The organism is Pseudomonas sp. CIP-10, from assembly GCF_020911845.1.
In the GTDB taxonomy this organism is placed as follows: Bacteria; Pseudomonadota; Gammaproteobacteria; order Pseudomonadales; family Pseudomonadaceae; genus Aquipseudomonas; species Aquipseudomonas alloputida.
Map to the genome: position 1 here is coordinate 5,080,703 of NZ_CP087160.1, position 55,941 is coordinate 5,136,643.

A 55,941-nucleotide genomic window follows, 5' to 3' on the forward strand; every position below is an offset into this window, starting at 1 on the left:
CGTCAAGTACCTGCTCGCCAGCCAGTACAGCACCGGCAGCCAGGTGGTCATCAACGGTGGCCGCCACCTGAAGAACCGCATGACTTGAGAGAAGACCATGACCCCACAACAACAGCTCGAGCTCGAGGCCGCCGCGTTCCGGCGCCTGGTCGAACACCTGCAAAAGCGCACCGACGTACAGAACATCGACCTGATGAACCTGTCCGGTTTCTGCCGCAACTGCCTGTCCAAGTGGTACAAGGCCGCCGCTGACGAGCGTCAGCTGGACCTGAGCCTGGATGATGCCCGCGAAGCGGTGTACGGCATGCCCTACGCCGAGTGGAAAGCCCAATACCAGAAAGAAGCCAGCGCCGAACAACAAGCGGCGTTCGAAAAAGGAAAAACCTCGTGACTGACCTGAATACCCTGCGCGCAAGCCTGGCCAGCGGCCAACATGTATTTGCCGATACCTTGGCGTTCATTGCCGACAACTACAGCTACCAGCCGCAGGCCTTCAACAACGGCGGCGTGGAGAATGCGGCAGGGCAGAACGAAGGTTCGTGCAAAACCCTGGGCCTGGCCTTGCTTGAAGGGCTGAGCGACCAGGAAGCGCTGCTGGCCTTCGGCGAGCACTACCGTGATGTGGTGGCCACGCCTGAGGGTAGCGACCATGGCAACATCCGTGCGCTGATCAAACACGGTCTGGCGGGTGTGAAGTTTGCTGCGCAGCCGCTTGCGCGCAAGGCTTGATATTGCCGGGGCCGCTTTGCGGCCCCACGATCCAGCGCCCACCATCAATCGATAATGGTGCCAGGCCCCCCACCTTCAAGCCTCCCCTGCCGCAACCACTGCAAGGCCACCGGCCACAGGTTTTCGCGAAACCGGTCATGGAAGAACGCGAAATGGCCAATTTCCTCGACCGAGATATCCACAGGCGCAATGCGCAGGTGCTGGCGCTCGGCACTTTGCAGATAACCCAACAAACGCTCGGTTGCCGCTACGGTCCCGAAGGGGTCGTCCGTCAGACTGATGGCCAGCGTCTTCGCACGCACCTGGGCGAACGGTAGCGCCGCCAACGCCCGCCCGCTGGGGCGGTGCTCATAACGTGGGGTACGCGTGGTCCAGTCGTGCACCACGCCGGATGGCGTGTCTTCCAGCCAACCCAGGCGCTTGCCGGGAAAGTAGCCGAATACCCGGGTCAACAGCGGCATGACCACATGCCACTTGCCGAACAGCTGCCAGCGCTGGTTGGCCGCGTAGTCGCGCCAGTAGGCGAACTGCGCGCCAACCATCACGACCCGACGGATCTGGCCAGCCGACGGTGCCAGGCCTACTGCACAACCGCCGAAACTGTGCCCCACCACGTCCACCGGCTGACCTGGGAAATGCGCTGCCGCATGCGCCAGCATGGCTTCAAAATCCAGCCGGCCCCAGTCGCTCCAGGAGGCCTGGAAACCACGCAGCGACGCCGGCCGGGATTCGCCGATGCCACGGTAGTCGTAGGTCAGCACATCGCAGCCGTGGGCGAACAGGTAGTCGGCAAAGCGGGCGTAATAGCGGCAGCGTACCGACGTGGCAGCGTTGATGATCACCAGCGGGCGCTGGGGGTCAGGTTGGGCGTGGCGCCAGCAGAAGCCGCCGAGGCTGTATCCGTCGGCCGCGGGGTGGCGAAATGGGGTAGCGGGTTGGATGAGGCTACTCATGGCGCATTTCCTGTTGTTGTGCGCCAAAACTAGCAAAGATTTTGTAGCTTGTACTGGCCTCTTCGCGGGTGAACCCGCTCCTACAGGGGGAGAACCTGTGGGAGCGGGCTTGCCCGCGAAGAGGCCGGTACAGGCTTACCCGATTACAGCTCGACGCAGTCGAACTTCACATCGGTGGCCACGTCTTCGTCGTAGTTGACGTCAGCGCGCTCGAAGCCGAACAGGTTGAGGAACTGCTTCTTGTAACCGGCGTAGTCAGTCAGCTCGAACAGGTTCTCGGTGGTCACCTGTGGCCACAGGGCCTTGCAGGCGTTTTGCACGTCGTCACGCAGTTCCCAGTCGTCCAGGCGCAGGCGCCCCTTCTCGTCGACCTCTGCCGGCGCACCGTCGGTACGGTACATACGGTCGCGGTACATGCGGTCGAGCTGGTCCTGGGTGCCTTCGTGTACACCTTTCTCCTGCATGATCTTGAAGACCATCGACAGGTACAGTGGCATCACCGGGATGGCCGAGCTGGCCTGGGTAACCACCGACTTGAGCACCGCCACATTGGCGCCGCCTTTCACTTCACCGGCCAGCTTCTGGTTCAGACGCAGGGCAGTTTCGTCCAGGTCCTGCTTGGCCTGGCCCAGTGCACCGTGCCAGTAGATCGGCCAGGTGATATCGCTGCCGATATAGCTGAAGGCCACGGTGCGAGCGCCTTCGGCAAGTACATTGGCGCCAGCCAGCGCATCGATCCACAGCTGCCAGTCCTGGCCACCCATGACGGTGACGGTATCGGCAATTTCCTGCTCGGTGGCCGGCTCGATGCTGGCCTCGATGATGGTGTCCTTGTTGGTGTCGATGGCGGTCGACTTGTATGGCTGGCCGATCGGCTTGAGTGCCGAGCGAATGACTTCACCGGTCTGCGGCAGCTTGCGCACGGGCGAAGCCAGCGAGTAGATGACCAGGTCGACCTTGCCACCCATTTCGTTCTTGATCAGCTCGATGACCTTGGCGCGGGCTTCGTCAGAGAAGGCGTCACCGTTGATCGACTTGCTGTACAGGCCCTCGGCCTTGGCGAACTTGTCGAAGGCGGCAGCGTTGTACCAGCCAGCAGTGCCGGCCTTGGTCTCGGTGCCTGGTTTTTCGAAGAACACGCCCAGGGTGTCGGCCTTGAAGCCGAAGGCCGCCGTGATGCGGGCAGCCAGGCCGTAGCCGCTGGAAGCACCGATGACCAGGACCTTCTTCGGGCCATCCTCGCGTACGCCCAGCTTGCGGGTGGCTTCGATCTGGTCACGGACGTTGAGCTCGCAGCCCTTCGGATGAGTCGTGGTGCAGATGAAACCGCGAACCTTAGGATGAATGATGGCCAATGTCTGTACCTCGTCAGGTTTATGCCAGGAAAGCGCCGCTTGGGGCGATTCCGATTGATCAGAGGGTGAGACTACCCCCGCAGGTTATCCGACACATATTACGGGGTGATCAGAGGGATGCAAAACCAGAGTTCTTCTGTGCAGGAAGGACATGGCTGCTTGAAATCCAGATTGGCGGGTTAGAACGCCTGGCACCCATTGATTTGCTTTTCACATCAATCCGAAAGAAAAACAAACTTAACAAATAAGCCAAACCCGCCGATGCTGGCGGCACTACGCCCATTGCACGGAGAACAACAACATGAACGACGTGGTGATCGTCGCCGCAACCCGCACCGCCATCGGCAGCTTCCAGGGCGCCTTGGCCACTGTGCCTGCGGTCGACCTCGGCGCCGCCGTGATCAAGCAACTGCTGAAACAAACCGAGCTGGACCCGGCGCAGGTCGACGAAGTCATCCTCGGCCAAGTGCTCACTGCCGGTGCCGGTCAGAACCCGGCACGCCAGGCAGCGATCAAGGCTGGCCTGCCCTTCAGCGTACCGGCCCTGACCCTGAACAAGGTCTGCGGCTCGGGCCTCAAGGCCCTGCACCTGGCCGCCCAGGCGATCCGCTGTGGCGATGCCGAGGTGGTGATTGCCGGTGGCCAGGAAAATATGAGCCTTGCCCCCTACGTGATGCCCTCGGCCCGCACCGGCCAACGCATGGGCCATGGCCAACTGATCGACAGCATGATCACGGACGGCCTGTGGGATGCCTTCAATGACTACCACATGGGCATCACTGCCGAAAACCTGGTGGACAAGTATGGCCTCAGCCGTGAGCAGCAGGATGCCTTCGCTGCCGAATCGCAGCGCAAGGCAGTGGCAGCGATCGAGGCCGGCCGTTTCGACGCTGAAATCACCCCCATCGTGCTGCCGCAGAAAAAGGGCGAGCCCAAGGTTTTTGCCCGTGACGAGCAACCACGCCCGGACACCACCGCCGAGTCCCTGGCCAAACTGCGCCCGGCCTTCAAGAAGGACGGCAGCGTCACCGCAGGCAATGCCTCCAGCCTGAACGACGGCGCCGCCGCCGTGCTTTTGATGAGCGCAGCGAAGGCCAAGGCGTTGGGCCTGCCGGTGCTGGCGAAGATCGCCGCCTACGCCAGTGCCGGGGTAGACCCCGCGATCATGGGTATTGGTCCGGTTTCGGCGACCCAGCGTTGCCTGGACAAGGCCGGTTGGCAACTGGCCGAACTGGACCTGATCGAAGCCAACGAGGCCTTTGCCGCCCAGGCGCTGGCCGTGGGCAATGCGCTGGCATGGGATGCCGCGCGGGTTAACGTCAATGGAGGGGCGATTGCCCTGGGCCACCCGATTGGTGCTTCCGGGTGCAGGGTGCTGGTGACCCTGCTGCACGAGATGATCAAACGGGATGCCAAAAAAGGCCTGGCGACCTTGTGCATTGGTGGTGGGCAAGGGGTGGCGCTGGCCATCGAACGCTGATTGATTCAAGCAGGCCCGGCCTCTTCGCGGGTAAACCCGCGCCTACACTGATCGGTGACGGACACACATCGGTGATCGGGCGCAGGCCGTTGTAGGAGCGGGTTTACCCGCGAAAGGGCCGGACCTGCTGGCCAATTTCCACCCGCTGTTCAATGTCGCAGCCGCGATCGTATTCGCGGGAAAACCCGCGCCTACACTGATCGGTGGCGGACACACATCGGTGATCGGGCGCAGGCCATCGTAGGAGCGGGTTTACCCGCGAAAGGGCCGGGCCTGCTGGCCAATTTCCACCAACCGTTCACTGTTGCAGCCGCCATCGTATTCGCGGGTAAACCCGCTCCTACACTGATCGGTGGTGGACACTCATCGGTGATCGGGCGCAAGCCATTGTAGGAGCGGGTTTACCCGCGAAGAGGCCGGCACAGGCAGCAACTGTTCAAGCCGCGACTCGGTCCTGCTCCAGCGAAGCGGCGAGCACCGCCACTTCCTGGCACTTCTGCACGGCCAGGTCCACTGGGCTTTCCAGCAACGAACAGGCCGGCGCCAACCACAGCCGCTCACCCAGGCGTTCATGGGCTTCGTGCAGCAGCCCCAGGGTCTTGCCCAGATCGCAAGGCGAGGCGTTGCGACCGTCGACCAGGCCCAGCGACAGTACCTTGTAGGCCGGCAGGCGGTCGAGAATGCTCTGGTACTGCTCGGGGGCCTGAACCAGATCGACGTGAAGGCCATCAACCGGCAGGTTGGCGGCCAGGCCGAGGTTGCCTTCCAGGCCGCCGAAGTACGTGGCGATCAGCTTCTTCAACGGTGCGCGTTGAAGGATGTTGTAGACACGTTCATAGGCATTTTTCCAATCCTGGGGCAGGTCCTGGGCGAGGATGGGTTCATCGATCTGCACCCATTCAACGCCATGGTCGGCCAGGCGGTTGAGAAGCTGGTCATACACGGGCAGCAGGCGGTCAAGCAGCTCCAGCTTGTCGAAGTCACCGCCCAGGGTCTGGCCCTGCCACAGGTAGGTCAAGGGGCCGATCACCACCGGCTTGACTGCAAGGCCCAGGGCCTTGGCGTGCTCCACTTCTTCGAACAGTGGTTCCCAGTTCAGAACCAACGGCTGATCGCCTGCGCTAAGCACGTGGCTGTCCCAGGCGAAGTCGCCGACCGGCACCAGCTCGATGCCGGCGTCTTTCTGCACCTGCCAGTGGCGGGCACGCAGCTCGCGGTCACGGCCGATGTGTGGAAAGCCCAGGTTATGTGCCAGTGCCATGTCTTGTCCCTTCAGCATGCTTGAATGAATAAGGGGGATTCTCCGGCTGACGGGGTATTGAGACAAACTCATTAAATTTGAGATGAACCCAAGAAATCTTCATGATCATGCTGTCATGATCTTCGCGCCCCCATGTCTCATTCAGATCACTATCCTGCGCATCCGGACATGACCCGGCTCGCCTTCTGCCGCACAATGCCACCCTGACCACACCAGGTGCCCGGCCAACATGAGCCTGCTGAAAACCGCCCTGCGCGAACAGAACTTCGTCTGTGTCATGGAGTTCGTCCCCAAGCCTTCCGCAGAACGCTTTGCCGCCATGGAAGCGATCATGGCCCGTGCGCACCTGTGCGGCTGGCCGATGACCGTGGCCATCGGTGATCGTGTCGGCAGCCCGCTGGACATGTCACCGCTGGACGCCCTCGCCTCGTTCAGCAACCCGGTGCCTGCCCTGCCGCATTTTTCAGGCAAGGATCGCGAACGCCACCACCTGCTCGCCCAACTGCAGCGCATGGACGCCGCCGGCCTCGACCAGCTGTTACTGCTGACTGGCGACCGCCTGCCCGGCCATGAACCTGGCCAGCGCCCGGTGCGTTATCTGGAATCGGTCGCCGCCCTGCAGGTTGCTCGCCAGGCCTGCCCGCACTGGCTGCTGGGCGCGGCGCTGAACCCGTTCAAGTACCACGAGGAAGAAGGCGGCGCCCAGTATTTCAAGGCCGAGAAAAAGCTGGCAGCGGGGGCTGACTTTCTCACCTTGCAACTGGGCTTCGATGCCGCCAAGCATCAGGAAGCCATACACTGGATGCGCCGCCAGGCCTCACCCAAGCCCATGCTGGCCTGCCTCATGAGCCTCACCCACGGGCGCGCGGCGATGCTCGACCACGTGGCCGGCGTGACTGTCACGCCCTCCATGCGCGACATGCTCGAAGCGGAAACGGCGCAGTCCAAGGCCTTTGCCCAGGCGCGCAGTGTTGACCGCCTGGCCTTGCAGATCATCGGTACAAAGCTGATGGGGTACGCCGGTGTGCACCTGTCAGGGGTTCACACACTCGAACAGTTGCTGGCCCTTGAGACCCGTATCGAGCACTGGCAATCCCAGGTTCAGTCCCTGGAGCAATGGGCACCGGCCTGGCACGCCAGCTGGCAGATGCCTGGCCTGCCGGCGGTGACCTTCCATCCGCCACAGGCCGGCTGGCGCCTGGACGAGTCACGGGTCAATGCCTCATTCAAGGAAAAAGCCCGCTATCACCTGATGCATGGCATGCACGCACTGCTGTTCAGCCGGCGCAACAGCCTGAGCAAGGCCTTCGGCTGGGCGGTGCGCCAGCCTCTGTGGGGTACACGCGTCGGCGCACACATGCTGCACACGCTGGAGCGCAGTGTGAAGCGCCCGCTGGTGGGTTGCGACACCTGCGGCCGTTGCCGCCTGGAAGACACCTTGTATATCTGCCCGGAAACCTGCCCTAAAGGCCTGGCCAATGGCCCTTGCGGCGGAACCGCCCTGAACCGCTGCGAGTTCGGCGACCGCGAGTGCATCCACAGCGTCAAGTACCGCACCGCCAAAGCTGTGCGGCAAACTGCTGTGCTGACCGAACGCCTGATCCCGTGCATCGAGGTCGAAACCCGCCACCGCAGCTCATGGCCGCAGTGGTTCGCAGGGCAGGCGCCGCAGCGGCTCAGCCCGCAGCCATTGCCTCGAAGCCAGCCCGAATCGTAGCCTCGGGCAGTTCATCGGCAATGAACACCATCACGCTCTCGCGTGCTTCGCCTGCAGCCCACTCGGCGTCCCAGTCGAAGCCATAAAGCTTGAGCACGCCCTGAAACACCAGCTTGCGTTCCTCGCCGGCAATGTTCAGCACGCCCTTGTAGCGCAGCAGCTGTTTGCCGTGGGTTTCCAGCAGCTCGTTCATGAAGCTGCTGAGGCGGTCGATATCCAGCGGGGTTTCGGTACGCAGCACCATCGTGGAGATACGGTCCGGGGTGGCAGGCTTGAGCACGGGTTGCAACATCGGTTTCAGGTTCACCCCAAGGTCGGGGTTGAGGTTGAAACCGCGCACATCCAGTAATTCAGCCAGGTCGATGCAGCCGTGTTCGACTACACGGATCGCAGCCCTGCTATTGATGCGGGCCAGGCGTTCGCGCAGGGCTTCAACCGCAGCGGGCTCGACCAGGTCGGTCTTGCTCAGCAGCAGACGATCGGCAAAGCCGACCTGGGCCTGAGCGATGGTCTGGGTCAGGTGCAGTTCGGCATGCGCGGCATCGACAAGGGTGATGATGCCGTCGAGGATGTAGCGCTCACGCAGCTCCTCGTCGATGAAGAACGTTTGCGCTACCGGCGCCGGGTCGGCCAGGCCGGTGCATTCGATCACCAGGCGATCGAAGGCGATTTCCCCTGCATCCAGGCGTTCAAGCAGCAGGTAAAGCGCGCGAGTCAGGTCGCCATGGATGCTGCAGCATACACAACCGTTGGCCAAGGTCATGACCTGCACCGGCTGGTCACCCAGCAGTTGGCTGTCGATGCCGGCCTCGCTGAATTCATTTTCGATCACGGCGAGCTTCAGGCCATGCTCGGCCTTGAGCATGTGCCTGAGCAAGGTGGTCTTGCCGGCACCGAGGAAGCCCGTGAGGACGGTTACGGGAATGGGCGTCTGCACGCAAAATACTCCTGAATCTGAAAATGACTGTGGGAGCCGGTTACCCAGGCTCCCACAGGTTTACACGTACCGCAGGCTCAACAGCACTTGGGCCCGGACTTGCCACCGTAGCGTGCTTCCTGGCGTTCGCGGAAGAACGCCTCGTAGCTCATCACCGGCTTGTCCGGATGCGTTTTCTGCATGTGTTCGACATAGTTGTCGTAGTCGGGCATGCCGACCATCAGGCGGGCTGCCTGCCCCAGGTATTTGCCCAGTCGACCCAAGTCGTTGAACATGATTGCAGTCCTCTCGATTACGCGTCAGGCAACGCCTGGAACGGGGTTTCCTTGTCGCTGCGTTCTTTGCGGCCCAAGGCGGCGTAGCCGACCTTGATGGCGAAGAACAGAATGCTGAAGACCACCAGCAGGAACAAGATCGTCAGGCCCGCGTTGGTGTAGGCGTTGAAGATCACGTGCTGCATCTGCCCAATGTCCTTGGCCGGGGCCAGTACCTGGCCGGCGTCCAGCGCAGTGCTGTACTTCTTGGCCAGGGCCAGGAAGCCGACAGCCGGGTTGGGGTCGAACAGCTTGATCAGGCCTGCAGCCGTGGTGCAGATCAGCAGCCATACGGCCGGCAGCAGGGTGACCCAGATGTAGCGCTGACGCTTCATCTTGATCAGCACCACAGTACCGAGCATCAAGGCGATACCGGCCAGCATCTGGTTGGAGATACCAAACAGCGGCCACAGGGTGTTGATGCCACCCAGCGGGTCGATGACGCCCTGGTACAGCAGATAGCCCCAGAGTGCCACGCAGCCAGCAGTGGCAAGCAGGTTGGCCCCCCACGATTCAGTGCGTTTGAGTGCAGGCACGAAGCTGCCCAGCAGGTCCTGCAACATGAAGCGCCCGGCACGGGTACCAGCGTCTACCGCCGTGAGGATGAACAGCGCCTCGAACAGGATCGCGAAGTGGTACCAGAAGGCCATGGTGTTTTCACCTGGCAACACCTGGTGCAGGATCTGCGCGATACCGACCGCCAGGGTGGGCGCACCGCCGGCACGGGCCAGAATGGTGTGCTCGCCGATGTCACGGGCAACGGCTTCGAGCTGCTCGGGTGTAATCAGGAAGCCCCAACTGCTGACGGTCTGCGCCACCGACGCGACATCGGTACCGACTACTGCCGCCGGGCTGTTCATGGCGAAGTACACGCCCGGTTCGATCACCGAGGCCGCAACCATGGCCATGATGGCGACGAACGATTCCATCAGCATGCCGCCGTAGCCGATATAGCGGGCGTTGGTTTCGTTATCCAGCAGCTTGGGGGTGGTCCCCGAGGAAATCAGCGCGTGGAAGCCGGACACCGCACCACAGGCAATGGTGATGAACAGGAACGGGAACAGGGTACCCTTCCACACCGGGCCTGTACCGTCGGTGAACTGGGTCAGCGCCGGCATTTTCAGCTCAGGTGCGATGATCAGGATACCGATGGCCAGGCCAAGGATCGTGCCGATCTTGAGGAAGGTCGACAGGTAGTCACGCGGCGCCAGCACCAGCCACACTGGCAGCACGGCGGCGACAAAACCGTAGCCCACCAGCATCCAGGTGATCTGCACGCCGGTGAACGTGAACGCCGGGCCCCACACCGGGTCCGCAGCGATCACGCCCCCCAGCCAGATCGAGGCCAGCAGCAGTACCACGCCAACCACCGAGATTTCGCCAATACGGCCCGGACGGATGTAGCGCATGTAGATGCCCATGAACATCGCGATCGGGATGGTCGCCATCACCGTGAACATGCCCCATGGGCTTTCGGCCAGGGCCTTGACCACGATCAGTGCCAGCACCGCGAGGATGATGATCATGATCAGGAAGCAGCCAAACAGGGCGATGGTGCCCGGGATTCTGCCCATTTCCTCGCGCACCATGTCGCCCAGCGAGCGCCCATTGCGGCGGGTAGACAGGAACAGGACCATGAAGTCCTGCACCGCACCGGCCAGCACCACGCCGGCGATCAGCCACAGCGTGCCGGGCAGGTAGCCCATTTGCGCGGCGAGTACCGGCCCGACCAAGGGGCCCGCGCCGGCGATGGCAGCGAAGTGGTGACCGAAAAGAATGTGTTTGTTGGTCGGAACGTAGTCCAGGCCGTCGTTGTTGAGCACCGCCGGGGTGGCACGGCGCGGGTCGAGTTGCATCACCTTGGTGGCGATGAACAGGCTGTAGTAACGATAGGCGACCAGGTAGATGGCCACTGCCGCGACCACGATCCACAAGGCGTTGATCGCCTCGCCGCGACGCAGGGCAACCACACCCAGTGCGCAGGCACCTATGACTGCCAGCGCCAGCCACGGAATATGGCGTAGCAGGCTATTATTGTTGTTCATGGTTAGCTTCCAGCTGGTGGATTGGAAAGACCGCCCACCGAGTCTAGGGCCAGTCAAGCGGCATTGCCACACTTGCTTCGTTCTAGAGCCTCTGCGGCCTGATTGCAGTACCTGATGCACATGCAACTCTAACTATAGTCAGGATGACACCTGATGACCTATTCGAGGATCCAAGCCATGAGCGATCATGACGAACGCCGCCGCTTTCAACGCATCGACTTCGATGCCCCCATCGAGCTGCGCCAGGGGCTGAAACGCTGGCCTGCAAAACTGCTGGACCTTTCACTCAAAGGCTTGCTGATCGAACGCCCCGCAGGCTGGGATGCCGACCTGACTCAGGACTTCGACGCCATCATCGAGCTGAACGAGGATGCCCGTGTGCAGATGCAGGTCGAACTGCGCCACGAAGAACCGGACCGCCTGGGCTTCATCTGCCTGTACATCGACCTCGACTCGATGAGCCATTTGCACCGTCTTGTGGAATTGAACGTGGCTGACAGCACCGAAATGATGCGTGAGCTGCGTGAACTCATCGAATAATAAAATCTCTTAGCTAGCTAATAGCCTTCCCGCCTGGTGTTTCTTGTCTACCCAGACAGCTTTAAGCCTGGGTAGCGTTGCTTTGTACACACCCTTCTAATACAGCTTCTGCCAAGTTGGTACGCCTTCTGCATTGGGTTTTAACACACCCTGCGGCCGGATCTGTTCGCGCTCCGATCAAAATATTGTATACAATTCTTGTGGCAATCATTTGTAGGAAGTGTCTACAGTAGCGGCACAACAATAAACAGAGAGCCTGCTCCATGACTACGTCCCCTAGCACGTCTCCCGCCAAGCGACCCGAGGATGAAAACCTCGGTCTTGGTGCCAACCTGGCCTATGGTCTGCAGCATGTGCTGACCATGTATGGTGGGATCGTCGCAGTACCCCTGATCCTGGGGCAGGCCGCGGGCCTGAATGGTGCCGAAATCGGCATGCTGATCGCCGCCTCGCTGTTCGCCGGTGGCCTTGCCACCCTGCTGCAGACCCTTGGCCTGCCGTTCTTCGGTTGCCAGTTGCCACTTGTGCAAGGCGTGTCGTTCGCCGGTGTGGCGACCATGGGTGCGATCCTGAGCAGCGAGGGGGGCGGTGGCCTGCCAGGGGTGCTCGGCGCGGTCATGGCTGCGTCGCTGATCGGCTTTCTGATCACACCGGTGTTTTCGCGCATCACCAAGTTCTTCCCGCCGCTGGTGACCGGTATCGTGATCACCACCATCGGCCTGACCCTGATGCCGGTTGCTGCACGCTGGGTAATGGGTGGCAACAGCGCCTCGCCGGAGTTCGGCAGCGTGGCCAACATCGGCCTGGCCGGGCTGACCTTCGCCATCGTGCTGCTGCTGAGCAAGCTTGGCAGCGCAACCATCTCACGCCTGTCGATACTGCTGGCCATGGTGGTCGGCACGCTGATCGCCTGGGCATTGGGCATGACCGATTTCAGCAAGGTCGGCGAAGGCCCGATGTTCGCCTTCCCCACGCCTTTCCACTTTGGCATGCCGGAGTTCCACATCGCCGCGATCCTGTCGATGTGTATCGTGATCATGGTCACCCTGGTGGAAACGTCGGCCGATATCCTCGCCGTGGGTGAGATCATCGACACCAAGGTGGACTCCAAGCGCCTGGGCAACGGCCTGCGCGCCGACATGGCATCAAGCATCCTGGCGCCGATTTTCGGTTCATTCACCCAGAGCGCGTTCGCCCAGAACGTCGGCCTGGTGGCCGTGACCGGCGTCAAGAGCCGCTACGTGGTGGCTACCGGCGGCGTGATTCTGGTGGTACTCGGCCTGCTGCCAGTCATGGGCCGGGTGATTGCCGCCGTGCCTACCCCGGTACTGGGCGGCGCCGGTATCGTGCTGTTCGGCACCGTGGCGGCCAGCGGTATCCGCACCCTGTCCAAGGTCAGCTACAAGAACAACGTCAACCTGATCATCGTCGCGGCCTCGCTGGGCTTCGGCATGATCCCGATTGCCGCGCCGACCTTCTACCACCACTTCCCGAACTGGTTCGAGACCATCTTCCACTCCGGCATCAGCTCGGCGGCGATCATGGCCATCCTGCTGAACCTGATCTTCAACCATTTCACCACCGGCAACTCGGAAAACCAGTCAGTGTTCGCTGCAGCCTATGAGCGCACCATCCAGTATTCGGACATTTCCGCGCTGCGTGATGGGGACTACTTCAAAGATGGCAAGCTGTTCGATGCCGAAGGTAACGAAGTGCCGATGCTGGAACTGGACGAGCATGGCAATGAAACGGTCAGGCGCACGGCCGTTGCCGAGCACTGACTGATTGCAGGAGCGAGCTTGCTCGCTCCTGCACACTATTCGAACAATGCATCCAGCGCCTGTTCCAGGCGGGTAACGGCAATCACCTGCAACCCCGCAGGCGCTTCTTTCGGCGCATTGCCCTTGGGTACGATGGCACGCTTGAAGCCGTGCTTGGCCGCTTCCTTCAGGCGCTCCTGGCCACTGGGCACCGGCCGTACCTCGCCCGACAAGCCGATCTCGCCAAACACCAGCAAACCATGGGCCAGTGGCCGGTTACGCAAGCTGGACATCACCGCCGCCAGCAGCGCCAGGTCCGAAGCCGTTTCCAGCACCTTCACCCCGCCGACCACGTTGAGAAACACATCCTGGTCATGGGTCGGGATACCGCCATGGCGGTGGAGCACCGCCAACAACATGGCCAGGCGGTTCTGGTCCAGGCCCAAGGTTACCCGCCGCGGGTTGGCCAGATGGCTATCGTCGACCAGCGCCTGCACCTCGACCAGCATTGGCCGGGTACCCTCCCAGGTTGCCATCACCACGCTACCCGGCACCTCTTCCTGAGTACGGTTGAGGAAGATCGCCGACGGGTTGGATACCTCCTTGAGGCCACGATCGGTCATGCCGAACACGCCCAGCTCGTTGACCGCGCCAAAGCGGTTCTTGACCGCCCGCAGCAAGCGCAGCCGGCCATCGGACTCACCTTCGAAATACAGCACCGTGTCGACCATGTGCTCCAGCACCCTTGGGCCAGCCAGCGAGCCTTCCTTGGTCACGTGGCCGACCAGAAAAATTGCCGTACCGCTTTGCTTGGCATAGCGCACCAGCAACGCTGTGCTTTCGCGCACCTGGGCCACGCCGCCCGGGGCCGATTGCAACTGCTCAGTGAAAATGGTCTGGATCGAGTCGATCACCATTACCCGCGGCTTCTCGACCCGCGCTGTGGCAATGATCGTCTCGATGCAGGTTTCGGTCATCACCTTGAGCTGGTCCTGGGGTAGGCCCAGCCGCCGCGAGCGCATGGCCACCTGCTGCTGCGACTCCTCCCCCGTGACATACAGTGCCGGCATGCCCACGGCGATGTTGCACAAGGTCTGTAGCAAAATGGTCGACTTGCCGATGCCGGGGTCACCGCCAATCAGCACCACCGAGCCATCCACCAAGCCGCCACCCAGCACGCGGTCCAGTTCGGTGCTGCTGGTCGTGAAACGCGGGATTTCCTCGACACTGACTTCGGCCAGGGTCTTGATTTGCGCCTGCTGTCCTGTCCAGCCTGCGCGGCCGCTACTGGGTGCAGCAGCGCCGCCGCTTTCGATCATGGTTTCGACCAGGGTGTTCCAGGCCCCGCATTCGCCGCACTGGCCGGCCCATTTGGGGAAGGTCGCGCCGCATTCGGTGCAGCCATACAAGCGCTTGGCCTTGGCCATGGGTGGGGTCTCCTGGAAAAATTCGCCATGATAACTGAGCAGGACGTGTCTCGAACGCTTCGAGATGCGACAAAACTATTCGTTCTAACTGCAGTCTGTAGCCCTGAACACAACGCATGAAGCGTTTAAGTGGCTTACACTGCGTTAACCTCACCTTTTGTTACAAGGAACCAAACATGGGCGTGCTCAACGAGTTCAAGGCTTTCGCAGTCAAAGGCAATGTCGTCGACATGGCGGTCGGTATCATCATCGGCGCGGCCTTCGGCAAGATCGTCTCGTCCTTCGTCGGCGACGTGATCATGCCGCCACTGGGCCTGCTGATCGGTGGCGTCGACTTCAGCGACCTGGCCATTACCCTGAAGGCTGCCGAAGGTGACGTACCAGCGGTGGTGCTGGCGTATGGCAAGTTCATCCAGACCGTGATCGACTTCGTGATCGTGGCCTTTGCCATTTTCATGGGCGTGAAGGCGATCAACAAGCTCAAACGTGAAGAAGCCGTGGCGCCGACTACGCCGCCTGTGCCTTCGGCTGAAGAGACGCTGCTGACCGAAATCCGCGATTTGCTCAAGACGCAGAACCAGAACCGCTTGCCCTGAAATTGCCGGGGGCGCTGTAGGAGCGGGCATGCTGGCGAAGAATCCAGTGCGGTGGATGGCACCGGCTTCGCCGGTGTTCGCGGGTAAACCCGCTCCTACACGGCGGCCTGTGTTAAACCTCCGATGTGTGTCCACCACCAATCCGGTGTAGGAGCGGGTTTACCCGCGAATACGGTAGCGGCGGCAACGGTGAACGGCGGGTGGAAATTGGCCACCAGGCCCGGCCCTTTCGCGGGTAAACCCGCGCCTACAGGCCCGCAACGGCCGCAATGGACTTACCAGTAGTTCTCGACTGCCACCTGCCCCGGCCGCTTGCTCAGGCTCAATTGCAGGTCGCGCGCCTTGAGGACCTTGCGGGTTTCGTCGATCATTTCCGGGTTGCCGCACAGCATCACACGAGAATGCTCCGGCGACAGTTCAAGCCCTGCCGCCCTCTCCAGCTCGCCATTCTCGATCAACGTCGTAATCCGCTGATTCAACGCCCCAGGGTGTTGTTCACGGGTCACCACGGGAATGAACTGCAACTTGCCCGCGTACTCGGCCAGATAATCGCGCTGTTCCAGCCCGGCAATTTCATCCACATAGGCCAGCTCCTTCGCTTCGCGCACTGAATACACCAGCTTGATGCTGTCGAAGCGCTCCCAGGCCTCGAAGTCCTGGAGGATCGACATGAATGGCGCAATGCCGGTACCGGTAGCCAGCAGCCACAGGTCACGACCACCGACGAAGCGGTCGAGGGTGAGGAAACCGAACGCCTGTCGGTCGATCAGCAACGTATCGCCTGCACCCAAACGGCTCAGCTCACTGGTGAACTCACCACCTGGCACCACGATGGAAAAGAAATCCAGGTGCTCGTCATGGGGGGCGCTGACCATGGAATAGGCGCGCCACACCACACTACCATCGGCCTTGGTCACACCTAGCCGGGCGAATTGGCCGGAACGGAAGCGGAACCCCGCATCGCGCGTAACCCGCAGGCTGAAGAGGTTCGGCGTCAGTGGCTGAACATCAAGCAGTGTCTGGCGAGTGAACTTTTCGGCGCTAGCGGTCATATCGGGCTCCAAGGTTGGCGTGTGCACAGTGTCGCCTAAAGTGGCCAGGATAAAAACCACCGCTTTGTAGGGCCTCATCAAGGGTGATCGTGCCGAACTCGCAGAAAATCCTGTTCGCTATAACAAAAAAATCCCAACAAGATGGTAGGTCTTTTCCTACAATCATCCGGGTACTCAAACGGATTGGATCCTGCGCGCCCCAAGGAGTGTTTCAAATGCTTCACTGGAAACCCGAGTATCTTCATGCGTTCGTCAGCGAACGCAGCCCGCAGAAGCTATTCGACATCGCAGTCCATCTGGCTCAGGACCTGGACATGGATTACCTTGGGCTGAACATCCGCATTCAGATCGCTACGCAAACGCCAAGGCTGTACCTCTACAGCAACTACCCAATTGAGTGGATCGAGCGTTACCAGCGCGACGACTTCTACAAGCTGGACCCGGCAGCGAACCTGAGCCACAGCTCGACGACGCCGGTGCTGTGGACCGATGACCTGTACAAGGAAGCACCGCAATTTCGCGAAACGGCCTGCCAGCATGGCTTGCGCCACGGCTGGACACAGTCGCTTCACGATCAGCAGCACAACGAGAGCCAGATCAGTGTCGCTCGGCCAAACGGCCACATCGATATGCTCGAACTGTACGACAAAGCCGGCAGTGTGCAGTGGCTGTGCCACACCCTTCACGCGGTACTGGGCGAGCACCACCTGAACGCGCTATGCCCACCCCAGCCGAAAATGAGCGAGCGTGAACTGGAAGTGCTGAAATGGTCTGCCGCCGGCAAGACCGCTGCCGATGTTGCCTCCATCCTCTCGCTGTCGCAAAGCACGGTCAATTTCCATATCCGCAGCGTGATCACCAAGACCAACGCAGCCAACAAGGCCGGAGCCATTGCCATTGCCGCCTTGCGTGGCTGGATCTGATCTTCGAACCTGCGACCTCGGGCAAAGCCCTGTAGAATCGCCCGGCAAAGCCCGGAGCGAACCGCAACGGGCAGTTTCGTACCCGAGCCAGACGCCATGCCCCTGTTGACCACCCCCTACGCCGAACTCGACCTGATCCGCCAGCCGGAGCAGGCCAACGACCCGTTGCAGGCCTTCGATGCCGCCGACGAGTACCTGCTTGCGCAGCTACACGATCAGGCACCCGACGCCAATTGCCGGGTACTGGTGCTCAATGACAGCTTCGGTGCCCTGGCTGCAAGCCTTGCGGGCCAGCTGCAGGTGGTCAGCAGCGGTGACTCGCACCTGGGGCACCTGGCCCTGGAAAAGAACCTGGTGCGCAATGGCCTGCCGTTCGACAGTGTGCCGTTCGTACCGGCCAGCGAACACTGGCAAGGCCCGTTCGACCGGGTGCTGGTGCGTGTACCCAAGACCTTGGCCCTGCTCGAAGAACAACTGATCCGCCTGCAAGGCCAGCTGGCACCCGGTGCGCAGGTGATTGCTGGGGCAATGATCAAGCACCTGCCACGGGCGGCCGGCGACCTGATGGAGAAGTACATCGGCCCCGTACAGGCTTCGCTGGCACTGAAAAAGGCCCGTTTGCTGACAGCAACGGTTGCCGAGCGGCCGCTCGCCAAGTCCCCCTATCCCAGCTGCTACCGCCTCGACGCGCCGGCACTTGACTTGGTCAACCACGCCAACGTGTTCTGCCGTGAAGGCCTGGATATCGGGACGCGGGCGTTCCTCCCGCATCTACCACGCGACCTTGGCCGTGCGCGGGTGGCAGACCTGGGCTGCGGCAACGGCGTACTCGCGATCGCCAGCGCCCTGGCCAACCCGGATGCCGAGTACACCCTGGTCGACGAGTCGTACATGGCAGTGCAATCGGCGCAGGAGAACTGGCTGGCAGCGTTGGGCGAGCGCCCGGCGACCTTCTTCGCGGCCGATGGCCTGGCCGGGCTGGAGAAGCAGTCGCTGGACGTGGTGCTGTGCAACCCGCCGTTCCATCAACAGCAGGTAGTGGGCGATTTCCTCGCCTGGCGCATGTTCCAGCAGGCGCGTGAAGCGCTGGTGGTAGGTGGGGCGCTGTACATCGTGGGTAACCGGCACCTGGGCTATCACAGCAAGCTGGCGCGGTTGTTCCGGGGGGTGGAGCAGGTGGCGGCAACGCCCAAGTTCGTCATTCTGAAAGCCCGCAAGTAGGCGCGCCACCGCCCCCGTAGGAGCGGGCTTGCCCGCGAACACCGGCAACGCCGGTGCCATCTAGCGCGTTGCCTGCTTCGCGGGCAAGCCCGCTGCCGCTCTTTATCAATGTGTGGTCAGGCCCGCCGCCCCCATGAACAGCCGCATCACCCAGGCCGCCACACCCAGCGCTGCGACGCTCATTGCCCAGATCAGCAACAGCCAGCCCAGTCGCTGCCACAGCGGTTTCTTGTCTTCCAAACCATGTTTGCCAGCCATCATGCGGCCCTCCTAGTGGTAGCCGTCTTCGTGGGTGACCTTGCCGCGGAACACATAGTAGCTCCAGAAGGTATACATCAGGATAAACGGCAGGATGAACAGGGTACCCACCAGCATGAAGCCCTGGCTTTGCGGTGGCGCTGCGGCATCCCAGATCGAAATCGACGGCGGGATGATGTTAGGCCACAGGCTGATTCCCAAGCCGCTGTAGCCAAGGAAGATCAGTACCAGCGTGAGCAGGAACGGCGTGTAGTGCGCGTTGCGTGCCACCGCTTTGAGCAACCCGTAGAAGGTCACCAGCACCAGTAGCGGTACCGGCATGAACCAGATCAGGTTGGGCATGCTGAACCAGCGGTCGGCAATCTGCGGGTAGGCGATGGGCGTCCACAGGCTGACGATACCGATCACCACCAGCAGCACCAGCGCCAGCGGCCGGGCCATATCGTGCATCTTCTGCTGCAGCGGCCCTTCGGTCTTCATGATCAGCCAGGTGCAACCCAGCAAGGTGTAGGCCACGATCAACCCCAGCCCGCAGAACAGGCTGAATGGGGTCAGCCAGTCCAGGGTGCCACCGGCAAAATGCCGGTCGACCACCTTGAACCCCTCCAGGAACGCGCCCAGCGCCACACCCTGGAAGAAGGTGGCGATCAGCGAACCCCAGATAAAAGCCTTGTCCCAGATGTGCCGCTTGTCGGCCTTGGCCTTGAAGCGGAACTCGAAGGCCACGCCTCGGAAAATCAGGCCGATCAGCATCAGGATCAGGGGCAGGTACAGGGCCTCGAGGACCACGGCATACGCCATCGGGAAGGCACCGAACAGTCCGGCACCGCCCAGGATCAACCAGGTTTCGTTGCCGTCCCATACCGGCGCGACAGTGTTCATCATGACATCACGGTCCTGCTCGCCCTTGACGAAGGGGAAGAGCATGCCGATCCCCAGGTCGAATCCGTCCATCACCACGTACATCATGACGCCGAAGATGATGATCACGGCCCAGATCAGTGGAAGGTCGATACCCATGGTTCAGTTCCCCTCGTTCAGGCTGGCAGAGGTGGCCTCGCGGCCATCATCGGCGGCGGACAAAGGCCGTGCCGGCGTGCGTTTCTGGCCTGGGCCTCCCGGTGTGTGCTCGTCACCCTCGCCGGTCTGCGGCCCTTTGCGTACCAGGCGCATCATGTAGCCAAGGCCGGTGCCAAACAGGGCGAAGTACACCACCACGAACGCCACAAGGGTGAAGCCGAGCTGGGCGTAGCTGTGGTTGGAAACACCGTCCGCCGTGCGCATCAGGCCGTACACCACCCAGGGCTGGCGGCCAATTTCGGTGGTGAACCAGCCGGCCAGCAGCGCGACCAGCCCGGATGGACCCATCCACAGGGCCACATGCAGGAACGGGCGTGAACTGTACAGCGTGCCGCGTTTGCGCAACCACAGGCTCCACAGGCCAACGAAGATCATCAGGAAACCAAGCCCGACCATGATCCGGAACGACCAGAACACAATGGTCGAATTAGGCCGGTCCTCAGGCGGGAACTCCTTCATCGCCGGCACCTGCTGGTCCAGGCTGTGAGTCAGGATCAGGCTGCCGAGCGCCGGGATCTCGATCTTGAACCGGGTAGTCTCGGCCTCCATGTCGGGAATGCCGAACAGGATCAGCGGCGTCGGCTCACCGGGCACGTTCTCCCAATGGCCTTCGATCGCGGCAATTTTCACCGGCTGGTGCTTGAGGGTATTGAGGCCGTGGAAATCGCCGATCACTGCCTGAATCGGGGCGACGATCAGTGCCATCCACATGGCCATCGACAGCATCTTGCGCACGGCCGGGTTGTCACGCCCGCGCAGCAGGTGCCAGGCCGCCGAGGCACCGACGAAGAACGCGGTGGACACGAACGCGGCAGTGGCCATGTGCATCAGGCGGTAGGGGAAGGAGGGGTTGAACACCACCGCAAACCAGTCCACCGGCACCACCCGACCATCGATGATCTCGTGACCTTGCGGGGTTTGCATCCAGCTGTTCGAGGCGAGAATCCAGAAGGTCGAGACCAGCGTACCGAGCGCTACCATCACCGTGGAGAAGAAGTGCAGACCACGGCCGACGCGGTTCCAGCCAAACAGCATGACGCCCAGGAAGCCGGCTTCGAGGAAGAACGCAGTCAGTACTTCGTAGGTGAGCAGCGGGCCGGTGACGGCGCCGGCAAAGTCGGAGAAGCGGCTCCAGTTGGTGCCGAACTGGTAGGCCATGACCAGGCCGGAGACGACGCCCATGCCGAAGTTGACGGCGAAGATCTTCGACCAGAAGTGATAGAGGTCACGGTAGACCTGGTTGTGGGTCCGCAGCCATAGGCCTTCGAGGACTGCCAGGTAGCTGGCCAGGCCAATGGTGATGGCCGGGAACAGGATGTGGAACGACACGGTAAAGGCAAACTGCATTCGGGCGAGCTCTAAGGCTTCTATTCCGAACATGGTGCTTCCTCTTCAGATAATCCGGCGGCCGGGCTTGTGGCCCCGTCGCCCACTGCCCCCACTGGGTCGAGTACGGCGTGTTTGAATTGTTCTGTTCGATCGCAGGGATTCCGGCCAGGCGGCCATTTCATTGATCTGGAACGATTGACCCAGATCAATTAATGCTAGGAAGCATAGTCCCGAATGGCCCGGTGGGCCGTGTGGTGGATTGCCGCGTGACCTGTTGCCTCACCCTCTTTAATTAACAGTGGAAAAGTGCCGACCCGAGCAAACAGTAACCGTTTGTTACAAACAGGTGATACGCTGCGCACCCCCTCTACTGCGCCGAGGCCCCTGGTTTCCGATGTCCGATTCCGCACCGCAGTTGTTGCGTCACCATCGTCCTTTTTTGGCCTTCTGGCTGGCCCGCGTGTTCACCGCCAGCGGCTTCCAGATGCTCACCGTGGCCATCGGCTGGCACCTCTACCAATTGACCGGCAACGTCCTGGACCTGGGCCTGGTCGGCCTGGTCGAGTTCGCCCCACGGGTGCTGTTCATGCTGCACACCGGCCATGTCGCCGACCGCTATGACAGGCGCAAGGTCGCCGCCCTGTGCCAAAGCCTTCAGGGGCTGATTGCCCTGGCGCTGGCGGTGGGCAGTGCCACCGACAACGTCACCCGCGAACTGATCTTTGCCCTGGCCTTCCTGCTCGGCGCCAGCCGCTCATTCGAAATGCCGGCAACCCAGGCGTTGTTGCCCAATGTGGTACCGGCCGGGCTGTTCCCGCGGGCAGTGGCGGCGTCGGCCTCGGCCACCCAGTCGGCAACCATCGTGGCGCCGGCGGTGGGCGGTTTCCTGTATGCCTTTGGCAGCATGTGGGTGTACGGCCCGACGGTGGCCTTGTACGCCATTGCCTGCGTGCTGACCCTGAGCCTGCAGGCGCGCGGCCAGGTCGCACAGCGCGGGCGCGCCAGCATCGAATCGCTGCTGGCTGGCATCCGCTTCATTCGCAGCCGGCCCGACATCCTCGGCGCCATCTCGCTGGACCTGTTCGCCGTATTGTTGGGCGGGGCCACCGCGTTGCTGCCGGTATTTGCCAAAGACATCCTGCTGACCGGTCCGATGGGGCTTGGCCTGTTGCGCTCGGCGCCAGCGGTGGGGGCGTTGCTGATGTCGCTCTGGCTGGCGCGCTTCCCGTTCCAGCGCAACGTCGGGCGGACGATGTTCACTGCGGTCGGCGTGTTCGGCGTGGCAACCATCGCCTTCGGCCTGTCGACCTCGTTCTGGTTCTCGCTGGCGGTACTGGTGGTACTGGGTGCGGCAGACATGATCAGCATGGTCATTCGCAGTTCGTTCGTGCAGCTGGAGACACCGGATGAAATGCGTGGGCGGGTGAGCGCAGTGAACGGCTTGTTCATCGGTGCCTCGAACCAGCTCGGTGAGTTCGAATCGGGGGTGACCGCGCACTGGTTTGGTACAGTGCCGGCGGTAGTGCTGGGCGGGGTGGGCACCTTGGTGGTGACCGGGGTGTGGATAAAACTGTTCCCTACCCTGGCCAAGCGGGATCGGTTGCATAACGGGTGATGCGTCACCCGTGCCGGCCTGTTCGCGGGCAAGCCCGCGCCTGCAGGGGACGTTACCCGCGCAGGGCCAGAAAAACCCATTCCCCAACGGCCATAGGCCCCCGCCATGCATGCTGGTATCATGCGCGGCTTTTTTCCTCCCCACACAAAACCACAGCATCCGGTACGGTCTGTGCTTTGCTGATGGGGTCGATACATTCATGGCGCCGGGGGCGCCTTGGGGAGCGGGCATGCTGGAAAGGCTGTTTCAACTAAGAGCACACAACACCAACGTGCGCACCGAGATTCTCGCGGGCGTCACCACCTTCCTGGCCATGGCCTACATCCTGTTCGTCAACCCGAGCATCCTCGGCGAGACCGGCATGGACAAAGGCGCGATCTTCGTTGCCACCTGCCTGGCAGCGGCCATCGGCTCCGCCACCATGGGCCTGATTGCCAACTACCCGATCGCCCTGGCACCGGGCATGGGCCTGAACGCGTTCTTCACCTACACCGTGGTGCTGCACATGGGCCACACCTGGCAGGTGGCACTGGGTGCCGTGTTCCTGTCGGCGGTGATGTTCTTCCTGCTGTCGATCTTCCGCATCCGCGAGTGGATCGTGAACAGCATCCCGCTGCCGCTGCGTTCGGCGATTGCCGCCGGTATCGGCCTGTTCCTGGCACTGATCGCCCTGCATAACGCCGGTATCGTCGTCGATAACCCAGCCACTTTGGTGGGCATGGGCGACCTCAAGCAGCCGTCGGTGATTCTCGCCACACTGGGCTTCTTCCTGATCGTCGGCCTTGAGTCGCTGAAAGTGCGCGGCGCGGTGCTGATCGGCATCCTGGCCGTCACCGTCGCGTCGATCGCCATGGGCGTCACGCCGTTCGGCGGGATCGTGTCGATGCCACCTTCGCTGGCACCCACCTTCCTGCAGCTGGACATCGCCGGTGCCCTCGATGTGGGCCTGATCAGCGTGATCTTCGCGTTCCTGTTCGTCGACCTGTTCGACAACTCCGGCACCCTGATCGCCGTGGCCAAGCGCGCCGGCCTGATGGGCAAGGACGGCCACATGCCGAAGATGGGCCGCGCCCTGATCGCCGACAGCACCGCCGCCATGGCCGGCTCCCTGCTGGGCACCTCGACCACCACCAGCTATATCGAGTCCGCTGCGGGTGTGAGCGCCGGTGGCCGCACCGGCCTGACGGCCATCGTGGTTGCCGTGCTGTTCCTGCTGGCGCTGTTCTTCGCCCCGCTGGCCGGCAGCGTGCCGGCGTTCGCCACCGCTCCGGCGCTGCTGTTCGTCGCGGTGCTGATGGCCTCGGGCCTGGCGGAAATAAACTGGGACGACGTCACCGAAGCCGCACCGGTGGTGGTAACTGCCTTGGCCATGCCGCTGACGTACTCGATCGCCAATGGTATCGCCTTCGGCTTCATCGCCTGGACCGCCGTCAAACTGATTTCCGGCCGCCGTCGCGACCTGAACCCGGCCCTGGTGATCCTTTCCATCCTGTTCGTCATCAAGCTAGGCTGGTTCAACGCATGAGTGCTGCTTTCGACCCCTCCTCCTACGCCACCCAACTGGACGCCAAGGTGGCCCGGCTGCGCGAGCTGCTGGCGCCATTCGGCGCGCCGGAACCGGCTGTTTTCGACTCACCGCGCGAGCATTACCGCCTGCGCGCCGAGTTCCGTCTGTGGCGCGAGGATGGCCAGCGCCACTACGCCATGTTCGCCCCAGGCGAGAAGCACAAAGCAATCCTGATCGACGATTTCCCCATTGCCAGCGAACGCATCAACGCGTTGATGCCACGCCTGAAGGCAGCCTGGCAGGCCAGCGAAGAACTGGGCAACCGCCTGTTCCAGGTGGAGTTCCTCACCACCCTGGCTGGCGATGCGATGATCACGATGTGCTATCACCGCCCGCTGGACGAGGCCTGGGAAGTGGAAGCACGGCAACTGGCTGAAGCGCTGGGGGTGAGCGTCATCGGCCGTTCCAAGGGCAAGCGCCTGGTTATCGGCCGCGACTACGCGGTGGAAAAACTCGATGTGGCTGGCCGCGTGTTCAGTTACCGCCAGCCGGAGGGTGCGTTCACTCAGCCCAACGGCGCAGTGAACCAGAAGATGCTCAGCTGGGCCTTCGAGGCCATGGGCGATCGTGAGGATGACTTGCTGGAACTGTATTGCGGCAACGGCAACTTCACCCTGCCGCTGGCCACGCGTGTACGCCAGGTGCTGGCCACCGAAATCAGCAAGACGTCGGTCAATGCCGCACTGAGCAACCTTGACGAAAACGCTGTGGATAACGTGCGGCTGGTACGCTTGTCGGCAGAGGAGCTGACCCAGGCACTGAATGAGGTGCGGCCGTTCCGTCGCCTGGAAGGCATCGACCTGAAGCGCTATGAGTTCGGCACAGTGTTCGTCGACCCACCGCGGGCAGGGATGGACCCGGATACCTGCGAGCTGACCCGGCGTTTCGAACGCATCCTGTACATCTCGTGCAACCCGGAAACGCTGGCAGCGAACATCGCCCAGTTGCAGGACACCCACCGCATCGAGCGCTGTGCATTGTTTGACCAGTTCCCGTACACCCACCATATGGAGAGTGGGGTTCTGCTGGTTCGGCGCTGATCGTTGTATTGCCGGGGCTGCTTTGCAGCCCATTCGCGGGCAAGCCCGCTCCTACATTGATCGGCGTACAGCCCATTGCTCAGCGTACAGCCGATTGCTCGGTGCACAGCCATTGCTCGGCGTACGCAGATCGTTGTAGGAGCGGGCTTGCCCGCGAATGGGCCGCAGAGCGGCCCCAAGCGTCACCTCAGAAGTCGAAGAAAACGGTCTCCCCTTCCCCCTGAATACGGATATCAAAGCGGTACGCCGTCTTCCCATCCACTTCGCAACGCTTGGCAATCAAGGTTTCACGCCGCTGCGGCTGCTCGATCAGGTTGAGCACCGGGCACTTGGCATTGGCCTGGGCCTCATCATCGAAATACAGGCGCGTGTGCAGGTGGATGTTGATGCCACGGGCAAACAGGCTGATGTTGATGTGCGGCGCCATCGGCACGCCCGCAGCGTTGTTCACCACACCCGGCTTGACCGTGTGCAGCGTCCACTCACCGGCATCGAAGGTCGTGGCGGTGCGGCCGAAGCTGTTGAAGGCGTTTTCCAGGTTGTAGGCATCCTGGTACTCGCCGTTAGCGTCGGCCTGCCACACTTCCAGGAACGAGTCGCGCACCAGGTGGCCATTACCGTCATACACCTGGCCGAGCAGCAGAATGTGCTCGCCTGGCGCGTCTGGCTTGGCCAGGCGGTTCCAGATTTCCTGATCGCGGGTCGGGTTGCCGGCCGCTTCCAGGGCCAGGCCGATGTGCACGTAGGGGCCGGCAGTCTGCGAAGGGGTTTCCGGCAGCAGTTCGATTGGCATGGCGGGGTCCTCAGCAGTTTTCGAAGTGGGTCTTGCGCTGGCCGCGCAGCACGATGTCGAAGCGGTAGGCCAGGCAGTCCATCGGGTTGGCGTTGCTCATGTCGAGCTTGGCGATCAACTGCTGCACGGCTTGCGGGTTGGCGATCGACTTGACGATCGGGCACATCGGGATCAGCGGGTCACCTTCGAAGTACAGCTGGGTGATCAGCTTGGTGGCGATCGATGGGCCGCTGATGGCGAAGTGGATATGCGCCGGGCGCCAGTCGTTCGGGCCGTTGCGCCATGGGTACGGGCCCGGCTTGATGGTGCGGAAGCTGTAGTAGCCGTCACGGTCGGTCAGGCACCGGCCAACACCACCGAAGTTCGGGTCCAGCGGCGCCAGGTAGCGATCGTTCTTGTGGCGATAGCGGCCGCCGGCGTTGGCTTGCCACATCTCCACCAGAGTGTTCGGCACAGGCTTGCCGTACTGGTCGACGACACGGCCGGCGACGATGATGCGCTCGCCAATGGGCAGCCCACCATTATTGAAGTTCAGCAGCAGGTCATGGTCGTGGGCGCCGAAGCCCAGGTGGGAAAAGTCCGGACCAGTGGTTTCGCTGATCGACTGCGGAATGCTGACCAGTGCCTGGCGCGGCGAGCGGGCAACGGAGGTCTTGTAGTCAGGCGTAAGGGCTTTAGGGTGCCAGTTGCGATCACGGATCACGAAGCGGCTGTTGTCCTGGGCGGGCATGCCGGTTTCCTCTCTTGGAATTATGAGAACGCCTGGGCGTGGCAGGCGGACTTGCAGTTTCCGGCAGGTCGCGCGCGATGAATATTGAAATCGACCACCTCATACATAACCAAATGGTTATGGCTTAACACCTTTGCCTGACACCTGCCGCTTTCCTGAACTAATCTTTGACTTCTTGTTTCACGCTCGGGAGAGCATTCATGGAATGGCGAAAAGGCCGACGCAGCGACAACGTGGTCGATGCCCGGGGCGAAGGTGGCGGTGGCGGCATGCGCTTCGGCGGCGGCAAGGGGCTGGGGCTCGGGGCGATTCTGCTGATCATCGGCATCGGCTGGCTCACCGGGCAGGACCCGCTGCAGATTCTTGGCCAGCTCACCGGCCAGATGGAGCAACAGCAAACGGCCCCCAGTGGTACAAGCGCCAAGGCCCCCCCGGCCAACGACCAGCAGGCCGAGTTCGTCGCCTCGATTCTGGGCGACACTGAGGACACCTGGAAAGCCCTGTTCGCCCAGGCCGGCAAACAATACCGTGACCCCAAACTGGTCCTGTTCAGCGGCCAGGTCAATTCGGCCTGTGGTTTTGCCTCGGCAGCGGTCGGGCCGTTCTATTGCCCGGCGGACCAGCGGGTGTACCTGGACATGTCGTTCTTCCGTGAAATGGAAACCCGCTTCGCTGCAGCTGGCGACTTCGCCCAGGCCTACGTGATCGCCCATGAAATCGGTCACCATGTGCAGACACTGCTGGGCGTTTCGGCCAAGGTCGACGCCGCACGACGCGCCGGCCAGCGCATGGAGGGCGACAACGGCCTGTTGGTGCGCCAGGAGTTGCAGGCCGACTGTCTGGCCGGGGTATGGGCATACCAGGCGCAGAAACGCCTGAACTGGCTGGAGCCAGGCGATGTCGAGGAAGCGCTGAATGCGGCCAATGCCATTGGCGACGACCGCCTGCAGCAGCAAAGCCGCGGGCGCGTAGTGCCAGACTCGTTCACCCACGGTACCTCGGCGCAGCGGGTGCGCTGGTTCAAGGCCGGGTTTGCCGAAGGTGAAGTGAACCGCTGCGACACCTTCAGTGCACGCACCCTCTGATACCCGGTGCAACAGGGACCGCGTGAGACCGCTTGCTGACATTTTGCTGAAAAAGCGTTTCAGCTTCCCCAATCATGGCCGATAACCCCTGCACGAATCAGCGGGCATCCAGAACAACAACGCCTGGCGATCGAAGATCAAGAGAGCGAAATCAACTTCTGGAGAGCGTGCATGAACAGCTGGTTCGCCAACATCAGCGTCAACCTTAAACTCGGCCTGGGCTTCGGCCTGGTGCTGGTCCTCACTGGCCTGCTGGCCCTCACCGGCTGGACCAGCCTGGGCAGCCTGATCGACCGTAGCAACTGGATGGGCGATATTGGCCAGTTGAACAAGGACCTCACCGATCTGCGCATTGCGCGCCTGCAGTACATGATCGCCAACGGCGACGATACCGCCGCCGCCAACACCCTGGCCAAGCTGGACGCATTCAGCAAGCAGCAGGCCTACCTGGCCACCACCTTCAAAAGCCCGGAGAACGTCAAGCTGCTGGGTGAGCTTGGCGATACCATCAGCGCCTACAAGCTGTCGCTGAACAAGATGCGCCAGGGCTACGACGCCACCCGCGCAGCGCGCGTTTCCATGAACAGCTCGGCCATCCGCGCCGACCAGGCCATGGATGCGCTCAGCCAGGAGGTGATGGCTCGCCCCGAGGCTGACAGTGCGCGCCTGGCTCAGTACCAGCTGATCAGCAAGGCCCGCCAGCAATTGCTGCAGGTACGCATCGATGTGCGTGGCTACATCGCCGAGAACAGCAGCGCCAACGAGCAGGCCGCCCTGCGCCAGCTGGATGCAGCACTGGCCGATATCGACAACCTCAAGCGCCAGCTGCCCAGCGAAGACGCGCGCCTGCAACAGTTCGAAAACGCAGTACTGGCCTATCGTGACGCCGTACGCCAGTTCCGCGACGCGGTTGCCAACATCACCACCTCGCGCGCCGAAATGACCGTGCAGGGTGCCGACATCGTCAAGCGCAGCGACGCGTTGTACCAGATCCAGCTAGAGCGCCGTGACATCGAGAGTACCCAGGCCCGCAGCCTGCAGGCCATCGCCACACTGCTGGCGCTGCTGGTCGGCGTGCTGGCGGCGGTGCTGATCACCCGCCAGATCACCCGCCCGTTGCAAGACACCCTGGTGGCCGTGGAAAAAATCGCCAGTGGCGACCTTACCCAGCACATGCGCGTCACCCGCCGTGACGAACTGGGCGTGCTGCAGCAAGGCATCGCGCGCATGGGCACCACCCTGCGCGAGCTGATCAGCGGCATCCGCGATGGCGTCACCCAGATTGCCAGCGCCGCCGAAGAGCTGTCGGCAGTCACCGAACAGACCAGCGCGGGCGCCAACAGCCAGAAAGTCGAGACCGACCAGGTGGCCACCGCCATGCACGAAATGGCCGCTACCGTTCAGGAAGTGGCGCGCAATGCCGAGCAGGCCTCACATGCAGCTACAGGTGCCGATGACGAAGCCCGTGCCGGCGACCGCGTGGTGGGCGAAGCGATTGGCCAGATCGAACGCCTGGCCGAAGACATGCACCGTTCCACCGAGGCCATGAACCTGCTGCAGCAGGAAAGCCAGAAAATTGGTAGCGTGATGGACGTGATCAAGTCGGTGGCCGAACAGACCAACCTGCTGGCGCTCAACGCAGCGATCGAGGCAGCGCGTGCCGGCGAGGCAGGCCGTGGCTTTGCCGTGGTTGCCGACGAAGTGCGCGGCCTGGCCCAGCGCACGCAGAAGTCTACCGAAGAGATCGAAGAACTGATTGCCAGCCTGCAGCACGGTACCCAGCAAGTGGCGAATGCCATGCAGGGCAGCCGTACCCTGACCGACAGCAGCGTCGAACTGGCGCGAAAGGCCGGGTCATCGCTGGAGAGCATTACCAGTACGGTATCGAGCATCCAGTCGATGAACCAGCAGATTGCTGCGGCGGCAGAGCAGCAGAGTGCGGTGGCTGAAGAGATCAGCCGAAGCATCCTGAATGTGCGTGATGTGTCAGAGCAAACCGCAGCAGCCAGTGACGAGACGGCAGCGTCGAGTGTGGAGCTGGCGCGGTTGGGTGGGCAGTTGCAGACACTGGTCAGCCAGTTCCGCGTCTGACCTTTGGAACCTGGGGCCGCTTTGCGGCCCTTTCGCGACACAAGGCCCCAACGCAGGTCCTCGTGGGAGCGGCCTTGTGTCGCGATAGGAGGGCAAAGCCCTCCCGGCGTTCTGACAGGTACTACTTGACGATCATCCCTACCCCACGCCCACGTGGGTCGGAAGCGGTCTCAAGCTTCGCCCCATCGACGCGGATCGCCTGGATGTCGCCCATCTCCCAGCCCTGGTCCTCCAGCACATAGCCCATCTTCTTCAGCTCCTCAGCTACCCGCCCGGTCAGCGGCGCATAGCTGTCGAAGTAGATGGTGTCCTTGGGCAGCAACTGATGGTGCACGCGCTGCGCCGCCACCGCCTTGTCCAGCGGCATGCCGTAGTCGTACAGGTTGTTCATCACCTGGAAGATCGAGGTGAAGATCCGCGAGCCACCCGGGGTACCGATAACCAGCTCGACCTTGCCATCGCGGGTCATCAGGCTGGGGCTCATCGACGACAGCATGCGCTTGCCCGGTTCGATCGCGTTGGCATCACCGCCGACCACGCCAAAGGCGTTCGCCGCCCCCGGCTTGGCGCTGAAGTCATCCATCTCGTCGTTGAGCAGGAAACCGGCACCCTTCACCACGACGCCACTGCCGTAGTCGAGGTTGAGGGTGTAGGTATTGCTGACCGCGTTGCCCTGCTTGTCGACGATCGAGAAATGCGTGGTCTGGTGCGGTTCAAGGCCCGGCTTGACTTTGTCGGTTGCGGAAATGGCCTTCGGGTTGACCTGGGCTGCGCGGTTGGCCAGGTAATCCTTGGCCACCAACTGGTCCACCGGCACCTTGGTGAAGGCCGGGTCGCCCAGGTAGTCGGCGCGGTCGGCGAACACCCGCTTCTCGATCTCGGCCAGCAGGTGGATGTACTGCGCCGAGTTATGCGCCACCCCTTTAAAGTCGGCCGCGCGGTCTTCCTTGATGCCCAGCAACTGGGCCAGCGCCACACCGCCTGAGCTCGGCGGTGGCGCGGTATACACCACATTGCCACGCCAGCTCACGGCCATCGGTTCACGCCATACCGCCTTGTAATCCTTGAGGTCATCTTTGGTAATCAGGCCTTTGTCAGCCTGCATCTGCGCCACCAGCAAATCGGCGGTCTTGCCTTGATAGAACTCGCTCACGCCCTTGTCGGCTATACGCTCCAGGGTCTGGGCCATTTCCGGCTGCTTGAACAGCTCGCCGACCTTCATGTTGCCGAAGTAATCGTTGAAGTTGGTCGCCGTCTTGAACATGCCTTGGGCATCGTTGCGGTACTGGTACTGCTTTTCCGCCACCTTGAAGCCATTTTTCGCATAGCCGATGGCCGGGGTCAGCAACTCGCTCCAGGGCAGCTTGCCGAACTTCTGGTGCGCCTCCCACAGGCCCATTACCGTACCGGGTACGCCTGCGGCGCGTGCCCCAACCAGGCTGAGGTTCTCGATGACCTCGCCCTTGTCGTCCAGGTACATGTTGCGCGTGGCGGCCTTGGGCGCGACTTCGCGGTAGTCGAGGAAGTAAGGCTTGCCATCGACAAACAGGGTCATGAAGCCGCCACCGCCGATATTACCGGCCTCTGGGTAAGTCACCGCCAGGGTGAAGGCGGTCGCTACTGCCGCGTCCACCGCGTTGCCGCCCTTTTTCAGAATATCGGCGGCCACCTGTGCACCATATTGATCGGGGGCGGCCACCGCGCCGCCCTCCAGGGTGGCGGCGTAAACTGAGGAACAGCTCAGGATCGCGGCTGCGAGAGCCAGATACTGGAAAGGGACAATACGCATGACACTTCCTTGGTGTTGTTTTTGTTGAGCAGTCAGTAAGGCCGAAGCGCTTCGACTGTGCAATCAACCGTCGGAAGTTTCGCCGCCTGTGGACAGGATTTGTCGCGATCAGGCAACTCAGCAGGCGTACATCGCCAGCTTGCGCTGGATGAAATCCAGGAAGCACTGGATGCGCAGTGCCAACTGGGTGTTGCGGTAATACACCGCGTGGATCGGCTGACGGTAGCCATTGTTGGCCTCGCTCAGCAGCACCTGTAGGCGCCCTGTGCGGATATCTTCGTGGGTCATGAAGTGCGACAGGCTGACGATGCCCTCCCCGGCCAACGCCAGCTGGCGCAGGGTTTCGCCGCTGGAAGCAACCAACGCCGGGCGGATGCTCCAGCGATCGCCCTGAGCGTGACGTAGCGGCCAATGATTGAGCGACTCCGGTTGGCTGAAGCCGAGCAGACAGTGGTTGGCCAGCTCCTCGACCTGCCGTGGCGTGCCGTGCTGCTCCAGGTAGGCCGGACTGGCCAGCACCTGCACCGGACTACAACCCAGGCTGCGCGCGTGCAGGCTGGAGTCGGCCAGCTCTCCGATGCGGATCGCCACATCAGTGCTCTGCTCCAGCAGGTCGATGATCAGGTCGTCGGTGTTGAGCTCCAGTTCGATGCCCGGGTACTGGCGGCGGAACTCGCCGATCCACGGCAGGATGGCATGCAGCATGAACGGCGCAGCGGCATTGATGCGCAATCGCCCGGTCGGGGTCTGGCGGTTCATCGACAGACGCTCTTCCATCTCGTCCATCTGCTGCAGGATCAGCCGCGAGCGCTCAAGAAAGTAGCGCCCCTCTTCGGTAAGGTCCATGCGCCGGGTGGTGCGGTTAACCAGCGTGGTGCCCAGCTTGCCCTCCAGGCGCGACAGGGTGCGGCTGACGGCAGACGGGGTCTGGCCCATCTGCTCGGCAGCAGCGGAAATCGAGCCGCAGTCGATGACGGCGACGAATACCTGGAGTTCTTCGGATCGGGTTTTCACATTCAGGCCTGCGGCTGATATCAATCCGGATTAGATCGCCTTGCCGAACACCTTGTCCAGATGCGCCTCGTAGGCCGCCAGTGCCGCCGGCACATCCGGGCGCTTCATCACATCCACAGCCAGGAAGGTCGGCAGTCCGGTCATACCCAGGAACTGGTTGGCCTTGTGGAACGGGAAGTACACGGCATCCACCCCCTTGCCTTCAAAGAAATCGCTGGGGTCATCGAACGCCTGCTGCGGCGCGTTCCAGGTCAGCGACAACATGTATTGCTTGCCGTGCACCAAACCACCGCTGCCGTATTTCTGCGAGTGGTCCGAACGGGTACGGCCATCATTGGCATACAGGCTGCCGTGGCCGGCAGTGAACACGTCGTCGATGTACTTCTTGACGGTCCACGGCGCGCCCATCCACCAGCCGGGCATCTGATAGATCACCACATCGGCCCAGAGGAATTTCTCCACCTCTTCCTGGGCATCGTACCCGCCATCGATGAACGTCTGGCGCACATCGAAGCCGGCGCGGTCCAGGTGAGCGATGGCCGCTTCGTGCAAGGTCGCGTTGAGACGGCCTTCGGAGTGAGCGAACTGTTTACCACCATTGAGCAGAAGGATCTTTTTCATGCTGGCCTCCACGGCCGAGTCAAAAATTGATGCCGGCAGGTTAGAGGCTCGCGGGGGCGGGATACAGCGGTGACGGGGCAAAATACAATTGACCAGAAGTCACGAATGAGCAATACATTATTGCCGTAGAATAGCGTCACCCCCCATCACCGAGTAGCGCCCCATGAGTGAGCCGTTCGCCTTTATCCTCAAAGCCAAGACCCGCCCGGAAATGGCTGATGCGTTCGAAAACCTGTTCCGTCCCTACGTCGAGCCAAGCCGCCAGGAACCCGGCTGCATCGAATACCACATGCTGCGCGACCAGCAGGACCCGAGCCTGTTTGTGTTCTTCGAAGTGTGGGCCGACAAAGCTGCGCTGGACGTGCACTCGGCCCTCCCGCACATGGCTGCCTTCTTCGAAAAACGCATGGATTACCTGGAGCGCGATTTCGATATCCAGAGGGTCGACATGCTCAGCGCTTCGTCCGCTAGCCGTTGATCAGCAGATGGACGCCGAGTGCGGCCAGCCCGATGAAAAAGCAACGCTTGAACAGCAGCGCGCTGATCCGCTGACGCAGCCACTGGCCCGCCAGCATGCCGAGCAAAGCCGGCGCCAGCATCAGCAGCGACGCCCCCAACGCCTGGCCCCCCAAGGCGTCCTGCCCGGCCAGGCCTAGGGCCAAGGCCAGGGTCGACACCGTAAACGACAGGCCCAGGGCCTGGATCAACTGCTCGCGGCTCAAGCCCAGGCTCTGCAGGTAAGGTACCGCTGGCATCACGAACACTCCGGTCGACGCCGTGACCACACCCGTGACCAGCCCGCAAAGCGGTCCCAGCCAGCGCTCGTGTCCCGGGCCCACCTGCAGGCCCGGGCCGACCACCCCATACAACGCGTAGACCAGCAAGGCGGCCCCCAACGCGTGCCCAGCCCAGGGGCCACTGCTGATTCCCAGCCAGGCGCTACCCAGCAAGGTGCCGACAACGATCAATGCCAGCATTGGCCCCAGGCGGACCAACAACCCTCGCAGATGCCCGCCGCTGGCCAGCTGCCACAGGTTGGTGAGTGTCGAGGGCACGATCAACAACGCGGCAGCCTGCGCAGGTGGCATAGCCAGGCCCAACAGGCCCATGGCAATGGTGGGCAGGCCCAGGCCGATGACCCCCTTCACTGCGCCCGCCAGCAGAAAGGTCAGTACAACCAGCAACGACAGTGCCGGGCCAATGTTCTGGTAAAACGCGAGCAAGGTAGTCATGGGCCGATGATGCCGTGCCCCGGGCGACGTGAGAATCTGCCATATACTCAGCCAGCCTCTTGCCAGGACAGAGCCACATGCATTTCGACCTGATCGACCTCAAGCTGTTCCAGCACACCCTGGAGTGCGGCAACATCACCGCCGGCGCCAGCCGCAGCCATCTGTCACTGCCAGCAGCCAGTGCGCGCATCCGCGCCATGGAAGCATCGCTGGGCATTCCCTTGCTGGAACGTAACCGCCGTGGCGTCCAACCAACGCCGGCTGGCCAGGCACTCTTGCAGCATGCACGGCTGATAACACAGCAAGTCGAACGCCTGCAGTTCGACCTGGGCCTGTACGCGCAAGGGCAGCAAGGCCAAGTGCGCCTGCTGTGCAACACCGCAGCGCTGACCGAATACTTGCCCGAACTGCTGGCCAGCTATCTGGCTGAAAACCCTGGAGTCAGCGTGGATGTGCAAGAGCTGCCAAGTTTGCGCATCGTGCAGGCAATTACCCAAGGCATGGCCGACCTGGGCATCGTGTCCACAGCCGCCCCCAACGAGCACCTGCAGACCCGGCCGTTTCGAGACGACCCGCTGGTGCTAGTGGCGCCACAGGGCCACCCCCTGGCCAGTGCGCTGGCGCCAAGTTTCGTCGACAGCCTGGCCCATGGCTATGTCGGCCTGGGGGCCGGCAGTGCACTGGGGTTGTACCTGGAAGAGCAAGCGCTGCACGAGGGGCAGCGCATGCAGGTTCGGGTACGAGCAGAGGGGTTTGATGGGGTGATCCGCATGGTCGCGGGCGGGGCCGGAATCGGGGTGGTGCCGCTGGCAGCAGTGCAGCGCTGGCAAGGGATGCTGCCGTTGCACTGGGTGGCGCTGCAGGAGCCATGGGCCAACCGCCGGCTGCTGGTGTGCGCGCGGGATTTCGCGGCATTACCAGGCTATGCCGCCGGACTGGTATCCGCCCTTATCCACTGACAGCCTTCGCTGGCACGCCTGCTTTCACAAACTCGTTCGCGTACCGCTCGGACCGTGAAGGTATTGATACCCCCCTGGGGTATTCGTGAAAGGGTACGGCGACCTCCTACTTCAGATAAGAACGTAGCAACGCCGCCACCTTGTCTGCCTCGTCCTGCCGTTCCTCGGCACTCAGGCCGTCCGCCACGAGGTGATCGCGGATGTGCCCTTCCATCACCTCGGCCATCAGCCCGTTCACCGCGCCGCGCACGGCAGCGATCTGCTGCAGGATCGCCAGGCAGTCCTTGTCCTGCTCCAGCGCCGTCTCCAGGGCGGCGGCTTGGCCTTTGATCTTGCGCACCCGGGTCAACAGCTGCTTCTTGCTCTTCAGGGTATGTGCCATTGGGTTTCACGCCATGCTAGGTATACTGGGGTATAGTATTTTTCTCGATCTTCCGGGAGCATGATAAACCATGGCGACACAAACCTCAGACCGCTGGCAGCACAGCCACCAGTTCCACACCAGCAACCTGGGCGCTGAGCGCAAAACCCGCCTGGCGGTTTGGCTGACCGCAGTGATGATGGTGGCGGAGGTTGCCGGAGGCTGGTACTTCAACTCCATGGCGCTGCTGGCCGACGGCTGGCACATGAGCTCCCACGCCCTGGCACTTGGCCTGTCCTTGCTGGCCTACGCTGCCGCTCGGCGCTATGCAGGTGACCGGCGCTTTGCCTTCGGCACCTGGAAGATCGAAATTCTCGGTGGCTACTCCAGCGCATTGCTATTGCTGGGCGTGGCCGGACTGATGGCGTTCCAGTCGGTGGAACGGCTGTTGGTGCCGGGACAGATCCACTATGACGAGGCGATCTTGATTGCCGTGGCGGGCCTCGCCGTCAACCTCATCTGCGCCTGGCTGCTACGCGATGACCATCATCATGACCATCACCCTCACAGCCACGATCATCACCATCACCATCACCATCACCATCACCACCACCACCACCACCACCACGACCTGAACCTGCGCTCGGCCTACCTGCATGTGATGGCCGATGCCGCCACTTCGGTGCTGGCCATTGCTGCCTTGCTGGCCGGCAAGTTCTGGGGCGCCAGTTGGCTCGACCCAGCGATGGGCCTCGTCGGTGCGCTGCTGGTCGCGCTGTGGGCCCGTGGCCTGCTGCGCGATACCGGGCGAGTGTTACTGGACGCCGAGATGGACGCCCCGGTTGTGGCGGAAATCCGCGAAGTGGTCGCGCAATTGCCGGCGCCGGCCAGTATCACCGACCTGCATGTCTGGCGGGTGGGCAGGGACCAGTACGCCTGCATTCTTGGCCTGGCCACCCAGGCCACACTGAATGCCGACGGCGTGCGCCAGGCCCTGGCCGTGCACGAAGAGTTGGCGCACATCACTGTCGAGGTAAACCGCCTGCCATAGCGCGACCAGACACCTGGACGTCGAGCCCAGGCAACTGCTGCGCGGCCGTTGGGCCTATGGTGACCCGTCATTCAGCCAGTCACCAGGAGTTGTGCCATGTCCGATTTCATCACCGTCCTGCGCGAAACCTGCCCGACGCCGGTCGTGGACGCCACCAAGTGGAAGCGCATCGGCGGCGATCCGCACACCGTCAACCTCAATGCCTACCTGTCGGCCGACGGCAGCAAGATCATGGGCACCTGGATCTGCACCCCGGGCAAGTTCGAGGTCAACTACGATAAATGGGAGTTCTGCCACTTCCTCGATGGCTATTGCATCATCACCCCGGAAGGCGAAGAGCCCAAGCACCTGAAGGCGGGTGATGTGTTCGTGATCGAACCGGGCATGAAAGGTACGTGGGAAGTGGTCGAGACTGTACGTAAGTATTTCGTCTTCGCCTGACCTGCAGGCGCGGGTTTAGCTGCGAATGCGGCGGTGAGGCTTCTGCAGCATTCGCGGGTGAACCCGCGCCTACAACGGCCGCGCACTACCTGTAAGCGTGGACAAAAAAATCGCGGAGCAGACGCCCTTCCCTCTGGTGCGCAGTTACAGAGGGAAGGCCACCTGGCCCGCGATGAAGTCCACCTCTTGCATCAATCCTTCTTGCGATAACCCTCGACGATGGCCGAGAAGTCCTTGCCACCCTCGCCTCGCAGGCTCATGGCCTGGTACAACTGCTGGGCCACGGCACCGAGAATCACCGGTTGGTGTGCCTGGCGTGCCGCTTCGGTAGCCAGACCGAGGTCCTTGAGCATGAGTTCGGCGCCAAAGCCACCGGTGTAGCCACGCGATGCCGGTGCGGTTTCGATGACGCCCGGCCACGGGTTGTAGGTGTCCGAACTCCAGCAACGCCCGGTCGAACTGTTGATGATGCCGGCCAGCACCTTGGTATCGATACCCAACGCGTTACCCAGGGCCATGGCCTCGGACACGCCGATCATCGAAATGCCGAGCAGCAGGTTATTGCAGATCTTGGCGATCTGGCCGGTACCGACTTCCCCGCAGTGCACGATGTTGCGGCCCATCTGCTCCAGTACCGGCTTGAGGCTGGCGAACAACTCGGTACTGGCGCCGACCATGAACGTCAGGGTGCCGGCCGCCGCACCGCCAGTACCACCGGAAACCGGCGCATCCCCCATGTCCACACCCTTTGCCGCTGCGGCCTTGGACACATCACGTGCGGTCTGCGGGTCGATGGTGCTGCAGTCAACGGTCGGCGTGCCAGGGCGAATGCCGGCCAGTACGCCGTCCTCGCTCAAGTACACGCTGCGCACATGGGCTGCGGCCGGCAGCATGGTGATCACCAGCTCGCTGTTGGCCGCCGCGTCCTTGGGCGAGGGGCTGATCTGCCCGCCCAGTTCTGCCAGCTCGGCCAGCACGGCCTTGTTCAGGTCGAACAGGTTCAGCTGATGTCCGGCCTTGATCAGGTTGCGGGCCATGGGCGCGCCCATGTTGCCCAGGCCGATGAATGCGATACGCATGACGTACTCCTTAGCGCAGGCTAATGGTGGTGTTCACACCGTCGTTGACGCTGTCGTCATCGAACCAGCGAGCCGTGACGGTCTTGGTCTGAGTGTAGAACTGCACCACTTGCTTGCCGTACGGCCCGAGGTCACCGAGTTTGGAACCCCGCGAGCCGGTGAAGCTGAAGAACGGTACGGGTACCGGGATCGGGATGTTGATGCCGACCTGGCCAATATCGATTTCGCTCTGGAACTTGCGGGCCGCAGCGCCGCTCTGGGTGAACAGGCCGGTGCCGTTGCCGAACGGGTTGGCGTTGACCAGGGCGATGGCCTCGTCGAGCGTATCGACTTCCAGGGTCACCAGCACCGGGCCGAAGATTTCCTGGGTATACACCTGCATGTCGGTCTTCACGCCCGAGAACAGGGTTGGGCCGACGAAGTTGCCTTGCTCGTAGCCCGGCACCTTGACGTCACGGCCGTCAAGTTCCAGCTTGGCGCCTTCCTTGATACCGCTTTCGATCAAGCCCAGCACACGTTCCTTGGCACGCTTGGATACCACCGGGCCAACGTCGGTGCCCGGCTCACAGCCAGCATTGACCTTGAGCTTGCTGGCAGCCTCCTTGATATCCGGCAACCATTCGCGGGCCTTGCCCACCAACACCGCCACCGAGGTCGCCATGCAGCGCTGGCCCGCCGCGCCGAAGGCAGCACCCACCAGCGCATTGATGGTTTGTGTGCGGTTGGCATCAGGCAACACCACCGCGTGGTTCTTGGCGCCCATCATTGACTGCACACGCTTGCCATGCTGGCTGCCAAGGTTGTAAACGTGCGTGCCGACTTCAGTCGAGCCCACGAAGGAAATCGCCTTGATGTCCTGGTGGGTGCAAATGGCATCCACCACCTGCTTACCGCCGTGCACCACGTTCAGCACACCGGCCGGTACGCCGGCTTCCAGCGCCAGCTCGACCAGTAGCATGGTCGACAGCGGGTCCTGCTCGGACGGTTTGAGCACGAACGTGTTGCCGCAGACAATGGCCATAGGGAACATCCACAGCGGGATCATTGCCGGGAAGTTGAACGGGGTGATGCCAGCGCATACGCCGATCGGCTGGCGCAGGGTGTAGGTATCGACACCGCCGGCGACGTTCTCGGCAAATTCGCCCATCTGCAGGGTGCCAATGGACGCCGCGTGCTCGACCACTTCCAGGCCGCGGAAGATATCGCCTTCAGCGTCGGCCAGGGTTTTGCCCTGCTCGGCGCTGAGCACCTGGGCAATGCGTTTGGTGTGTTCGCGGATCAGCGCCTGCAGCTTGAGCATGATGCGCATGCGCGCGCCGATCGGGGTGTTACGCCACGTCTGGAAAGCGCGGTGAGCAGCGGCCACGGCTGCATCGACTTCCTCGACGGTGGCGAACGGTACGCGCGCCAGCACCTCTTGGGTGGCCGGGTTGACGATGTCACGCCATTCGGTGGTTTTGGACTCGACCCACTGGCCGTCGATCAGCAGCTTGACCTGCTCGACCTTGGTGCTGTTAGGGGATTGCGGTGCGTTCATCTGCGTTCTCCTTGGAATTGTTGTCGGGACGAGATCGCCAGCGCCGGGCAAACGCGGGGTGGCGTCCTGAGGCTTGTTTCGAGTATAGATGTGCAAACATCCAACAAGAATGCACAAAAAAACCGGATCATCATGCAAAAAGACCTCACATCCCTGAGCGCGCTCAACTGGGACGATTTGAAGTTCTTCCTCGAAGTGGCTCGCACCCGCAAGGCCAGCAGTGCCGCCAAACGGCTGAGCGTGGACTACACCACCGTGTCGCGACGCATCAGCTCGCTGGAGGGTGCGCTGGGCACCTTGCTGTTCGAAAAGTCGCGCACCAACGGCTTTGTGCTGACCGCCGAGGGCCAGCGCCTGCTGGGCTATGCCGAATCGATCGAGAGCACGCTGCACATGGCTTGCGAGCAGGTGTCCGGGTCGGGGGTGGCGTTGTCGGGCCATGTGCGCATGGGCTGCACGGAGGGCTTTGGCAGCTTTTTCATCACGCCGCAGCTAAGCCACTTCGTCGACGCCTACCCGGCGATTTCGGTGGACATCCTGCCGCTGCCGCACTTCATCAGCCTGTCCAAGCGTGAGGCGGACATCGTCATCGCGCTGGAGCGGCCCGAGCACGGGCCTTATGTGTGCTGCAAGCTGTGCGACTACCGCCTGCGGCTGTATGCCACCCAGGGCTACCTGGACAGCCACGCGCCGATCCGCCAGGTGACGGACCTGGCCAAACACCCCTTCATCAGTTACGTGGATGACCTGGCGTTCAGCTCCGAGCTGCTGTACCTGGCCAACCTGATCCCCAACGCCAGCGCACATTTGCGCAGTACCAGCGTGATCGCGCAGTACACGGCAGCGCTGCAGGGGCGTGGGCTGGCAATATTGCCGTGCTTCCTCGCCGCGCAGGACCCGCGATTGGTCACGGTGTTGCCGGAGGAGATCGAGGTGACGCGGCAGTTCTGGATGTATTGCCGGGAGGATTTGCGCAAGTTGAAACGGATTACCCTGTTGTGGGATTACATCCGTAGGGTGACCGAGGCCAATGCGCCTTTGCTGATGGGTGAAACCCGCGAAATGCGCTTTGCGCAGGAATGATCGACAAGGAGTAAGGGTGATTCATCCTACCCAGAGCAAGGGTGCCAAAGCAACGACTTGTGACAGGGGTTGTAACAGCACTTGTGACACTGAAGCCAAGGCGAAAAATGCACTCCGAAAGCTAATGGCATGCGCGATTTATTAGAAATCAGTCTGCTGCGACCGTAGGCAGAACTATCAACGTGCTCTGCCATGGGCCGGTAAAACCTTGGGCACATAGACCCTTTGGTAGCGTAAAGCACCGGAGGTATCAAAGAACATCTATGAGGGTCTATGTGGTCCCGTTAGAAGCCTCTTACGTACTGACTTTTGGAGGCGTCGAGAGAGGCTACGTCAGGTGCTCATGCGACCAGCGATGGCCGCCAACTCATCATCAGACAGACGCTGTTCAGCCCAACCCTTGGCAAAACTTACGCTTTCAGACCTTGGCAACCTTTCCTCAGGCAGATTTTTAATCCGAACCCTCGCGGGCAGCGCAGCGCCTTCGCCGACAAATAGCCCTTCTTGCTGAGCCAGAGTTGGAAGTGCCTTAATCATCCCAGCCAAGCCATCAGGGAGGAACCGAGCGACATGCGCCTGATCAGCAGCGTTACTGAGCCGGAGAACGAGCCATGTACCACATTGAGATATAACTGTACTTTCTATATCTGCGGGTCTCTGACTTACCAGCATTAAACCGATGCCATATTTTCGCCCTTCTCTGGCTATGCGACGGATTGCCATTTGAGCGGCTGCATATTCTGCTTCACCGCGATCAGGAACATATCTATGAGCTTCTTCGCAGACCAAGAGAACAGGATCTCTGCGGCGCTCGTCTACCGTCTGATATAGCTTGTACTGAAAAAGCAAGCGCGCAATCACAGCGGCGAGAGGACCAGCCACTTCATTGGGTAGTCCTGAAATGTCGATTATGCGGAGATCCCGCTTTTCATCTTCCTCGCCCGCAAACTTCCCTACAAACTGAGCAATGATAGTTTCGAGCTTTTCCTCTGGATCCCATTCCCTCATCAAAAAATCAATTCGGGGATCGCGACAAAGTACACCAAGCTTGTCAATGATTGATTTAAAACCTTTGCCGAAATCAGTTTCTGTTACCCTTTCAGTTACCTGAGCTTTGGTTGCCCGCGCAGCTTGCAGATAAAGAATATGATTAAGCAGCTCACTTAAAAGAAATGGACGAGGTTTATCTCTATCAAACTCTATAATCTGAGAAGCGTTCACACCCTGTTTCGGTCGTGGTGCATCAATATCCAATCCATCTTGAGGAATTGCCCAACCATACCCCGTAGGAGCCGCCTCTACGAGCCCAGCGGCCGCCATTCGTGCATGAGTAAGAGCCTTATAAATTATATTATTTTGGGAAGTTGCTTCGTACTCGGTCTTCCCAATAACTAAAAGCCTAAACTCCTCTGCTGACATCAACCAGTAAGGCAATCTGATAGGAGTGCCCGGAGTGTCATCTGTTCCGATAGGATCATAAGCTCTGAACACTCTTGCTCGCTGGGAAAACGCCTTACCATATTCACCATGCGGATCAATCATGACTATGCGTGGCGTAAACATAGACCCGACACCTGGGGAGTGATCCAAAATGCTATGAAGTAACGCTGCCACAGCGCCTGACTTCCCAGAGCCGGTTGAACCCAAAACAGCACAATGCAGAGAGAACATTTTATCTACGTTCGCGCGGCAGACGGCAGCATCGGCACCTACATACGTCGCGAACGCAACAAGCGAGTCAACCCCTTCAGGCCGTTGCCCTTCAGCAGACTGGTAAAGTATCGCCGCCTCGTCGCGTGTTAGGAGATAGACACTCTGCCGGGGTAGAGGATAGGTGGACACCCCGCGTGCAAATTTAAGCCGACTTTGCCCAGAGCTCCACGCGCCTTCCGCAAATAGCTGGATTTCCATAACACGCTGGTCAGCGTCAATCGGTATAGACGGCAATGCCATATCGGCCAACTCTTCAGATTTCATTCGAAGCAATGTCACAAAGCCAAACACCAAGCGTCGACCGAAATGAACTTTCACAATGCTTCCAATCTGCCCGATTGGGTATACCCGCCCCCCGAAACTTCTTGTCAATTCAGAGACATCTCCAGACAACTCAACTTTAACTATTGAGCCTGACACCTCTACTATCGTACCTACTTTGAGGTCTGGCACTGCTTCGAATGGCGCTGTCATAGGAAACTCTCCGATCCATCACGAAGCATCTTTGTCACGCCTGCAAATGTCCACCAGGCTCTTTCAGCGTTCTCAGCAGGCGCATGAACAGCGTCACGGCTACCAACATAAAGCCCATTCTGGGTGAGAATATAAAGACGAGAAGCCCAAGGTTTCCCCCTCCACTTAATTAAACACTCAGGAAGTCCATCAACCTCACGCACAAATGCCAATAAAGTGGTTCGGCTATCGGCTCGCCCCATACATATTTCTATTTCGTCGTTGATGTGATCATCACCAAAGCTATATCCACAAATTGCGAGAACATTGTCTTCGCGATTAGACAACGACTTCCTTAATAAATCAAACTGCGCCGCAAATGGATCCCGCTGGGTGGCTGCGTATTTTGTTGCCTGTGGATGTATCAGGATCAGTCCATTTCGATTTGGATACGTATCGATATCACGAACTCGCCAAACCTTTCCGTCATCCCCCAAGTGCCAATCGATAGAACCATGAAGTTTCACAACGCATGCTCTAATGGACTTGGTAGGTTCTTCGTCTCCGAAGCGGTGAGTCCGAAATGCTACGGCCCCTCCTGAAAAACCATCCCAGTATGAGACACTGGCAAGAGCAAGGGCATCTTCAAGCAACGTATCATAGTTTGTAGTGAAAAGTTTAACCGCCCGCCTACGATCATGTAGACCCGCTTGCGATGTTTTGAATAGTGCATCGACAAAGTCCTTATGGTCACCTATTTGGACCAGCGGCTTAGCAGCGTTTCCTACTTGCTCAACGTTCTCATCCCGAGCAGGCACATAACCCCAGCGGATGGTTTCTGCAATCCATTTTAAAATCGCTTTGTGAGCATTATTCATTTGCTCAAGGCTGAAAACCGTATTATCGATTGATACGGTTTTTGATCGAGAACGCGATGCTAGTGCACCATAGTCGCCCAGGTGGCTCAAGATATGCTCAATATGGGCGCCTTCCGGAATCTCATTGAAAAGCGCAGTAAGGAGCGCCAAGTGCTCCGTTCCTTGAGCCAAAGCTTTGACCCTATCGGTGAGGGGATACATCAACGGAATCTTTGCCCCAAAACTTATACCTGCTCCTAGGAGCCAAGTAAGACAAGGTGAGGCTAAGTGTCGGTCAAGCTGTTCCAGCCAATCGTTAGCGTTCATAAGCCTTTCCATAGCGGATCCGGTCCGGTATGGCTATTTGCCACGAAATCCTGTCGTCCATCAAGAGGTTCAGGCCCACACACTGCGGCTGAGTGGCACGGATAGCCGCCCATTTGGATTTTTGTGTGGCGTGTGGCCACAGCGAGCTGGGCCTGCTCCAGTGTGTTGAATCGCTCAACGCTACCGGTGCTGATCGGGTGTTTCCTGAACTGGAAGCCGTTCGAGGCAAGCTGGGCCATGCCCCATCAAAATGGTTTGGTCGTTACAAGATCAAACAGGGCGTCACCGATGGCCGCAAGACGTTCCACAGCTTCCGCCATACCCTTATTGATGACCTACGGGATGCCGGGGTGCAGGATTCTCTGATCAAACGTATCGCTGGGCACGAAGATGCAGCGGTGACGTTCAGCGTCTATGGGAGCCGTAGCCCCATCAGGGCGATGCTGGATGCGTTGTCGCATATCCGGCTGTAGTCCTCACTAGTGTACGCAATGGCGGTGGTGGCCTTCCGGATGCCAAACCGGTGTTAACCATCGACAGGTCAGTGCTGGGGCTGCCACCGCATGCGTCGGTGCAGCCCTCAAAGGCGCCAACGCTCGTCAATACCCCGTAGAGTCAAAGGCGAGAAGCAGTCTTGCTTATAGTGGCCATTGGCCATTAAACACCAATCACTACAACCCGTAACGAAGTTATAACTTCACGAACACGCAAGAGCATAGTCATATATATACATATATAAACTTTCAGGCAAACGCATAGTCATAACACTAAGAATAAGTTAAGTTTCGCGATTTTGCATAGTCAATATTGACGAGGGCATTCAAACCCTGTTGAATGTGCCCCATCGAAGCGACGCAAGGATAAGCAAGGCACAAACCAACAACACGAAAGTTTCATCAGACAAGAGTAAACTCCATGCCATAACATTTAACCCCGAAATACGATCACCCCAAATAACCCGCCCACAGAACCCTCACTTGAGGCGACGGGCAAGTATTACCAAAAATTTATGAACGAATTAATGATTAACAATATCCCGGCAACCACCATCATTAGCAGCCCCGCCCTTGACCACTTCTTGAGCGATAAGGCGATGACCATGAGCAGCATTGAAATCGCTGCTCTGACCGGAAAGCAGCACGCCCATGTAATGCGTAACATCATCAAGATGATTACTGCATTAGGTGAAGTAGATGTCTCCACATTTGGAGGGATCTATACTGATAGCTATGGCCGCGAAATGCCATGTTTCAATTTGCCACGGCGCGAGGTAGATCTACTACTCACTGGTTACAACGTAAAAATGCGAGCGGCTGTATATGATCGCTGGCGCGAACTTGAGATTGAAAACCACCTTGACACCCGTTCCATCAAGAAAAACCTTGTATTCGCATTGAATGCCGCATGCGTTCTAGAAGATGAAGCTATCAGGTTGAGCCACCAGGTTGAAAAATTGCAAAATCAGATTTGTGCAGACGCTCAGAAAGTACACTTCTACGACAGCATGGTTAAATCAACGCAACTGTTTAACGTAGCAAAGGTCGCTAAGACCTTAGGTACAGGTCAGAAGCGTCTCTTTGAGTACATGCGCACCCACAAGATTCTTATGTCCAATCGCCACAGCCATAACGAGCCTTACCAGGAACATCAGGACGCAGGACGGTTCCAAGTCAAATGGAAGAAGCGGAAGAGTCATGTAACTGGCAAAACGACTTGGGTTGCTATTCCACTTTTCACTGGGAACGGCTTGATCTGGATTGAACAGTTTATTGCCAAGCATGGCCGCGATGGTTTGTAAGAGCCACACATAAAAACGAGCCTAGCTTTCACGCCAATAAAAACGCTAAGGACAAATAGACAAATCCACTTATCTATCCCTTGCGTAAGCTAAACAGCCGTCTCGACTAAGCAAAACCGGAAGATGGCTGGCAATACCGCCAGCTATCGATCACACCAGGACAAACTAAAATCGGAACAAGAATTTATTTAAAACCTCTGAGCAGCAACCTGCCAGCACCGTTTAATACATGGAAAACAAAAATAAGCCCGGGAGCCGAACACAAACTTAAACAGAGCAATAATATCATCTATGGACAGCGTTAGCCCAGCCCCCGCGATCGCCAATTTTATCAGCATCAACCGCTTAGTCATCGACAAACGCACCGGCGAGATCATGGGGTATGACGACAAGCCGTCAGTATTGACTGCCAAGATCAAGTATCAACAGGAGTTGGGTAAATGCCGTAGCATTGATGACTTTGAGGATCACATCAGCTTCGTAGACAGACGCAAACTGCCGCCCCATGACTTGCACTCATTACGCGACGAAATTGACCTTGCACACGGCACTTGGCGACGTAGCGGCCTTGACTGTCGAATAACACTGCCCCAGCAGCGACTACTCGAAAAGCTGCATGACTTAGTCATCTACCACAATGTGATTTTCATTACTCAAAACGATCTCTCGAAAAAGCTGGGGGTGAGTGAGTCAAATCTAATAAAGAAACTTAAAACCCTAACAGAAGCAAAACAATTAATTATCCACACATCGCGAGGCAACATTCGCACCGGCGAGATGAAACTCATCTTAAATCCAAGACTGATCTTCCGCGGGTCAGATGTAGCGCGTGAACGATATATTCAGGAGTGGTATCGTCCGACCTGTACATTGCAATCAAGTGAACCAATCACTGCTGGCAGCTTTGAAACGACCTCGTCCTGCACAGCAGCCGTATGAAATCAAAAAAAACTACGCAAGAAACTCGCTAGACAGCCCGCACGTAAAGGGCGAAGCAAAATTCTTAGTATATAAAGGAAGTGCCAACTTACGCCAAATGGCGGAAGGGGGCACAACGCCAAAGCGGAAGCTTTGAGATTAACCAACTCTAAAGATGCATGATATGTATTGTGGCGCATCACCACATATATAATAATGGGTGCCTAAGGCACGAATGCAAAGACATAATAAGAGAGAGACAGTGACGCACGTCACGACAAAATCAACCTGTGCCGAAGGCACATTGAACAATGTTACATTAATGAGGAAGGAGGGTGGCACCCCTCCCCCAAATCAAAATCAAACCACTTGAGCATATTGATCCATGACGCACTGCGTCACAATTAACATACTCAGATTTACAATCTTAAAGTTGGTGGGGCTTAAGCTCCTGCCCCACGCCCTCCAATACAATATTAAATTAAAACTTAATTTATACCCGCAACGGTACGTTGCAATTAAACCAGGGAGGGCGGAGGTGCACCAACCACCCCACCACCCAAATCAAACTTAATCCTGAACACTTTACTAGAACATCCACTGGGAGGAGAACCAACTTACACCGGTTCCAACTGCCATTGAGTATCCGACAACTTCAGTAGACTTCTTATTCTTGAACGGGCCTAGGTATCCTTTGCCTGCCTTAGACACTAAGACCTTTTAGCCAAGCTTATTCAGCTTAGTCGAATCCTGGGGGTCCAAGAAACCATGGTAATCTGGTGATGGCAGCAGCATGACATACCAGCCCTTCTCCGACTCTGGCAATACTTCTGCCTTGTACAACTCAATCGGTGACTTGGCACACAGGGGACTAACATAATCGTAGTTCTTATCATCCATAACCACCGCTTTCCAATCATCCCCATCCATTGGAAACGCAATATACGGAGTAAATCCGATGTAACCACCAGCGTAATTCTTTACGTTTGCTTCACCGCAGACGACACCCCATGGCTTCACCTGCTCGTTCCGGTATTGAGCAGACTGGGGGTCAGTCATCTGCGCCTCCAACGCAATACGTGCCTTGGAAGTTGAGTCATCACAACCTGAAAGCAGCAGTGCAGCAGCCACAAACACACCTTGGAACATCAATTTCATCGTCTACTTCCTGTACATGGTCGAACCCGGCTAGACCAACGCTTGTACCTGCCACACACTGAGGCATGGAAGAAACGGTATCGTCGGGTTAGGGTATTGAATTAAAAGCCAGCAGGGGCTGCGGCAGTACTGCATTACGAACACTCCACAACCACTGCTGGATGCTGCTTAACTGGCTACCCGATCTTTCCGAGGTGAGTCAGGAAACACCTATCAAACTCCGAACGAAAATCGATGGTTAGCGAGCACTTGTTTCAAAGTCTGGAAATCCGAGTCAGTGAATGCCGAATGGACTACGCATTTGAGAACTCCAAGCCGCAGTGCTTTTTCATCAACCGACTCCACCCAGCCGTACTCGATGAGGCTTGAGATTGCCCGGTGCACCCGCTCCTCCCTGAACGTAAGAAAATCAGGTAGCAGCGTGGTGTCGACACTCACCGCACGGTTACTGTCCATACGCATCAGGAGAAGGAGCATCACTGCCACCTTATCCTCGTTCAGGGCGCTGTACGCCGCCAATGCCTCAAAGGCGTATCGTGGAACACAAACCGTTTGGTCATTGGCTACATTTTGATCAGTCATGAGTCGTCCTCTGCTAAGCAGCTTGTTGAGTAAGCATGGTTTTGGGTCTTGCGGGACTTGCTCAACTCGCTGGACTTGCCGACTAACTGGACTCGCTGACTTACCCGACGACTGCCTTTGACTGGGCATCGACGCCGTACACCGTGGACTGACTTAGAGGGTCCGTGTGGGGCACCGCTTTGGATGCCTAACTGACCTGCATGTCACGATTAGTGTGTTCACGATTAAAGCACACTCGCTGACCATTGGGGAATGCCTGCACCTCCCCCTTCACCAGCGCTCCAGCAGCAATTCGGCACCCGAGTCAGGGTGCTCCGTATGGCTATGGGCATGAGCCAGGAAACGTTCGCAGATCGGTGCGGCTTCGCCCGAACCTACATGTCTCGCATCGAAACGGGTGGTGCCAACCCATCCATCAACGCCATCAAGGTGTTGGCTGACGCATTGGGCGTAAGTATCTCCACCCTGTTCGAAGGCCTGTGATACCCGCCGAATAACTATACGAAAACTGCCATTAACTACCTTCCTCCACTGCCAATACACTTCCTACAGCCACCTCCCCTTATCGCAAGCCTTGAATTTGCTGGTATTGCGAGCGGCTGGGTCAAGCAAATCCCTCCCTTGATCCAATATCCGACTAAATTGGCAGGACTTTCCCTTACAGTATTACAGTCACCTGTTGCCCGTTGCATACCCACTTGTCCCTAGCCTCAGCAGGGGCTTTCCTGCCCCAGTCGCTCCACCAACTTCCCGTGCCTACTCCCCACCATCGAGCGGGGCATTTTACGCCCGTATGAAAGTCCGCATGTATGCACTTGGGTACACCCTGGAGACTACAAGCACCTGTGTCATTTTCAGAAGACGACTGCACCAGTTGATTGGGCGTAATGGCTGTTGTGCAGCCAGCTCCTGACAGTTCAATATCAGAAGTGATCTGCACCAATCTCGACTATGCTCAATACTCGTGTGCACCAAAGCGAGGTGAGCATGGCGACGGACACCCCACGGATTCCAGAACAAGGCGTGGCCACTCTGCCTGATGAGGCTTGGGAGCGTGCGCGCCGTCGTGCGGAGATCATCAGTCCGTTGGCGCAGTCGGAGACGGTCGGGCACGAAGCGGCCGATATGGCGGCTCAGGCGCTGGGCTTGTCTCGGCGCCAGGTATACGTTCTGATCCGGCGTGCCCGGCAAGGCAGCGGCCTCGTGACGGATCTGGTGCCCGGCCAGTCCGGTGGAGGTAAAGGTAAGGGGCGCTTGCCGGAACCGGTCGAGCGCGTCATCCACGAGCTACTGCAAAAGCGGTTCCTGACCAAGCAGAAGCGCAGCCTAGCGGCCTTTCACCGCGAAGTCACTCAGGTGTGCAAGGCTCAAAAACTGCGAGTGCCGGCGCGCAATACCGTGGCCTTACGGATCGCTAGCCTTGACCCGCGCAAGGTCATCCGCCGGCGGGAAGGCCAGGATGCCGCTCGTGACCTACAAGGTGTGGGCGGCGAGCCTCCTGCCGTGACCGCGCCGCTGGAGCAGGTGCAGATAGACCATACGGTCATCGACCTGATCGTGGTCGATGACCGCGACCGGCAACCTATTGGCCGCCCGTACCTGACCCTCGCCATCGACGTGTTCACCCGCTGCGTGCTCGGCATGGTCGTCACGCTGGAAGCGCCGTCTGCCGTTTCGGTTGGCCTGTGCCTCGTGCATGTCGCCTGCGACAAGCGCCCTTGGCTGGAAGGACTGAACGTGGAAATGGATTGGCAGATGAGCGGCAAGCCCTTGCTGCTCTACCTAGACAACGCGGCCGAGTTCAAGAGCGAGGCCCTGCGCCGGGGTTGCGAGCAGCATGGCATCCGGCTGGACTATCGCCCGCTGGGACAGCCGCACTATGGCGGCATCGTGGAACGGATCATCGGCACGGCGATGCAGATGATTCACGACGAACTGCCGGGAACGACCTTCTCCAACCCTGACCAGCGCGGCGACTACGATTCCGAAAACAAGGCCGCCCTGACGCTGCGCGAGCTAGAGCGCTGGCTCACATTGGCGGTCGGCACCTACCACGGTTCGGTGCACAACGGCCTGCTCCAACCGCCGGCCGCGCGCTGGGCCGAGGCCGTGGCGCGTGTCGGCGTACCGGCCGTCGTCACACGCGCTACTTCGTTCCTGGTCGATTTTCTGCCGATCCTCCGGCGCACGCTGACCCGCACCGGCTTTGTCATCGACCACATCCACTACTACGCCGATGCGCTCAAGCCGTGGATTGCGCGGCGTGAACGCTGGCCGTCCTTTCTGATCCGGCGCGATCCGCGCGACATCAGCCGTATCTGGGTCCTGGAACCGGAGGGACAGCACTACCTGGAAATTCCCTACCGTACCTTGTCGCACCCGGCTGTCACCCTCTGGGAACAACGGCAGGCGCTGATGAAATTGCGGCAGCAAGGGCGCGAACAGGTGGATGAGTCGGCGTTGTTCCGCATGATCGACCAGATGCGCAAAATCGTGACCACCGCGCAGAAGACCACGCGCAAGGCGCGGCGCGACGCAGATCGACGCCAGCATCTCAAGGCAACGGCACCGCCTGTCAAAGCCACGCCACCACCGGACGCTGACATGGATGACCAGCAGGCGGACAACCAGCCGCCCGCCAAACCGTTCGACCAGATTGAGGAGTGGTAGCCGTGGAAGAATATCCCATCATCGAGCTGTCCCACCTGCTGCCGGCGGCGCAGGGATTGGCCCGGCTGCCGGCGGACGAGCGCATCCAACGCCTTCGCGCCGACCGCTGGATCGGCTACCCCCGCGCGGTCGAGGCGCTGAACCGGCTGGAAACCCTGTATGCGTGGCCAAACAAGCAACGCATGCCCAACCTGCTGCTGGTCGGCCCGACCAACAACGGCAAGTCGATGATCGTCGAGAAGTTCCGGCGCACGCATCTGGCCAGCGCCGATGCCGACCAGGAGCACATCCCGGTGCTGGTCGTGCAGATGCCGTCCGAGCCGTCTGTGATCCGCTTCTACGTCGCGCTGCTCGCGGCGATGGGTGCGCCATTGCGACCGCGCCCACGACTGCCGGAAATGGAGCAACTGGCGCTGGCACTGCTGCGCAAGGTCGGCGTGCGCATTTTGGTGATCGACGAGTTGCACAACGTCCTGGCTGGTAACAGCGTCAACCGCCGGGAATTCCTCAATCTGCTGCGCTTCCTCGGCAACGAACTGCGCATCCCACTGGTCGGGGTTGGCACGCGCGACGCCTATCTGGCCATCCGCTCGGATGACCAGTTGGAAAACCGCTTCGAGCCGATGATGCTGCCGCTGTGGGAGGCCAACGACGATTGCTGCTCACTGCTGGCCAGCTTCGCCGCTTCGCTTCCTCTGCGGCGACCCTCGTCGATTGCCACGCTGGACATGGCCCGCTACCTGCTCACACGCAGCGAGGGCACCATAGGCGAACTGGCGCACTTGCTGATGGCAGCGGCCATCGTCGCCGTGGAGAGCTGCGAGGAAGCGATCAACCATCGCACGCTCAGCATGGCCGATTACACCGGTCCCAGCGAGCGGTGGCGGCAATTCGAGCGGGAACTGATGTGAAGCCAGCGCCACGCTGGCCACTGCATCCGGCTCCCAGGGAAGGCGAAGCCTTGTCTTCGTGGCTCAACCGCGTGGCCCTTTGCTATCACATGGAGGTGTCCGAGCTGCTGGAGCACGATCTTGGTCACGGTCAGGTTGATGACCTGGACACCGCGCCACCACTGGCGCTGCTGGAGATGCTCTCCCTGCGGAGCGGCATCGAGCCGGATCGGCTGCGTTGCATGAGTTTCGCCGGCTGGGTGCCTTGGCTACTGGACAGTCTTGATGATCAGATTCCAGATGCATTGGAAACCTATGCGTTCCAGCTCTCGGTGCTGCTGCCGAAACTCCGCCGTAGGACGCGATCCATCACGAGCTGGCGTGCCTGGCTGCCCAGCCAGCCGATACATCGCGCCTGTCCGCTCTGTCTGAACGACCCGGCAAACCAAGCCGTACTGCTTGCATGGAAGCTGCCCCTGATGCTGAGCTGCCCGCTGCATGGCTGCTGGCTGGAATCCTATTGGGGCGTGCCAGGGCGGTTTCTCGGCTGGGAGAACGCCGACGCCGAACCGCGCACCGCCAGCGACGCGATTGCGGCGATGGACCAGCGTACCTGGCAGGCACTGACAACCGGTCACGTGGAGCTGCCGCGCCGACGCATCCACGCTGGATTGTGGTTTCGGCTGCTACGCACGCTGCTCGATGAGCTGAACACCCCGCTTTCGGCGTGCGGAACCTACGCGGGGTATCTCCGCCAAGTCTGGCAAGGCTGCGGGCATCCGCTGCGTGCTGGGCAAAGTCTGTGGCGACCGTATGAAACCCTGAACCCGGCAGTACGGTTGCAGATGCTGGAGGCAGCGGCAGCGGCAATCAGCTTGATTGAGGTGAGGGATATAAGCCCGCCAGGCGAGCATGCAAAGCTGTTCTGGTCCGAGCCCCAAACCGGGTTCACCAGTGGTCTGCCGGCGAAAGCGCCGAAGCCCGAACCCGTCAATCACTGGCAACGGGCGGTCCAAGCTATCAGTGAGGCGATCATTGAAGCGCGGCACAACCCCGAGACGGCGCGCTCGCTGTTCGCCTTGGCTTCCTATGGTCGGCGCGACCCAGCTTCCCTGGAACAGTTGCGAGCCACCTTTGCAAAGGAAGGCATCCCCCCGGAATTTCTGTCACATTACGAGCCTGATGGACCCTTTGCATGTCTTAGACAGAATGACGGGTTAAGTGACAAATTTTGACGGCCAGAATTTTCCGGCGCACACTGTCACATAATCGAACGTATACGTGACGGGTGAAAAGGTGCTGATCGGCTACATGCGGGTATCGAAGGCGGACGGATCCCAGTCCACCAATTTGCAACGCGATGCGCTCATCGCCGCTGGTGTGAGCCTTGCGCACCTTTACGAGGATCTGGCCTCGGGCAGGCGCGATGATCGCCCAGGGTTGGCTGCTTGCCTGAAGGCGCTTCGTGAAGGGGACACGCTGATCGTGTGGAAGCTCGATCGGCTTGGCCGTGATCTGCGCCACCTGATCAACACCGTGCACGACCTAACTGCGCGTAGCGTGGGCCTGAAGGTCCTGACCGGTCACGGTGCGGCGGTCGACACGACGACTGCCGCCGGCAAGCTTGTGTTCGGTATTTTTGCCGCGCTGGCCGAGTTCGAGCGTGAGTTGATTTCCGAGCGAACAGTCGCTGGACTTATCTCGGCGCGCGCTCGCGGCAGGAAAGGGGGGCGCCCCTTCAAGATGACCGCCGCCAAGCTACGCCTGGCGATGGCCAGCATGGGGCAACCGGAAACCAAGGTGGGCGATCTCTGCGAAGAACTCGGGATTACCCGGCAGACGCTCTACCGGCACGTGTCGCCCAAGGGCGAACTGCGGCCAGACGGCGTAAAGCTGCTCTCCCTCGGTTCAGCCGCATAAATGGAGGCGACCTGGAACGGGGCGCTGTTCAGTGCGGCAACGATCCGATTACCGGTGTCGACCCAGAGCAGCCGTAGAGCTTTTGGGAAAGCTGTCGTTCAACGCCGAGTTGGACGACCAGTGCTCTAGTGCTGCTGCCGGGTAAATCTGCACGCTGCCGCGCTCCGTTGTGGACTCGACCGCGTACCCTTCCGGCGTGAGCATCGTGGAGTACCAGCCGACGATGGTTCCGTGCCACATCGAGCCCTTCGTTTTGCGCACGGTCTGACCGTGCTTGAATTTCGTATGAGTTTCCGGGTACAGCATTTGCATCTCCTTCAAGCGTTACGCCCAACTATTTAATCGAGCGCGACCCGCTACAGCTGCGCTTTCGCTGGCGGCTCATTTCGGTCGTTCAGCGGCAGTTTTTAAGTTGTGATTTTATGGAATACTTTTGCGCAGCAAAACCATAAAGCCGCGACTTAAAAACTGTCCAGCGCAGGCACGAAGTGCTGGAGCGGTGCTGCAACGACTTGTTAGATGACTGAGTTTATTAGTGGGCACTTGCTTTGGAAAGCAAGTTTAAAACTACTACACCACTAACTATGAGCCCCATACCTACAAAGCCCCACGCATCAAGCTTTTGCCCATGAAGCAACCAGGCAATGGCTGTAATTATGACGACGCCGAGTCCCGACCAGACTGCATAAGCAACACCGACAGGGATGGATTTCAGAACCAGAGAAAGAAAATAAAATGCGATGCCATAACCGATTATGACAACGGCGGAAGGGGCAAGCTTAGTAAAGCCCTCGCTAGATTTTAATGCGGATGTTGCGATTACTTCGCCAACTATTGAGATAGCAAGAAAAAGCCAGCCTTTCATGATATATCTCCCAATTTGTGTAGGGCTTATTATGCACGCTTAAAAATAATAAAAACAGACTTGACCTGATAGTTTGGCTGTGAGCAATTATGTGCTTAGTGCATCTAACGCCGCCATAAACGGCGACAGGGTGGCGCGCCTATTGCGCATAAAATGGCGAAGCCATGCGCAACAGGCGCGGAATCTCTGGCGTCCGGTTTGATGGCTTTGTTATGCAAAGGACTAGTCTTCAATGACGTGTAAACCACGGCGCTTTAAGTCCTCCAACGAATCCAACATTCCCCTTATTAATTCAACAGGATGCCCCTCCCAGTCTTCAACAACGCCAACAATTCTCAAGGGTTCGCAGGTTCTATAGGACTGTGTTGGATTACCGGGAAATCTTTTGTTCGTAAGATTCGGATCGTCTTCGAACGGTCCTGTTGGCTCAACTATGTATATGTAGCCGCGACCCTCGAGGCCAGACAGTGACATAGCAAGTTCAGCTCCCCAAACTGCTGGCTCCATCAAGGCTGAAAAGTAGATGTGCTTAAGAATACGACCGTCCTCGAAATGAGAGATGAACCCTGTGGTTAGCAAGTCACCAATCGCCAAATTGGCTTTGGTTCCATGATAGAACGGTCCTTGCACCTGCTTGTAATTATCATGAGAGATGGGAATCCAATCTTTTACCATTTTAAGACCCTTAATTGTTGGGATTTGGCTGCATAACTTTGTTTTAGGGC

Annotated in this window: 53 protein-coding genes and 2 pseudogenes (1 of these 55 running past the window's edge); 28 read left to right on the forward strand and 27 right to left on the reverse strand. The window is 60.1% G+C overall.

Annotated features, from left to right (window positions below):
• The 3 genes in view from folM to LMH93_RS22955 are tightly spaced (at most 9 nt apart) and all read left to right on the forward strand, a layout consistent with a single transcriptional unit that may run on beyond the window.
• Positions 1-88, forward strand: partial view of a dihydromonapterin reductase gene (gene folM / locus LMH93_RS22945; RefSeq protein ID WP_003251650.1) — the end only. 650 nt of this gene lie to the left of the window's left edge; 88 of the gene's 738 nt are visible here — the last part of the coding sequence; its start codon lies beyond the left edge, outside the window; it ends in the stop codon at positions 86-88.
• A 9-nt stretch (positions 89-97) separates the two neighbouring features.
• Positions 98-391, forward strand: a complete 294-nt coding sequence (locus LMH93_RS22950; RefSeq protein ID WP_003251648.1) for a DUF1244 domain-containing protein — start codon at positions 98-100, stop codon at positions 389-391.
• Positions 388-729, forward strand: a complete 342-nt coding sequence (locus LMH93_RS22955) for a HopJ type III effector protein (RefSeq protein ID WP_003251646.1) — start codon at positions 388-390, stop codon at positions 727-729. The genes LMH93_RS22950 and LMH93_RS22955 overlap by 4 nt, the downstream gene beginning before the upstream one ends.
• Before the next feature lie 44 nt (positions 730-773).
• Here LMH93_RS22955 and LMH93_RS22960 read toward each other — a convergent pair whose 3' ends face one another.
• Positions 774-1,682: an alpha/beta hydrolase family protein gene (locus LMH93_RS22960; protein ID WP_004577693.1), complete on the reverse strand. Its 909-nt coding sequence runs from the start codon at positions 1,680-1,682 to the stop codon at positions 774-776.
• 143 nt (positions 1,683-1,825) lie between these two features.
• The gene (gene fabV / locus LMH93_RS22965) at positions 1,826-3,037 is read right to left on the reverse strand and encodes an enoyl-ACP reductase FabV (RefSeq protein ID WP_003251642.1); all 1,212 of its coding nucleotides are present in this window, start codon (positions 3,035-3,037) and stop codon (positions 1,826-1,828) included.
• Positions 3,038-3,338: 301 nt separating this feature from the next.
• On the opposite strand from fabV, the gene LMH93_RS22970 reads away from it, so the two are divergent.
• Complete coding sequence (locus LMH93_RS22970; protein WP_003251640.1) at positions 3,339-4,517, forward strand: acetyl-CoA C-acetyltransferase; 1,179 nt, start codon at positions 3,339-3,341, stop codon at positions 4,515-4,517.
• Positions 4,518-4,953: 436 nt separating this feature from the next.
• On the opposite strand, the gene LMH93_RS22975 is transcribed toward LMH93_RS22970, so the two are convergent.
• Positions 4,954-5,778, reverse strand: a complete 825-nt coding sequence (locus LMH93_RS22975) for a 5-methyltetrahydropteroyltriglutamate--homocysteine S-methyltransferase (protein ID WP_004577214.1) — start codon at positions 5,776-5,778, stop codon at positions 4,954-4,956.
• A gap of 229 nt (positions 5,779-6,007) precedes the next feature.
• On the opposite strand from LMH93_RS22975, the gene LMH93_RS22980 reads away from it, so the two are divergent.
• Positions 6,008-7,495, forward strand: a complete 1,488-nt coding sequence (locus LMH93_RS22980; protein WP_070095561.1) for a methylenetetrahydrofolate reductase C-terminal domain-containing protein — start codon at positions 6,008-6,010, stop codon at positions 7,493-7,495.
• Here the strand turns inward: LMH93_RS22980 and yjiA are convergent.
• The 3 genes from yjiA to LMH93_RS22995 all read right to left on the reverse strand — a co-directional run bounded on the left by yjiA (position 7,455) and on the right by LMH93_RS22995 (position 10,791).
• Complete coding sequence (gene yjiA, locus LMH93_RS22985) at positions 7,455-8,432, reverse strand: GTPase (protein WP_230064613.1); 978 nt, start codon at positions 8,430-8,432, stop codon at positions 7,455-7,457. The two genes, LMH93_RS22980 and yjiA, sit on opposite strands and share 41 nt — an antisense overlap.
• Before the next feature lie 77 nt (positions 8,433-8,509).
• Complete coding sequence (locus LMH93_RS22990; RefSeq protein WP_003251633.1) at positions 8,510-8,707, reverse strand: YbdD/YjiX family protein; 198 nt, start codon at positions 8,705-8,707, stop codon at positions 8,510-8,512.
• A 17-nt stretch (positions 8,708-8,724) separates the two neighbouring features.
• Positions 8,725-10,791 carry a carbon starvation CstA family protein gene (locus tag LMH93_RS22995; protein WP_004577217.1) on the reverse strand — a complete coding sequence of 689 codons (2,067 nt, stop codon included), beginning with the start codon at positions 10,789-10,791 and terminating at the stop codon, positions 8,725-8,727.
• Positions 10,792-10,968: 177 nt separating this feature from the next.
• Between LMH93_RS22995 and LMH93_RS23000 the strand changes: the two genes are divergently transcribed.
• Together LMH93_RS23000 and LMH93_RS23005 are read left to right on the forward strand one after the other, a co-directional pair.
• On the forward strand, positions 10,969-11,331 hold the full coding sequence (locus tag LMH93_RS23000) for a PilZ domain-containing protein (protein ID WP_003251630.1): 363 nt from the start codon (positions 10,969-10,971) through the stop codon (positions 11,329-11,331).
• Between the two features lie 263 nt (positions 11,332-11,594).
• Positions 11,595-13,112, forward strand: a complete 1,518-nt coding sequence (locus LMH93_RS23005; protein WP_003251628.1) for a nucleobase:cation symporter-2 family protein — start codon at positions 11,595-11,597, stop codon at positions 13,110-13,112.
• Positions 13,113-13,147: 35 nt separating this feature from the next.
• Here LMH93_RS23005 and radA read toward each other — a convergent pair whose 3' ends face one another.
• Positions 13,148-14,518 (reverse strand): DNA repair protein RadA, encoded by a 1,371-nt coding sequence (radA, locus tag LMH93_RS23010; RefSeq protein WP_003251626.1) that lies wholly within the window; start codon positions 14,516-14,518, stop codon positions 13,148-13,150.
• Positions 14,519-14,694: 176 nt separating this feature from the next.
• On the opposite strand from radA, the gene mscL reads away from it, so the two are divergent.
• A complete protein-coding gene (gene mscL, locus LMH93_RS23015) occupies positions 14,695-15,114 on the forward strand; it encodes a large-conductance mechanosensitive channel protein MscL (RefSeq protein WP_003251622.1) in 420 nt (139 codons plus the stop codon).
• Positions 15,115-15,389: 275 nt separating this feature from the next.
• Here the strand turns inward: mscL and LMH93_RS23020 are convergent, their stop codons facing one another.
• Positions 15,390-16,166 (reverse strand): ferredoxin--NADP reductase, encoded by a 777-nt coding sequence (locus LMH93_RS23020; RefSeq protein WP_003251619.1) that lies wholly within the window; start codon positions 16,164-16,166, stop codon positions 15,390-15,392.
• 215 nt (positions 16,167-16,381) lie between these two features.
• On the opposite strand from LMH93_RS23020, the gene LMH93_RS23025 reads away from it, so the two are divergent.
• Positions 16,382-17,089, forward strand: a complete 708-nt coding sequence (locus LMH93_RS23025) for an autoinducer binding domain-containing protein (protein WP_003251617.1) — start codon at positions 16,382-16,384, stop codon at positions 17,087-17,089.
• A gap of 96 nt (positions 17,090-17,185) precedes the next feature.
• Positions 17,186-18,310, forward strand: coding sequence for a methyltransferase (locus LMH93_RS23030; RefSeq protein ID WP_054889685.1), 1,125 nt, complete (start codon positions 17,186-17,188; stop codon positions 18,308-18,310).
• Between the two features lie 105 nt (positions 18,311-18,415).
• Here LMH93_RS23030 and LMH93_RS23035 read toward each other — a convergent pair whose 3' ends face one another.
• Genes LMH93_RS23035 through LMH93_RS23045 form a run of 3 tightly spaced genes read right to left on the reverse strand, consistent with a single transcriptional unit; the run spans position 18,416 to position 21,028 of the window.
• Positions 18,416-18,571, reverse strand: coding sequence for a DUF2474 domain-containing protein (locus LMH93_RS23035; protein ID WP_003251614.1), 156 nt, complete (start codon positions 18,569-18,571; stop codon positions 18,416-18,418).
• A gap of 9 nt (positions 18,572-18,580) precedes the next feature.
• The gene (gene cydB / locus LMH93_RS23040; RefSeq protein WP_003251612.1) at positions 18,581-19,588 is read right to left on the reverse strand and encodes a cytochrome d ubiquinol oxidase subunit II; all 1,008 of its coding nucleotides are present in this window, start codon (positions 19,586-19,588) and stop codon (positions 18,581-18,583) included.
• A gap of 3 nt (positions 19,589-19,591) precedes the next feature.
• Positions 19,592-21,028, reverse strand: a complete 1,437-nt coding sequence (locus LMH93_RS23045; protein ID WP_003251610.1) for a cytochrome ubiquinol oxidase subunit I — start codon at positions 21,026-21,028, stop codon at positions 19,592-19,594.
• A gap of 343 nt (positions 21,029-21,371) precedes the next feature.
• Here LMH93_RS23045 and LMH93_RS23050 point away from each other — a divergent pair, with 343 nt between their 5' ends.
• The 3 genes from LMH93_RS23050 (at position 21,372) to trmA (ending at position 25,199) form a co-directional block, all read left to right on the forward strand.
• Positions 21,372-22,592, forward strand: a complete 1,221-nt coding sequence (locus LMH93_RS23050; protein WP_010955310.1) for an MFS transporter — start codon at positions 21,372-21,374, stop codon at positions 22,590-22,592.
• Positions 22,593-22,821: 229 nt separating this feature from the next.
• The gene (locus LMH93_RS23055) at positions 22,822-24,117 is read left to right on the forward strand and encodes an NCS2 family permease (protein ID WP_003251606.1); all 1,296 of its coding nucleotides are present in this window, start codon (positions 22,822-22,824) and stop codon (positions 24,115-24,117) included.
• Complete coding sequence (trmA, locus tag LMH93_RS23060) at positions 24,114-25,199, forward strand: tRNA (uridine(54)-C5)-methyltransferase TrmA (RefSeq protein ID WP_054889683.1); 1,086 nt, start codon at positions 24,114-24,116, stop codon at positions 25,197-25,199. Before LMH93_RS23055 ends, trmA begins: the two co-directional genes overlap by 4 nt.
• Positions 25,200-25,386: 187 nt before the next feature.
• Here the strand turns inward: trmA and pcaG are convergent, their stop codons facing one another.
• On the reverse strand, positions 25,387-25,992 hold the full coding sequence (pcaG, locus tag LMH93_RS23065; RefSeq protein ID WP_003251601.1) for a protocatechuate 3,4-dioxygenase subunit alpha: 606 nt from the start codon (positions 25,990-25,992) through the stop codon (positions 25,387-25,389).
• Positions 25,993-26,002: 10 nt separating this feature from the next.
• Positions 26,003-26,722, reverse strand: coding sequence for a protocatechuate 3,4-dioxygenase subunit beta (gene pcaH / locus LMH93_RS23070; protein ID WP_009682255.1), 720 nt, complete (start codon positions 26,720-26,722; stop codon positions 26,003-26,005).
• 200 nt (positions 26,723-26,922) lie between these two features.
• Between pcaH and ypfJ the strand changes: the two genes are divergently transcribed.
• Positions 26,923-27,807 carry a KPN_02809 family neutral zinc metallopeptidase gene (ypfJ, locus tag LMH93_RS23075; protein WP_230064614.1) on the forward strand — a complete coding sequence of 295 codons (885 nt, stop codon included), beginning with the start codon at positions 26,923-26,925 and terminating at the stop codon, positions 27,805-27,807.
• Positions 27,808-27,978: 171 nt separating this feature from the next.
• Positions 27,979-29,898, forward strand: coding sequence for a methyl-accepting chemotaxis protein (locus LMH93_RS23080; RefSeq protein ID WP_003251595.1), 1,920 nt, complete (start codon positions 27,979-27,981; stop codon positions 29,896-29,898).
• Positions 29,899-30,019: 121 nt separating this feature from the next.
• Here the strand turns inward: LMH93_RS23080 and ggt are convergent, their stop codons facing one another.
• The 3 genes from ggt to LMH93_RS23095 form a co-directional block, all read right to left on the reverse strand.
• Positions 30,020-31,687, reverse strand: coding sequence for a gamma-glutamyltransferase (ggt, locus tag LMH93_RS23085; protein ID WP_230064615.1), 1,668 nt, complete (start codon positions 31,685-31,687; stop codon positions 30,020-30,022).
• A gap of 117 nt (positions 31,688-31,804) precedes the next feature.
• Positions 31,805-32,701, reverse strand: a complete 897-nt coding sequence (locus tag LMH93_RS23090; protein WP_003251593.1) for a LysR family transcriptional regulator — start codon at positions 32,699-32,701, stop codon at positions 31,805-31,807.
• A 30-nt stretch (positions 32,702-32,731) separates the two neighbouring features.
• Positions 32,732-33,322 carry an NAD(P)H-dependent oxidoreductase gene (locus LMH93_RS23095; RefSeq protein WP_003251592.1) on the reverse strand — a complete coding sequence of 197 codons (591 nt, stop codon included), beginning with the start codon at positions 33,320-33,322 and terminating at the stop codon, positions 32,732-32,734.
• 163 nt (positions 33,323-33,485) lie between these two features.
• Between LMH93_RS23095 and LMH93_RS23100 the strand changes: the two genes are divergently transcribed.
• Positions 33,486-33,800, forward strand: a complete 315-nt coding sequence (locus LMH93_RS23100) for a putative quinol monooxygenase (RefSeq protein WP_003251589.1) — start codon at positions 33,486-33,488, stop codon at positions 33,798-33,800.
• Here LMH93_RS23100 and LMH93_RS23105 read toward each other — a convergent pair.
• A complete protein-coding gene (locus LMH93_RS23105; RefSeq protein WP_003251587.1) occupies positions 33,790-34,554 on the reverse strand; it encodes a sulfite exporter TauE/SafE family protein in 765 nt (254 codons plus the stop codon). The genes LMH93_RS23100 and LMH93_RS23105 overlap by 11 nt on opposite strands.
• Before the next feature lie 77 nt (positions 34,555-34,631).
• Between LMH93_RS23105 and LMH93_RS23110 the strand changes: the two genes are divergently transcribed.
• Complete coding sequence (locus LMH93_RS23110; protein WP_004575987.1) at positions 34,632-35,513, forward strand: LysR substrate-binding domain-containing protein; 882 nt, start codon at positions 34,632-34,634, stop codon at positions 35,511-35,513.
• A gap of 106 nt (positions 35,514-35,619) precedes the next feature.
• Here LMH93_RS23110 and LMH93_RS23115 read toward each other — a convergent pair whose 3' ends face one another.
• On the reverse strand, positions 35,620-35,895 hold the full coding sequence (locus tag LMH93_RS23115; protein WP_003251584.1) for a metal/formaldehyde-sensitive transcriptional repressor: 276 nt from the start codon (positions 35,893-35,895) through the stop codon (positions 35,620-35,622).
• Positions 35,896-35,965: 70 nt separating this feature from the next.
• Here LMH93_RS23115 and dmeF point away from each other — a divergent pair, with 70 nt between their 5' ends.
• Both dmeF and LMH93_RS23125 read left to right on the forward strand, forming a co-directional pair.
• Positions 35,966-36,925 (forward strand): CDF family Co(II)/Ni(II) efflux transporter DmeF, encoded by a 960-nt coding sequence (gene dmeF / locus LMH93_RS23120; protein WP_230064622.1) that lies wholly within the window; start codon positions 35,966-35,968, stop codon positions 36,923-36,925.
• Between the two features lie 96 nt (positions 36,926-37,021).
• A complete protein-coding gene (locus LMH93_RS23125; RefSeq protein ID WP_003251579.1) occupies positions 37,022-37,366 on the forward strand; it encodes a cupin domain-containing protein in 345 nt (114 codons plus the stop codon).
• Between the two features lie 191 nt (positions 37,367-37,557).
• Here the strand turns inward: LMH93_RS23125 and mmsB are convergent, their stop codons facing one another.
• Together mmsB and LMH93_RS23135 are read right to left on the reverse strand one after the other, a co-directional pair.
• Positions 37,558-38,445 carry a 3-hydroxyisobutyrate dehydrogenase gene (gene mmsB / locus LMH93_RS23130; protein WP_003251576.1) on the reverse strand — a complete coding sequence of 296 codons (888 nt, stop codon included), beginning with the start codon at positions 38,443-38,445 and terminating at the stop codon, positions 37,558-37,560.
• A gap of 10 nt (positions 38,446-38,455) precedes the next feature.
• Positions 38,456-39,982, reverse strand: coding sequence for a CoA-acylating methylmalonate-semialdehyde dehydrogenase (locus tag LMH93_RS23135; RefSeq protein WP_003251574.1), 1,527 nt, complete (start codon positions 39,980-39,982; stop codon positions 38,456-38,458).
• A gap of 132 nt (positions 39,983-40,114) precedes the next feature.
• Between LMH93_RS23135 and LMH93_RS23140 the strand changes: the two genes are divergently transcribed.
• The gene (locus tag LMH93_RS23140; protein WP_230064624.1) at positions 40,115-41,065 is read left to right on the forward strand and encodes a LysR family transcriptional regulator; all 951 of its coding nucleotides are present in this window, start codon (positions 40,115-40,117) and stop codon (positions 41,063-41,065) included.
• Positions 41,066-41,398: 333 nt separating this feature from the next.
• On the opposite strand, the gene LMH93_RS23145 is transcribed toward LMH93_RS23140, so the two are convergent.
• Positions 41,399-43,252 (reverse strand): ATP-binding protein, encoded by a 1,854-nt coding sequence (locus LMH93_RS23145; RefSeq protein ID WP_230064626.1) that lies wholly within the window; start codon positions 43,250-43,252, stop codon positions 41,399-41,401.
• On the reverse strand, positions 43,249-44,415 hold the full coding sequence (locus LMH93_RS23150; protein ID WP_230064627.1) for an SIR2 family protein: 1,167 nt from the start codon (positions 44,413-44,415) through the stop codon (positions 43,249-43,251). The genes LMH93_RS23145 and LMH93_RS23150 overlap by 4 nt, the downstream gene beginning before the upstream one ends.
• Positions 44,416-44,558: 143 nt before the next feature.
• Here LMH93_RS23150 and LMH93_RS23155 point away from each other — a divergent pair.
• The 3 genes and pseudogenes from LMH93_RS23155 to LMH93_RS23165 form a co-directional block, all read left to right on the forward strand.
• Positions 44,559-44,888, forward strand: a pseudogene (locus LMH93_RS23155) (tyrosine-type recombinase/integrase); the annotation flags it as partial.
• Positions 44,889-45,436: 548 nt separating this feature from the next.
• Positions 45,437-46,213, forward strand: a complete 777-nt coding sequence (locus LMH93_RS23160) for a phage antirepressor KilAC domain-containing protein (protein ID WP_230064628.1) — start codon at positions 45,437-45,439, stop codon at positions 46,211-46,213.
• Between the two features lie 291 nt (positions 46,214-46,504).
• Complete coding sequence (locus LMH93_RS23165) at positions 46,505-47,152, forward strand: replication/maintenance protein RepL (protein ID WP_230064630.1); 648 nt, start codon at positions 46,505-46,507, stop codon at positions 47,150-47,152.
• A 699-nt stretch (positions 47,153-47,851) separates the two neighbouring features.
• On the opposite strand, the gene LMH93_RS23170 is transcribed toward LMH93_RS23165, so the two are convergent.
• Together LMH93_RS23170 and LMH93_RS23175 are read right to left on the reverse strand one after the other, a co-directional pair.
• Positions 47,852-48,289: a hypothetical protein gene (locus LMH93_RS23170; RefSeq protein WP_230064631.1), complete on the reverse strand. Its 438-nt coding sequence runs from the start codon at positions 48,287-48,289 to the stop codon at positions 47,852-47,854.
• 213 nt (positions 48,290-48,502) lie between these two features.
• A complete protein-coding gene (locus tag LMH93_RS23175) occupies positions 48,503-48,871 on the reverse strand; it encodes a hypothetical protein (protein WP_230064632.1) in 369 nt (122 codons plus the stop codon).
• A gap of 252 nt (positions 48,872-49,123) precedes the next feature.
• Here LMH93_RS23175 and LMH93_RS23180 point away from each other — a divergent pair, with 252 nt between their 5' ends.
• The 5 genes from LMH93_RS23180 to LMH93_RS23205 all read left to right on the forward strand — a co-directional run bounded on the left by LMH93_RS23180 (position 49,124) and on the right by LMH93_RS23205 (position 54,351).
• Complete coding sequence (locus LMH93_RS23180) at positions 49,124-49,354, forward strand: helix-turn-helix domain-containing protein (protein ID WP_268256891.1); 231 nt, start codon at positions 49,124-49,126, stop codon at positions 49,352-49,354.
• A gap of 504 nt (positions 49,355-49,858) precedes the next feature.
• Complete coding sequence (locus LMH93_RS23190) at positions 49,859-51,541, forward strand: Mu transposase C-terminal domain-containing protein (protein ID WP_172688984.1); 1,683 nt, start codon at positions 49,859-49,861, stop codon at positions 51,539-51,541.
• Between the two features lie 2 nt (positions 51,542-51,543).
• Complete coding sequence (locus LMH93_RS23195) at positions 51,544-52,452, forward strand: TniB family NTP-binding protein (protein WP_230064634.1); 909 nt, start codon at positions 51,544-51,546, stop codon at positions 52,450-52,452.
• Positions 52,453-52,472: 20 nt separating this feature from the next.
• Positions 52,473-53,666, forward strand: coding sequence for a TniQ family protein (locus tag LMH93_RS23200; protein WP_442800203.1), 1,194 nt, complete (start codon positions 52,473-52,475; stop codon positions 53,664-53,666).
• Positions 53,667-53,727: 61 nt separating this feature from the next.
• Entirely contained in the window at positions 53,728-54,351 is a 624-nt protein-coding gene (locus LMH93_RS23205) for a recombinase family protein (protein ID WP_003155741.1), read from the forward strand.
• Positions 54,352-54,474: 123 nt separating this feature from the next.
• On the opposite strand, the pseudogene LMH93_RS23210 reads toward LMH93_RS23205, so the two are convergent.
• From LMH93_RS23210 to LMH93_RS23220, 3 genes and pseudogenes are all read right to left on the reverse strand, one after another.
• A pseudogene (locus LMH93_RS23210) lies at positions 54,475-54,663 on the reverse strand (hypothetical protein); the annotation flags it as partial.
• Between the two features lie 220 nt (positions 54,664-54,883).
• On the reverse strand, positions 54,884-55,216 hold the full coding sequence (qacE, locus tag LMH93_RS23215; protein WP_064161975.1) for a quaternary ammonium compound efflux SMR transporter QacE: 333 nt from the start codon (positions 55,214-55,216) through the stop codon (positions 54,884-54,886).
• A gap of 222 nt (positions 55,217-55,438) precedes the next feature.
• Positions 55,439-55,891, reverse strand: a complete 453-nt coding sequence (locus LMH93_RS23220) for an NAD(+)--rifampin ADP-ribosyltransferase Arr-3 (protein WP_001749986.1) — start codon at positions 55,889-55,891, stop codon at positions 55,439-55,441.
• Positions 55,892-55,941 lie beyond the last annotated feature (50 nt).

Bases quoted from the DNA above. Each gene is read 5' to 3' on its own strand.
- LMH93_RS22950 (WP_003251648.1), top strand. From the start codon at position 98: ATGACCCCACAACAACAGCTCGAGCTCGAGGCCGCCGCGTTCCGGCGC.
- LMH93_RS22960 (WP_004577693.1), bottom strand. From the start codon at position 1,682: ATGAGTAGCCTCATCCAACCCGCTACCCCATTTCGCCACCCCGCGGCC.
- LMH93_RS22970 (WP_003251640.1), top strand. From the start codon at position 3,339: ATGAACGACGTGGTGATCGTCGCCGCAACCCGCACCGCCATCGGCAGC.
- LMH93_RS22975 (WP_004577214.1), bottom strand. From the start codon at position 5,778: ATGGCACTGGCACATAACCTGGGCTTTCCACACATCGGCCGTGACCGC.
- LMH93_RS22980 (WP_070095561.1), top strand. From the start codon at position 6,008: ATGAGCCTGCTGAAAACCGCCCTGCGCGAACAGAACTTCGTCTGTGTC.
- LMH93_RS22990 (WP_003251633.1), bottom strand. From the start codon at position 8,707: ATGTTCAACGACTTGGGTCGACTGGGCAAATACCTGGGGCAGGCAGCC.
- LMH93_RS22995 (WP_004577217.1), bottom strand. From the start codon at position 10,791: ATGAACAACAATAATAGCCTGCTACGCCATATTCCGTGGCTGGCGCTG.
- LMH93_RS23000 (WP_003251630.1), top strand. From the start codon at position 10,969: ATGAGCGATCATGACGAACGCCGCCGCTTTCAACGCATCGACTTCGAT.
- LMH93_RS23005 (WP_003251628.1), top strand. From the start codon at position 11,595: ATGACTACGTCCCCTAGCACGTCTCCCGCCAAGCGACCCGAGGATGAA.
- radA (WP_003251626.1), bottom strand. From the start codon at position 14,518: ATGGCCAAGGCCAAGCGCTTGTATGGCTGCACCGAATGCGGCGCGACC.
- mscL (WP_003251622.1), top strand. From the start codon at position 14,695: ATGGGCGTGCTCAACGAGTTCAAGGCTTTCGCAGTCAAAGGCAATGTC.
- LMH93_RS23020 (WP_003251619.1), bottom strand. From the start codon at position 16,166: ATGACCGCTAGCGCCGAAAAGTTCACTCGCCAGACACTGCTTGATGTT.
- LMH93_RS23025 (WP_003251617.1), top strand. From the start codon at position 16,382: ATGCTTCACTGGAAACCCGAGTATCTTCATGCGTTCGTCAGCGAACGC.
- LMH93_RS23030 (WP_054889685.1), top strand. From the start codon at position 17,186: ATGCCCCTGTTGACCACCCCCTACGCCGAACTCGACCTGATCCGCCAG.
- LMH93_RS23035 (WP_003251614.1), bottom strand. From the start codon at position 18,571: ATGATGGCTGGCAAACATGGTTTGGAAGACAAGAAACCGCTGTGGCAG.
- cydB (WP_003251612.1), bottom strand. From the start codon at position 19,588: ATGGGTATCGACCTTCCACTGATCTGGGCCGTGATCATCATCTTCGGC.
- LMH93_RS23045 (WP_003251610.1), bottom strand. From the start codon at position 21,028: ATGTTCGGAATAGAAGCCTTAGAGCTCGCCCGAATGCAGTTTGCCTTT.
- LMH93_RS23050 (WP_010955310.1), top strand. From the start codon at position 21,372: ATGTCCGATTCCGCACCGCAGTTGTTGCGTCACCATCGTCCTTTTTTG.
- LMH93_RS23055 (WP_003251606.1), top strand. From the start codon at position 22,822: ATGCTGGAAAGGCTGTTTCAACTAAGAGCACACAACACCAACGTGCGC.
- trmA (WP_054889683.1), top strand. From the start codon at position 24,114: ATGAGTGCTGCTTTCGACCCCTCCTCCTACGCCACCCAACTGGACGCC.
- pcaG (WP_003251601.1), bottom strand. From the start codon at position 25,992: ATGCCAATCGAACTGCTGCCGGAAACCCCTTCGCAGACTGCCGGCCCC.
- pcaH (WP_009682255.1), bottom strand. From the start codon at position 26,722: ATGCCCGCCCAGGACAACAGCCGCTTCGTGATCCGTGATCGCAACTGG.
- ypfJ (WP_230064614.1), top strand. From the start codon at position 26,923: ATGGAATGGCGAAAAGGCCGACGCAGCGACAACGTGGTCGATGCCCGG.
- LMH93_RS23080 (WP_003251595.1), top strand. From the start codon at position 27,979: ATGAACAGCTGGTTCGCCAACATCAGCGTCAACCTTAAACTCGGCCTG.
- ggt (WP_230064615.1), bottom strand. From the start codon at position 31,687: ATGCGTATTGTCCCTTTCCAGTATCTGGCTCTCGCAGCCGCGATCCTG.
- LMH93_RS23095 (WP_003251592.1), bottom strand. From the start codon at position 33,322: ATGAAAAAGATCCTTCTGCTCAATGGTGGTAAACAGTTCGCTCACTCC.
- LMH93_RS23100 (WP_003251589.1), top strand. From the start codon at position 33,486: ATGAGTGAGCCGTTCGCCTTTATCCTCAAAGCCAAGACCCGCCCGGAA.
- LMH93_RS23105 (WP_003251587.1), bottom strand. From the start codon at position 34,554: ATGACTACCTTGCTCGCGTTTTACCAGAACATTGGCCCGGCACTGTCG.
- LMH93_RS23110 (WP_004575987.1), top strand. From the start codon at position 34,632: ATGCATTTCGACCTGATCGACCTCAAGCTGTTCCAGCACACCCTGGAG.
- LMH93_RS23115 (WP_003251584.1), bottom strand. From the start codon at position 35,895: ATGGCACATACCCTGAAGAGCAAGAAGCAGCTGTTGACCCGGGTGCGC.
- dmeF (WP_230064622.1), top strand. From the start codon at position 35,966: ATGGCGACACAAACCTCAGACCGCTGGCAGCACAGCCACCAGTTCCAC.
- LMH93_RS23125 (WP_003251579.1), top strand. From the start codon at position 37,022: ATGTCCGATTTCATCACCGTCCTGCGCGAAACCTGCCCGACGCCGGTC.
- mmsB (WP_003251576.1), bottom strand. From the start codon at position 38,445: ATGCGTATCGCATTCATCGGCCTGGGCAACATGGGCGCGCCCATGGCC.
- LMH93_RS23135 (WP_003251574.1), bottom strand. From the start codon at position 39,982: ATGAACGCACCGCAATCCCCTAACAGCACCAAGGTCGAGCAGGTCAAG.
- LMH93_RS23140 (WP_230064624.1), top strand. From the start codon at position 40,115: ATGCAAAAAGACCTCACATCCCTGAGCGCGCTCAACTGGGACGATTTG.
- LMH93_RS23145 (WP_230064626.1), bottom strand. From the start codon at position 43,252: ATGACAGCGCCATTCGAAGCAGTGCCAGACCTCAAAGTAGGTACGATA.
- LMH93_RS23150 (WP_230064627.1), bottom strand. From the start codon at position 44,415: ATGAACGCTAACGATTGGCTGGAACAGCTTGACCGACACTTAGCCTCA.
- LMH93_RS23160 (WP_230064628.1), top strand. From the start codon at position 45,437: ATGATTAACAATATCCCGGCAACCACCATCATTAGCAGCCCCGCCCTT.
- LMH93_RS23165 (WP_230064630.1), top strand. From the start codon at position 46,505: ATGGACAGCGTTAGCCCAGCCCCCGCGATCGCCAATTTTATCAGCATC.
- LMH93_RS23170 (WP_230064631.1), bottom strand. From the start codon at position 48,289: ATGAAATTGATGTTCCAAGGTGTGTTTGTGGCTGCTGCACTGCTGCTT.
- LMH93_RS23175 (WP_230064632.1), bottom strand. From the start codon at position 48,871: ATGACTGATCAAAATGTAGCCAATGACCAAACGGTTTGTGTTCCACGA.
- LMH93_RS23180 (WP_268256891.1), top strand. From the start codon at position 49,124: ATGCCTGCACCTCCCCCTTCACCAGCGCTCCAGCAGCAATTCGGCACC.
- LMH93_RS23190 (WP_172688984.1), top strand. From the start codon at position 49,859: ATGGCGACGGACACCCCACGGATTCCAGAACAAGGCGTGGCCACTCTG.
- qacE (WP_064161975.1), bottom strand. From the start codon at position 55,216: ATGAAAGGCTGGCTTTTTCTTGCTATCTCAATAGTTGGCGAAGTAATC.
- LMH93_RS23220 (WP_001749986.1), bottom strand. From the start codon at position 55,891: ATGGTAAAAGATTGGATTCCCATCTCTCATGATAATTACAAGCAGGTG.